The sequence below is a fragment of the Marinomonas sp. A3A genome (assembly GCF_018336955.1).
Lineage (GTDB): Bacteria > Pseudomonadota > Gammaproteobacteria > Pseudomonadales > Marinomonadaceae > Marinomonas > Marinomonas lutimaris.
The window spans coordinates 676,349-732,522 of sequence record NZ_CP025532.1 but is presented as its reverse complement, the minus strand read 5'-3'; the positions used below and the strand labels follow the sequence as shown (position 1 = coordinate 732,522).

Sequence of the window (56,174 nt, the reverse complement as noted above, 5' to 3'; positions counted from 1 at the left end):
TGAAATACTACGGTTCAACGATTCAGCTTGATCTGCAATAGCCTGACTCGCCTTAGAGTTCAACGCGACAGATTCTGACGTGTCTTCCGTGATTTCACGTATTGTGTCGACGTTTTTACTAATCTCGTTGGCTGCGATGGTCTGCTGTTCAATTGCGGTTGATACAGAGCCCGCCATTGCCGAGATTTCTTCTACATCAAGAATAATTTGCTCAAGTACAGTTCCAGTAGTCGCCGCTTCATCACGACTTAACACACCATCATGACGGCAATTTTCCATCAGCGCCACAATGCCCTTGGTGCGCTCTTGTAAAGTAACAATAATATCGGAGATCTCTTCCGTGGCAGAATGAGTTCGACTTGCCAAGGCACGTACTTCATCGGCAACAACAGCAAAACCTCGGCCTTGCTCACCCGCTCGAGCGGCTTCAATCGCGGCATTAAGCGCCAGTAAGTTGGTCTGCTCAGCGATACCTTGAATAACGTTCAACACAGTGCCAATGCTTTCGCTTTCTTTTGCTAATGCACTGACGGTTTCGACCGAGCCTTCCAGTCTATCTGACAACTGACGAATACGATCAATCGCAGAGTTCACTTTAGACTGCCCTTGTCGTGCATTTTCTTGCGTTGAATGAGCCTTCGCCGCAGCCATTTCCATACTACGGGAAATATCTTCCACTGTGCCCACCATTTCAGTGACCGATACAGCAACCATATCTGTCTCTGCTCGCTGTTTCTGTGCATCGTCTGAGGTTCTGGCTGCATTTTGCGACAACTGAATTGTCGTGCTATTCATCTCTTGTACAGTGAGGTTTGCGTTAGCAATGACGCTACTAAAATCCGTCAACATATCGTTAATACTGGCAGCAACAAAACCAATCTCATCTTTCGCCGGCAAATCGACACGTAAACCAATATTGTGAGTGGTTTGAATATTTCGCATCGTTGTTTGGATGGTATTCAATGCCGAATTGATCGTACGATTAATAATCCACGCAACAAACACTCCAACAACAATGATGACGCCACAAAGAATAGTTGTCATCATCATGGCAAAGGATGTTTTGGCTTGAATAACCGACGTTAACTGAGCTTCCAGTGAATCGAGTGCCGTTTCGGTTTTATGGATAGACTCACGCATTGCCAGTAGTTTGCCTTCTTTACTGGTCAAACCTAAGGCTTTTTTGCCATCCGCATATTGGTTAAAGCCTGTTCGATATTGTTCGGAAAGAGATATTAATAGCTGAATCTTATCTGCTGGCAGTGAGCCACTGCGTAAGTTACTTTCTAACTGATCTAAGGTTTTATTAAAAGAGGTAATATATTTAGGATTACTGCGCAACATAAAGTCTTTTTCATGTCGACGAAGCTGCAACATAGTCACAAGTAACGCATCTTGGTTCAGAGCAGATAATTCGCTTTCAATATTATGTACCGCTCCACGAAGCTGACCTTGCAGTCCCGTCTCTGGTGTTAGGCCCAATTCTTTAGAAGCCGTCACAACAGAGGTAAAATCTGTCTGATACTCTTTAAAATCGTCGGTAAGCTCCAGCAAAGTATTAGTATCGACAGCAAACTCATTCATTACGCTTTCAAGTAATGTTTGATCTGCAAAAAGAGAAGTCATTGTCTCGTTGAATTTTACTTCATAAGAAAGGTCAAGACGCGCCAGAAAATCTTTTTCATTACGACGTAAGGTCAGCATATTCACTTGTTGGTGTACGACAAGATTCTTGGCATAGTTTAGCTTTTCTAGATTGCTCTGCGTATTATAAAAAAGCCCTAACATGGCGACGAGCGCAACAACTAACAAGACGGTATTTAAAATTAATTTTTGTTTAATGAGCACAATTGGCTCCTATCATTAAAAAGAAAACGATCCTTTACTTACACTAAAATTAATTCCATCTATTCATCTATTCGTATGATAGATCAATAAAAATAGAAGATCCTCGATTCGCACAATTCCATAATAAACGTCACAGGAAATAACAAAGCTAACCGAGGTTTGTTACAGAAAAATATCTGCTCATCAAAACTTCGCAAAAGATGTTTTTAAAAAATCCAGCAACAAGCGCAACTTTTTAGACTCTGCGGTTCCGGGCGGAAAAACCGCGTAAACATCAATGCCTGTGCATTTATAATCCGGTAAAATTCGTTCTAAACTACCATTAGCAATACGCGGTAACGCGTCGTACATGGGAATGCGTCCTATGCCGTTACCGCCTTCTAAAAATATTGTCCTCGCTGCCGCATTGTTGGTACTCACCGCGCCATGCACAGACAAGCTAAACGACTTAGAACCTTGGCTAAGGTGTACGGTATTTGCTGCGGGCGTATAGACCACCCAATCATGGTCATAAAGTTCTTCGGGCTTAGTTGGCCTGCCGCGACGGCGAAAATACTCTGGCGAGCCACACAAGCAGGTCTCAAAGGTCTTTAACTTGCTGGCTTGCAAACCAGAATCTAATAAGGGCGCACCTCGAATTGCCAGATCAACACCGTCTTTGATGATATTAACTACTTCATCACTTAGGGAAACATTCAATTCTATTAAAGGGTAAAGCCTCCGAAATTCATTCAGCGCGGGCACAATTACTTGCAAGCCCAAATTGACTGGACAAGAGATCTTCAACTTCCCTTCTGGCTCTTGTTTGGCTTTTTCTATCTGTCGGTTCGCTTCGTGAGCTTGAAAAGCAATGGCTCGGCAACGCTGATAATAAGCTTCGCCTGTTTCCGTCAATGACAAGGATCGAGTGGTACGATTCAGCAGTTTTACGCCAAGCTGCTCTTCTAGCTTTTTTAGGTGATAACTCACCACACCACGGGAAATTCCCATGAATTTGGCGGCGGCCGTTAAACTGCCTTGCTCCACTACTTGGGCAAACACCACCATACTTTTTAACTGCTCAAAGGAGACTTCCATAGTGACGACTCTTTTATATAGATAACGGAAACTAGATTAATTGTATCAATTATTAGATCAATGAAGTCAAAAAAAACTCCATTACACTCATTCGATTAATTAGATAGACTAATCACAAGTTAATAACACAACTCATTCAAACATTTAGGAGCCTCTTATGAGCAGTAAAAAAATTCTAGTCGTACTTACTTCCCATTCGGATTTGGGCGACACAGGTCACAAAACAGGTTTTTGGGTAGAAGAATTCGCTGCACCTTATTACGCATTTCTTGACGCTGGCGCAGAAATCACTGTCGCTACGCCAAAAGGCGGCCAAGCGCCAATTGATCCAAACAGCACAGCGCCAGATGCACAAACCGAGGCAACTGAGCGCTTCTATAAAGATCAGGCTGCGCAAGACGTAATTGCTAACACAGTCAAATTGAGCGATATGAAACAAGAGGACTTCGATGCCATCTTTTACCCGGGCGGCCACGGTCCACTTTGGGATCTGACTGAAAACAAAGAGTCTATTGCCTTGATCGAAAGCTTTATTAAAGCCGACAAGCCAATCTCTTCTGTCTGTCACGCACCAAGCGCTTTCTTGAACATTAAAGACGCAGACGGTGAGTACTTCATCAAGGGTAAAACCGTGACTGGTTTTACTAACAGCGAAGAAGCCGCCGTGCAATTAACAGAAGTTGTGCCTTTCTTGTTAGAAGATGAAATGAAAAAACGCGGTGCAGATTACAAAAACACAGCGGACTGGACACCATTTGCTGTTCAAGACGGTTTAATGATCACAGGTCAGAACCCTGCCAGCTCTGAACTAGTGGCTGAAAAACTATTGGCTCACTTAAATAAATAAGCCCTACTAGCCAATTGGTGAAAGTATAAAAAAAACGTCTCAAGATAACTTGAGGCGGTTTTCTGTTTTATCGTCAGTGAAACTAAGGCGTTATAACGCGTAATCGAAAACAATAATGTCTTCTAAAATCGGCCCTAGTTGTGCTTTTAATACTTCGTGTTCTGGGTGAGGAATATAAGCATCTCGAGCGGCTTCATCCACAAAGGTCATAAACACACAATGGGTATACTCTTTATTGCGCCCTTCTGGACTGTTGTTTAAGCCCCATTCAACCGATTCAATGCCATCGATCTTGCTCTTTATTTTCTCGAAGTTAGCCATAGACGTTGCTATATCTGCCGCGGTCGCTTGCTCTTTGTACTTGATAAACAATACATGTCGAATCATAAGGACTCCTGTTTAAATAAATGATTTAACAAAATCATACTCCGCTCCTCCAACGAAAAACATGCGAACAGTGAACAATCCTTAAAAGGTCAATTTTGTTCAATACGCCAAGATCCTAAAAAACGATAGTGAACGCCTGTTGATTATTTTCTTAGGAACATCTGATGACTTTCTCTTTAATCATTTCTATGTCTTTGTTTGCCTTGGCGGCGTCTTTGTCACCTGGTCCGGTGAACCTTGTCTCGCTAAGTGGCAGCGCTCGCTATGGAATCAAAACGGGGCTTATTTTTGTAACGGGAGCGACGCTCGGTTTTATTGTGCTGTTTTTGCTGATCGGCTTTGGACTTCATTACTTAATCGACCAATTAAGCTGGATCACCCAAGTGCTGCAATGGTTCGGTATCGCCTTTCTGCTGTATCTGAGTTATCAGTTATTCACTGACAATGGCGAACTGAATTCTGACAAACACAGCAAGGCGCCAACCTTTATGACCGGAGCTATTATGCAATGGCTCAATCCAAAAGCGTGGCTGGCTTCGCTATCAGGTATTGCGGCTTATATTCCCAATGCAGAAGCAATGGAAGTAATGATTTTTGCCAGCCTGTATTTGCCAATCTGCTGGCTGTCTTTGGGGATTTGGGTATGGATAGGAAAAATACTCGGACAGTATTTTCAAAGCCCCGACAAAATGCGCTTAATGAATAAAACCTTGGCGATATTACTGGCAGGTAGTTGTGTGATGATTCTAGTCTAACTGACCTTACCTAAGAAGAAACTGAACGGCGATACTGGTCTGGCGTTGCCGCGACGCGTTGTTTAAATACCCGCTGAAAATGCGCTTGATCACTAAAGCCAATAGTCTGTGCCACATCAACAATGGCTTGACCTTGCTTCAAGGCTTGCTGACCAAGTTGAATACGACGATTCAAACGATAAGCATGTGGCGTCATATTAAAATGGCGCTTAAACGCACGAACCAAATAACCAGTACTGTATCCAAACTCGGCGCTAATTTGATCAATCGAGGTATCATGCAAACAGTACTGATTCAAATAGTCCGCCACTTGATATAAGTTATTCACAGGTAAAGCCGTGGAAGATTCGATGTTATTCGCATCCAACTCAGTGAACAAGTCCACCAGCACAGCTTCTAGCCTTTGGCCTTTTTCTATAGACGAAAAATGAGCAGCCATTAGACATTCACATACTTCTACAAATGCCTGATAAGCCTGAGCTGATAATAAAGTATCACCCAGAGTATCTCGCCAAGTTTGAGCTTCTCTAATGCCATGGGCGAACAATAAGGACGCTAACCAATCCTTGTCTAAATGCATCATGTAATAAGCCCAAGGAGAATCTTGACGAGGATTACAAGCATGAACCACATCTGGATTCATCATCACCAAAGCCCCACGCTCAACGCAGTGTAAGCGATCCGCACAGCGGAATTCGCTCTGACCTTCCAAAATGGCACCAATCGACCATTCTTGATGAGAATGCGGCGCATAGCTCACCTCTCTGCCATCCAATACTTGGCGCAGTTCGACATAAGGCAAAGCCGGATCTCGCCAAAAAACCGGATGGGTAGAAGGTGTCATCTTATCTTCCTATCAATCAAGCCGTTTAGGTCAAATAATTTACGGTAAGCAGCTGAAGTGAAACGTGTCATCCAGCGCTTTAGGCAGCACTAAGGTACTGAACTGTAAGCGTTCTGATTGTTTGCATACGCTATTACGCTCTGATTCATCATCCACATAAATGCGACGATACTCCGCATTCAATACGGGTTTACCGGCTTTAATAAAGCTGGAATAAGAACGGCATTCGGAGTATTCAAAGCATTGCTCAGTGATGGCAAAATCAAAGTCACTGCTCAGTGCCCGTGCCTGATCAGGGTCGTTTTTCAAACCAATCGCCAAGCCTCTACTATGAGCCTCTGCCGCTAAAAAACGATTATAATCTAACTGATCATTGGCTCGAAACGAAAAACCCGTATTTGTTCGATAACTGTCCACGTTGTCTGGCTCAACACCATCGCAGCCTTTTGAGACAGCTAGATCAAGACGTCTCATCATGGCTTCACGCACATCGCTAGAGCGAATATCTAACCAACGTTCATTGTCCCAACCACTTAAGGTTTTGCCCAAATCTTTGTCGGCAAAGTCTGCTGCATCAGGTCGCCAATCTTCGTATGAACCAGCAGAGAAATAACAAATAACTTTTTTACCCGATGCTTGCAGGCGTTGAATCAGCTCAACAGACGAATCAAATAAATCAATGTCGTATAAGTCCACGTCATAACCTTCGTTAACGACGCCATCGAGCTGCCATTGCCAGGTCGCAGAAACCGGTGGACGATACCAATCATCCGCCGCATAAAGAGGGGAAAAGAGAGACGAAAGCAGCACACTCAACATAGAGAATGGAAAAATTAGAACGCGCATAGTGGACTCCATATGCTCAAAAGGCTAAAAAGCCCGCGACAGGTCTTGCCGCAAGCACCCACTCTACTCTGTTATGAGGTGAAAGGCTCTCAATCTAATGGCTTAGATTCTAGTGGAACAGCTGAGACAGGCACTCATTAGAAATACTGCCATGACAAACAGATGTCACGCCACCACTCATACTGACCCGAAAATCGTCGCTAATTTCAATATCTATCTGGCCACCCGGCATCATCACCTTGATGGACGAGTCACATAAACCTAACTTGTATGCCACTGCAGCGGCTGCACAACTGCTGCTGCCAGATGCTAACGTATAACCAGCGCCACGCTCCCAAATTTCGATCACAATATGATTACGATCAATCACTTGCATAAACTGCACATTGGTTCGATTAGGAAAATTAGGATGTGTCTCAATCAAGGGACCAAACTCTTTTGCCATGGTTTCAGTTGGCGACTCAGCCAAGATAACGCAATGGGGATTGCCAATGGTGACAGCGCTATAGATGTGATTCAGACTCATCACATTAAGGTTTTCTAACAAGACTTCGCGAGGTTCACCCCAAACTGGAATGTCTTGGCTAAGAAAAGACACTTTGCCCATTTCCACATCCACTCGCTGTCCATTGTCAGACACTTGTGCTTTGACCACGCCACCTTTGGTTTCAATAGTAAAAGGTTTGTCTTTCACCAAGCCCTGGTCCCATAGTGAACGACAAAAAATTCGTAAGCCATTACCGCTTTTCTCTGCTTCGCTGGCATCTGGATTAAAAATACGTAACCCAAAGTCTGCAATATTTGAAGGAAATGGACCGATCAATACGCCATCTGACGCTACACCATAATGTTTATGGCAAATATTTTTAATGATCAAAGCGGCAGGCTCATCAGGAAACTCATCTGGTGAGACCACTAAATACACATTTCCTAGCGCATGGTACTTACGAAAATCCATTGCCTTACTTCCTTTGGCTATTCAATTAACTGATTGGCTAAAGCGTATTTTATCAAGCCGGCAGAGGTATGAATATCCAACTTGTTTTTAATATTTTGTCGATGGGTTTCGGCGGTTCTCACACTGATATTCAAGGATTGGCCGATTTCTTTATTAGATAAGCCTGCCGCCAAAGCTTTCAGTACAGCAACTTCTCGCTTAGTTAAGTCATCCGACTGCTTGGGAGAAGCGCCCAATGAAAACAGTGAATCAGACGCTCCTGAGCTAAAATAAGTACCGCCTTGATGCACGGTATTAATGGCTTGTACTAATTCTTCTGAAGACACGTCTTTTAGCACGTAGCCATTCGCACCAGACTGAATCAGCGACAAAATATACTCTTTGTCATTATGCATACTCAGCATCAAGATTTTCACATTGGGCTGTTCTGCTTTAAATCGCTTGGTCGCCTCTAACCCATTTAAAACGGGCATAGAAACATCCATAAGAACCAAATCTGGCTGTGTTTCTTTGGCTTTTTCTAAGGCATCCAATCCATTCGATGCGGTTGCTATAATGTCGATATTGCCTTCTAACTCCAAGCGAGCTTGAAGACCATCTAACACCAACATGTGATCATCGACTAAAATTAATCGGATATTTTTTGTCATTATTGTCACGCTTTCCTAACTGATTACAATCTTTGTTCAAGAGGCAATAACGCATGCACTGTCGTGCCTTTGCCGCGCTGTGATTCCAACATAAAATCACCACCAATTAACTCAATTCGCTCACGCATATTAATTAAACCAATCCCGGAAGACAGCTCTGATTTTTTCGAGAAACCATCACCATCATCCACACACTCAAACATTACATGTCGGTGAGATTGCAATACTTGTAGCGATATATTCTTAGCTTGCGCGTGCTTTTCAATATTAGTCAAAGATTCTTGAGTAAGACGATAAACCGTAATTTCTATTTCATCTGGTAATTTAGAGGATACATCAAAACGATATATAACCTGGATTTCCGTTCGCTCCATAAATTGATCAATTAGGGCCTGTAACGCCGTATCCAAACCTAAATCATCCAACAAGGTTGGCCGTAAATTATGGGAAATCTGCCGAACTTCGCTGATAGTTTGATTGATCAAGTCACTCGCTTTGGCTAATTCCTGATGAATCACCTCTTTTCCATGGTCGCGCTTTAATTTATTTTCCGCTAGCTCTATTCGAAACTTACAACTCACTAATAACTGATTAATACCATCATGAAGCTCACGGGAAAATCCGCGCCTTTCATTCACTTGCAAACGCATAAAGCGCTGAGCCAGCTCTTTTAATCTTGAGTCCGCCAATTTATGCTCATGAAGATTAATCGCCAAGCCTAATAAAATTACCAGTACGACGGTGACCACAACCACGGCAATTACGGTAAAGAAACTACGCTGAATGTTATCATTCATGATGGCTTTAGTTTTTGCCAACTCGGCGTAGATATCATCAAGATACAGCCCGGTGCCCATGATCCAATTCCATCGATCAATGGCGACAACGTACCCAATTTTATCTTCTTGCTTCATTAATGGCGGCTTTTCCCAAATATATCTATGGTAACCACCACCCGCTTGAGCCGCGCGAATTAAGCCTTGGATCAAGAAATTTCCCGAGCGATCCTGAAAGTTCCATAGGTTTTTACCAATGAAGTCCGGTTGCTTAGGATGGACTAGATTCACCCCAGACATTTCATAAGCAAAGAAATAACCATCGTCTTCGAAACTCAAGCCAGCCAGGATTTTTTTCACCTGAGACTGTGCTTCAGCATCATCTAACTGTTTATTTTCTAGCACAGGACGAATCGCTGACATGGCAATATTAACGTGATTTTTCAAAGCTAATTTTTTAGCATCTACTAAATTGTATTCATAAATAGATAGCTCTTGCGACGCCAGCTCACGAGCAGATTGAAAACCCAGATAAGTAATGATTGCTGTAGCGACAATTAAAGGCGCAACAGCAAGTAAAATAATTTTACTTTTTAACCCCACAACAAAAGACCTTTTTTTATTATTTTCAGAGAGCCAAACTGTTTAGTCTTCCTAAAATAACAAAAAAGCGGGTAAAAACCCGCTTTATTTTATATCTTAGCGTCTAAGTAATTAACCCATTCCATACCATTCAGGAAAGACCATAATACTTGCCAGAACTAGAATCTGAATCAAAATAAAGGGTATAACGCCTTTATAAATATCCATTGTCCGTATCGAACTGGGTGCAACCCCTTTTAAATAGAATAGACTAAAACCAAAGGGCGGGGTTAAAAACGACGTTTGTAAATTCATCGCGATCAAGATCGCGAACCACACCATATTGACACCCAATGCTTCGGCAACAGGAGCCAAAATAGGCACGATGATAAACGCAATCTCAACGAAGTCGATAAAGAAGCCCAAGATCAAGATGGCGACCATCGCCAAGATGATAAAGCCCCATTTTTCACCAGGAAGATTTAATAACACTTCTTCAACAATCGCATCGCCACCTGTGTAACTAAACGCCATAGAGAAGGCTGTTGCACCCATCAAGATAGCAAATACCATTGCCGTAACTTTTACCGTTTCCAAGCCACTGTCATAAAGCATTTTCCAGCTAAATTGACGGTAAATAAGCGCCAATACAATCGCGCCCATGCCGCCTAACGCAGAAGACTCAGTCGGTGTGGCAATCCCTGTAAAAATAGAACCCAATACGATCAATACCAAGGCAAGTGGCGGGATAATCGCTTTTAACGCGCTACGAATTTGCTGTGCACGGGTTTCATTATCCAAATCCTGTGGCATAGCTGGCGCTAGCTCAGGCTTTAAGAAGGTCAAGATCAGGATATAAACAATGTAGCAACCAATCAGCACCATGCCAGGAAACAAGGCAGCATGAAAAAGGTCACCGACTGGAATACCTAGAACATCACCTAAGATAATCAAGATAATCGATGGTGGAATAATTTGACCCAAGGTACCAGACGCACAAATCGTGCCGCAGGCTAAAGATTTACTGTATTTATATTTCAGCATCACAGGCAAGGAAATTAGTCCCATTGCCACCACACTCGCGCCAACCACACCGGTTGATGCAGCTAATAACGCACCCACTAAAATAGTCGAAATCGCCAAGCCGCCGCGAACACCACCAAACAGTTTGCCCATGGCTTCTAATAATTGTTCTGCTAACTTAGTCTTTTGTAACACTATGCCCATAAATACAAACAAAGGCACAGCCATCATAACGGTATTTTCCATGTAGCTTTGAATGCGGAACGGCATAAAAGCAAACATATCAAAACCTTCGGCAAAGACGCCGAAAATCAAGGCCACACCACCAAAGGTAAAGGCCACAGGGAACCCCAGTAAAAGCAATACTAGGGCAACAAAAAACATGATTATTCCAATCATAAATAACCTATAAGCTTAAAATGGAGACAAGAATTAATGTTGAATAGGCGGATGTGAAAAACCTTCTTCACTCACACCACGCAGCACATTGATGCAGCGAATAATCATTCCTAATCCACTGATCGCCATAGAGAAAAAGGCAACAGGAATAACCGCTTTAATAATCCAACGATAAGGCAAACCACCGGGATCACCACTGGTTTCACCAAGGGCATAAGCCTCATGCGCAAAACCCACTCCGTAATAACCGACTAACAAGGTAAAAGGCATTAGAAACACGACACAACCAAACAAATCTATCCAAGCTTTACCGCGGATAGAGAGGTTTTCGTAGATCAAATCTACACGTACATGGCCACCATGCTGAATACCGTAAGGAATCCCTAATAAGAAAATCGCAGCGTATAAATGCCACTCCAACTCTTGCATACCAATCGACACATCGTTAAAGGCATAGCGCATCAGAACGTCGTAAAAAACGTTAAATAACAAGCCAATAAATAATATGGTGGAGAGGATTCCCAATAGATTCGAAAAACGAGTGATACCTCGTTCTAGGGTGATTAATGACATAACAAACTCCTAGAAAAGACAAAGGGCGAGGTCATACTCAGTATTCACTCGCCCTGTCAGAGGTTTTATTGATCTAAACGGTCAACGCTTTCAAGATAAGCGCGATCAGAAATGTTCGACCAAACTCGTGCTGTTTTCATGTACGCAGCCTGAGAGTCGATAATTTCTTTCGCCAATGGATCTTTCGCCGCTTCTTCCGTCAAAAGTTCGTCGTTGGCTTTTTTCATTGCGTTCAGAACAGGTTGTGGGAAGGTTTTAACCTGAATATCTGGGTACTCAGATTTCATCGTCGCCCAGTTCACACCACTTTCATGGTAGCTCTGAATATACATATCATAAGCCGACACCTTCATAGCTACGCGTAGAATTTCACGAAGATCGTCTGGTAACTTTTTCCAAGTTCGTTCGTTCACAAGGAACTGAAGTTCCGTTGCTGGCTCATGCCAACCAGTGTAGTAGTAAGGCGCAATTTTGTGGAAACCCATACGCAAATCAAGTGAAGGACCAACCCATTCAAGCGCATCAATCGTATTACGCTCAAGCGCTGTGTATAGCTCTCCAGGTGGAATATTGGTTGGTTTTGCTCCTAGTTTTGCTAATACTTCGCCAGCAAAACCTGGAATACGCATTTTCAGACCTTGTAAGTCCTCAACAGAATTGATCTCTTTTCTGAACCATCCGCCCATCTGTACGCCAGTATTACCACCAGGAAAGGACAACAAACCAAATGGTTGATAGACTTTTTCCATCAACTTCATGCCATCACCATAGTAGAACCAGCCGTATTGCTCTGGCGCGGTCATACCAAAAGGCATGGTGGTGAAATAAACGGTATTAGGGACTTTACCTTTCCAGTAATACGACGCGGAGTGGCCTAGGTCGTATTGGCCAGAACGCACCATATCAAACACACCCAAAGGCGCTTTATGTTTGTTAGCAGAATCTATGGTGATTTTAAGGCGGCCGCCAGACATTTCTTCAGCAATACGAACCATGTTTCTTGGTGCATCACCAAAGATAGGAAAGTTCGTCGCCCAAGTTTCGGCCATTTTCAATTTATAGACTTTTTCCGCTGCCATAGCAGGCAAAGAGAAGGCGCTTAATGCCACTGCGGTTGCAGCAACAAGAGTTGTAAGTTTTAAGGATTTCATCGTTTTTATCATCCTGTAGTTTTATTTTTTATTATTTAAGGTAGATCAAGAATGATAATCGCGCGTATAGAAAGTGCAAGCAATTCGTACGAATACCGACCTAAAAATCGGCAACTACGTAGACGAGTAAGTATTAATACCTATAAGTGAATTAAGGTTTTTTATCGATAAATCGATATTCTTCCATTAATTCAACGATATAAGGTTCTATTGCATCGGCAAAAACCTGATATTGACTGGCATTAGGATGCAAAAAATCATTCATAACATCACTGGTAATTCGCCCTTCATCATCCAAAAACACAGAATTGATATTGCGAAAAAAGACGTTTTTATCGTCGGCAAATTGACTAATAATTTGATTAACTTCCTCATTCAGCACTCTAAGCTTTTGCATGGGTTTCGCACTACGGGGAAAAATCGCCAACAGCAAAATTTTGGTCTGAGGCAATTTCTCCGCCAGTACGGACAAAATCGTTTGAATACCAAGTGCTGTGTCTTCGGCTTTATCCATGCGGTGTCCCGCATTGTTGGTTCCAATCAACAAAACCAACAACTTAGGCTGAATATTATCGATTTCACCATGAGCTAATCGCCACAAAACGTTCTCAGTTTTATCGCCATTGAACCCTAAATTCAGTGCATGCCTTGGTTGATAAAAAGCCTGCCAAACATCCGCGCCCTCTTTCTCCCAAGCTTGTGTGATGGAATCCCCAAGAAACACCAGATCCACTCGCTCCATGGCATTCTTTTCAGCTAATTTTTCTTCATGACGAGGCAACCACCAAATAGTTTCTTGTGGAGCCGATTGCAAGGCCAGTGGCAATTTCTTTGTCATCGTGTTCGCCTCTTTCATAATTAAGACACTGTGCGTTTAGCAAATAAAGCCCAGATACCTGCAATCGACATCAAGGAGCCACCAGCCAGATTAAAACCCCGCATAGCTTTTTCAGAAGAGAGAAGCGTACGTGCTCTAAGGGCAAAAAAAGCATACATAGAAGCAGACAGAGTTGCTAACATCACGAAGGTAAACGCCAAAATACAAAGCTGTTCTGTCGTATTGCCTTGGTGAGAAACAAATTGCGGCAAAAAGGCCACAAAAAAGATAATGCCTTTGGGATTCAATGCAGTAACAATGTAAGTGTTTAAAAAGAGTCGCCATTTAGAAACCAATATATCTGAAGACGGTATTTTCATTGCTGAAGTGCCAGATCTGAGTAACTTAATACCCAAGTACAAAAGGTATAAACCACCAATACTTTTCACCACAGTAAACCAAAAAGCCGACACAGAAAATAAAGCGCCTAACCCCTCTAAAGAGGCAAATAACGCAGTAGAATCCCCCAGCGCGACACCAGCAACCAATGGAATATTCGCTCGGCGACCATGTGCCACAGAATTCGCAATCACAGCCAAAATTGTTGGGCCAGGAATGATCAGCATGGTAATAGACGCAACAACAAAGGCGAGCCAAACTTCAATCGACATGGAACTTTCTCCTTCTTTAATAGATATCTATCAATCCATAGACGACAGCAAAGATCAATCGTTAAACACTCAAAAAAAACAGGCGAGACACAAGTTACAAATCACACCCTAAAAAATGCGTTCCAGGAATTGGGTTGTAACTCACTGGATCACAAGGTTCAAAACCCAAGCGAACATACAAGCGTCTCGCGGTTTCAAAATCTGCTAACACATCAAGACACATACGCTGATAACCATTTTCCTGGGCACAAGACATAAGTTCAGTGACTAATTTCTCGCCCAAACGATGACCACGTTCTGTTGGCCGAATATAGACTCGCTTCATTTCGCAAATTTGCGCATCAACCCGACGAAAAGCCCCGCAGCCGACGACTTCATTGTCTTTCCAGATAAGTAAAACAACACCATTGGGAAGTGAGTATTTACCTTCCAAAGCAACAAACTCTTGTTCATTCTGTTGATAATCCAAGCTCACCGGAGCCGACGCTATATACTCACGAAAGATAGCTAACACACTGTCATTGTCTTGTGGGAAATCGGCAGGGCGAACGGAAAACATGGCGTGTCCTTACATCAGAATGTCAAAAGCAAAATAATACCGACAAAACAACCTGAAAAACAAAGCTTAATAGAACCCTTTTAAGCTTTAAGGCAAAACCATACTCCTTTATGATCCCTGCACTCTAAAACGACATTATTAAAGAGATAGCACAGTGGGCATTGTTCTTTTTTACCTCAAGAAAATCATAGGCATGATGCTCATGCCAATTCCTCTCACTTTGCTGGCTATGTGTCTCGCTTTTATACTGATGAAGAAATGGCCGAAAATTGCTCGGTTTTTCTTGTTGTGCGGCATATTCACGCTGGGACTCACTAGCTGGAACCCCGTTGCCAATACTCTGATTGCGACGGTAGAACATGACTTCCCAGTATTTGATACTAAGCAAGCTGTTGATGTCGTTATCGTCCTCGGCAGTGGACATCAAAACCTTCCTAATACGCCTGCCGTTATGCAACTTGGTAGAAGTGCAATTTACCGATTAGAAGAAGGAATACGCATACTAAATGCAACCCCAACTGCTCAATTATTTGTTTCTGGTTTCGGTGGCCACGCACAAAAAATGCGAGACGCAGCAATTGAGCTAGGTGTAAAAGCACAAAGGATCAAAATGTTTCCAAAACCAAAAGATACCGAAGAGGAAGCCAACAGCATGAAACCTTATCTAGAAGGGAAACGCGCAGCCTTGGTAACCGAAGCCTCACATCTAAAACGTGCGTCTATTTTCTTCGAAAAAGCCGGCATCAACATCATCCCAGCGCCAGCCTTGTACTTAGGCTCAGAAAAAAGCGACTGGCAAATCGACGCCACCGCCGCCTACAAAAGCCAACGCGCCTTTTACGAATGGCTTGGACGTGGCTGGCAATGGATTAAGGAGTAAGCAATGGCATCTAAAATGACATTTGAAGCGGATAAGAGAGATGACCTAATATCTCACGATACTTGGTTGATACAGCAAATAAACGCCGCTTTCGAGAATATGGAAAACGGCCTTGCTGTATTTGTGTCGAACGAAGAAGCCAATGTTCAGATGGAAGATTTTAAGGCAAAAGTTCGTGCTAGGAATAAGAACTTATAGTTAAACAGTAACCGAGTTCGGCAACGATTCCCCAACTCTCTCTTTAGCAATTTCAATCACTGCATGAGCAAGTTGTACCAAGGTGGCAAAGTTGGGCTTAGTTTCAGGTTTAAGAGATCGATAAGCACTGGTTCGGCTTTTAATATCCGCTCTTGCAATCACGACACTGTGTCCGAATAACTCAACATAGGAACGAATAGCGGCTTGCAAAATATCTGGACGACCTTCTTTCATAGAGTCCCATGACGCCTGTTTAATCACCTCTTCCATTTGCTCTACATCAAACCGCATAGCAGCAGCCTGATAAGCGCCTTTTACGATGCTTCGTAATGTGCTCGCAGTCAGTTCATTACCATTCCAATTCAAGGCCCCATCTGCTGTTAAAGCAAAGCGTTTAAAGTCTTTCTCATTAGCAAATGGTGGTTTTGAAAAGTAATCCGATAAGTCTGCCTCACCTTCAAATCCGTCACTAAAGGTTAATGCTAAGGTGTGATCTTTAACCCAATCAACATCAATAATTTTTAACATAAATCCTCCAATTTCCCCGGATTCTGACCCTTCACAGCTTTATTCCACATCTGCATGAGTTGATATCTAAAACTATAGGTGAGTCTCTCAAAAGAGACAAAATTATTTTACAAACAAAAAAAGCAGCGACCATTTCTGAGCACTGCTTTTCTATTACTTCAAAGGTACTGAATTTCTAATAAATCAAACCTGAAACAAGAAGTTTTTGATCAGGTCTTTGCCGCCTTCGGTAGCGAAGGATTCTGGGTGAAACTGAATCCCTTGGATTAGGTACTCTTTATGACGAACGCCCATCAGTTCAAACTTGCCACCTTGGTGAATTGTGGCAATGTCTTTGAAGTCCGCTTCTTTTAACTCTCCAACAGAAGCCGTTACTTCCAACACCTCTGGAAAGCTTTCTGCTTCGGCGATTAACGAGTGATAACGCATGACTTCTAGTTGGTCTGGGATATCATGGAATATACCTTCACCGTTGTGAGTAATCGGGCTGGTTTTACCGTGCATTGGCAATGGTGCTTTCACTACTTTGCCGCCAAATACATGACAAATCCCCTGCATTCCCAAGCAAACGCCCATTAATGGAATGGTTTTACCGAACTCTAGAATGACGTCGGCACACACACCGAAGTAAGCTTTGTCGTCTGGGGAACCTGGTCCTGGAGAAATGATGATGCGATCTGGCGCGGCGGCACGGATGTCGTCTAATGTTACTTCGTCGTTACGTTTTACAATCACTTCAAACGCGTCGATTTCACCACGGCTTTTCTCAGTTTCTAACACTTCACCAATAAACTGATACAGGTTGTAAGTGAAGGAATCGTAATTGTCGATAATATAAACTTTCATGCTTCCCTTACTCCTGATTCGCTTTTGGTGCGAAACTGTCTAGCACACGTTTAGTGCCGGCAAATTTGCGTTGGATTTCTTCGTATTCGTCTTCGGCATTGGAGTCATACACATTGCCGCCACAGGTTTGCACATAGGCTTTGTTGCCATTGGCAAACACAGTACGAATCGGAATCGCAAACATACAATCTCCGTTAAAAGAGAACTGCCCAACCGCACCACCGTAAGGGCCACGACCGTCGTTTTCCAAATCATCGATGATTTTCATGGCTTCGATTTTTGGTGCGCCCGTCAAGGTTCCTGCGGGGAAGTTACTCGCCAAGGCTGAGAACATATCGTGATCTTCCGCCATAATGCCGACAATCTCACTGGAAATGTGCTGAACGTGACTGAAACGTTTAATGTCCATCAAGCTACGAACTTTCACTGTACCGAATCGCGCTACACGACCAATGTCGTTGCGATGCAAATCGACAATCATATTGTGCTCGGCGATTTCTTTCGGATCATTCAACAAAGCACGCGCAAAGGCGGTGTCTTCTGCGGCATCTTTACCACGCTTCGCCGTTCCGGCTAATGGGAATGTTTCCATTTCCCCTTGGCGAACACGGAACAATAATTCTGGGCTCGCGCCGATGACTTTTTGCTCACCAAACTTGATGTAATACATTTGCGGGGATGGATTCACTTCACGCAATTGCTCGTACAAATTAATGGTGTCGCCTTCCATATCGAACCATTTTTTAAAGCCGACTTCACACTGGAAGATTTTACCTTCGATGATATCTTGCTTCACCTTGGCAACCGCATTCGCATGATCAGTTTTGCTCATCGATTCGCCAGCAGGACGAACTACAAATGGGCCGTTTTCTGGCGTCGGTTCCACCATCATGCTGTTCACTAATTCCACACGATTCCCTGTAGAATCGTCGTCGTAATAAAAGTAGAAAACTTCGCCGGTCATCTTGTCCAGAATCAGACCATCTTTGTACAAACCAAAACGAAACGCGTCGAACATCTCACTCGACTGCAGATCCAAGGTTGGCTCAAAGTAATTCATGCTGTCGTAACCGATATAACCCGTTAAACCACCAGCGAATCCTCGTGACAAAATATTTTGCGGCACTAACTCGCGCAACAAATAATACGGATTATCCGACTCATAAGACTCAGTGCTGCCGTCACGCTCTTGGATAAACAACTGCTTGCCTTCTGCCCAGATCAATTTCTCAGGATCAAAACCAATGATCGAATGGCGGGAAATGAAGCTCTCTTCACCAAGGGATTCCAACATAAAACAGTTATCAAAACGCTTCTCGACTTTCTTAAACAAGTCAAAAAAATCGCAGGCAGAACTGATGGTGACATACTTAGGTTTGCGCGGCAGCGTGATGCGCTGCGGCTTTTTATTATATGAACTCATATCTCTTTTAATTCCTTCAATGCTCGGGAGCCACGGGTCACAGTAGCAATACCCACACCCAACTGTTTCGCAATATCTCGCTGAGGAACACCCTGCTCCAACAGAGATAAAATTTGTAACCTGTGCTGCATCTCGTTGATTTCTTTTGGTGTTAGCAAGGCTTTCAAGCGCTTCTCCAACACCACATCATCACCGGCTTCGGTTAAAAACTGGACCAAATCTTTCATAGGATTCGACTCTCACAAGGAGGTTTGTATTCGCGTACTAGTACAATATAGGTTTGAAAGAAGAGAAGCAAGATAGAAATGAATTATTGTTTAGGCAAATCAAAAAACACTTCATCTTGTTAATAAGCGACTATTGACCTATAGTTTGTACAAATAAACGTACAAATGAGATTATGTATGAGCCGCATAAATTTAGATCAAGACATACAACCATTATCAGAATTTCGTTCTGGTGTGACTTCATTTATTAAACAAATTAACGAAACTCGTCGCCCTTTGCTCATTACACAACGTGGCAAAGGTGTCGCTGTCATGCTCGATGTGGCTGAATACGAAGCCATGCAAGAAAAGATAGAATTACTCGAAGAAATACGCACTGCTGAATCACAGTTTGCCGAAGGATTAGGCATCTCGAATCAAGAAGCTAGAAAACAAATTTTAGGACGTTTGAAAAAATGAAAGTTAGTTGGTCACCTCTCGCTATAGAAAAGCTTGGGCATGCTGCCGATTTTATCGCACTAGATAATCCTAATGCAGCTGAGATATGGGTAAACGATTTATTCGATAAAACAGATCTACTCAGCCACCAACCTGAAATGGGACGACTTGTCCCAGAGTTACAAAAAGCAAATCTCCGTGAACTCATTTTTGGTAACTATCGAATAATCTACATAATCAGCACCGAAATCCGAATATTAACGGTGCGTAACTGCCGACAGATACTCACAGAAAATGATTTATAACCCTAGTTGACTAGAGTTTAGAAATCTGATCTAACTCTTCTTTTAACTTAGCCTTGTCTTTGTGATCTTCAAAGAATCGGGCAAAGGCTTCAACTTGTTCTTTGCGAGGAGGTTCTAATGTATCGATCACCTCTCGGATACTTTCAAATTCCCAAGTTAACTCAGCATCATTAGGTATATCCAATACATATAAATAGACTTTATCTACAGTTGACTTTCCAGCAATAAAATACAGCATTTCCATAACAGATCTATACTGTTGATAACCACTTTTGGTGAAACCAATAGCTTCTTGAATAGGTTCTATCGCCTGCTCTTTGCCTTTTACTGCAAGTACCAGCTCAGCTTTATTACATAGAGCACTCGCTAGCTGTCTTTGTATAACGACCTCATCATCGTCTTTGAACCGTTCTAGTAACGCGTCATACACCGCAATCGCTTCTTCTGAAAAATTCAAATGACCTAACGTAATAGCCTTGTTCATCAGTGCTGTCGCTATCAGCTCCTGGAGCGCCAACTCGTCGCTGTCTTTGAACCGTTCTAGTAACGCGTCATACACCGCAATCGCTTCTTCTGAAAAATTCAAATGACCTAACGTAATAGCCTTGTTCATCAGTGCTGTCGCTATCAGCTCCTGGAGCGTCAACTCGTCGCTGTTTTGGAATCGTTCTAGCAACGCGTCATACACCGCAATCGCTTCTTCTGAACGATTCAATTGGCCTAACGTAATGGCTTTGTTTACCAGTGCTTTCGCTACCTGTTCCTGTAGCGCCAGTTCGTCGCTGTCTTTGAATCGTTCCAGCAACGCGTCATACACCGCAATCGCTTCTTCTGAACGATTCAATTGGCCTAACGTAATGGCTTTGTTTACCAGTGCTTTCGCTACCTGTTCCTGTAGCGCCAGTTCGTCGCTGTCTTTGAATCGTTCCAGCAACGCGTCATACACCGCAATCTCTTCTTCTGAACGATTCAATTGGCCTAATCTAATGGCTTTGTTTACCAGTGCTTTCGCTACCTGTTCCTGTAGCGCCAGTTCGTCGCTGTCTTTGAATCGTTCCAGCAACGCGTCATACACCGCAATCTCTTCTTCTGAACGATTCAATTGGCCTAATCTAATGGCTTTGTTTACCAGTGCTGTCGCTACCCGTTCCTGTAGCGCCAGTTCGTCGCTGTCTTTGAATCGTTCCAGCAACGCGTCATACACCGCAATCGCTTCTTCTGAACGATTCAATTGGCCTAACGTAATGGCTTTGTTCATATATGCTCTAGCAACATACATTTGAATATCGAGATCATTCGATTTTTCATACGTAGTTATTAAATTCTCATAAGTTTTAATTTCTTTATCTGGTTGACTACCAGCATCAAAAATTAGTCCTTTGAAAAACAGAGCTTTAGCATTCACTATTTGATGTTTTAACAAATCACTATTGAGAGAGCCTCGAATAACACCATTAATTCGACGAAGAGCATCATCAATACGTTTATTATTTGCTAGAGAATAAGCTTCATTTATATCGTTATCAGCAGCTTGTTCTTCCATATCATCACGCATTTTTTCTAACTCTTTTTCATGATACTCCTTCTGCTCTTTTAACTGATTACTCTGCTCGTTCAGTTTAATATCAAACCTTTCTGTTAACTCATTTTCTTTTCTCTGTACCCATCCATCAAATGCATTCTCAGCTTCCAACTTAGCAGTTGCTATAGCTGCTAATCTTGCATTCCAGCTAAAAGCATATGCAACAATAGCGATCACAATACCCAATACCCCAGCAACGATCCCAAACCAAGTTGTTGTCCATGACACTTGAGATAAAGAGCTATCATAGGAATCTTTTAAATCACCAATACGACCACTCTGTTCATTTAGCTTCTCATCAACTCGTAACTGAGACTCTTCAAGGCGAACTTCTACTTTTCCAATTCGTTCTTTCAATTCTTGGATTTGTTCTTTCGATGCGCCCGTTGCATCGAGCACGCTGACGTCTTTGCGAATTGACGTTAACTCTCGATAAAACCATTCGGGAAGTTGAGTATTCGATGTATTTTGTGGCGTAACTTGTGAAGCACTTGGCTCTGTAGAAACTGATGCGTTATCTGCCGAGAAGACAGCCGCAGAGAAAAATAAAAAAGTGATAAAAGCAAAACGAATGAGAGAGGTGAGCACTCTGTTACATCCTTGTGAATAAATTAAAGTGAAACAAGAGTAGCGCCTAACAACGCTTTTAGGCAATTCATACTGACCTTTTTAACCATGCAAAATCGACTGATCTAATTTTCAGACTTGGAAAACAGAAACAAAGGAGTACTATGTACACCATTAAAGTTTACTTAGAGAAACCCTATGACTCTTTTCAAAGAATTAAAATCTTCTCTAGAAGAAGCCGTAGAAATCCAACAAGGCCGTAAAGCAGCCTCTCGTATTACTCGCTTTGAGATCGCTGATGTAAAGTCTATTCGCGATAGCCTGCAAGTATCTCAGGCTGAATTTGCCAAAGCCCTTGGCACCAGCGTGGATACAATTAAAAGCTGGGAAAGCAAACGCCGTAATCCAACAGGTTTGGCGGCTAAAGTGCTGGCAACGATTCAAGATAATCCAAGCTTTTATCAAGAGTTATCTGAACACTGACTAAACCAAGATTAGGAATAGAAGCCTTTAATAGACTTGGCTATACTGAATCAGCACACTCGCTAAAGGAATCAAAATGAGACACAAGCCAACGCTATCATTGACTTCTAAACAGCAAGCCTACTCAAGCAAAAAAGGCGACAACTTCGTTGAAAGCATGCGTTTAAAGGGTTATTCAGTCGATAAGTCCTTACTTTCTCTCAGCGTATCTGAAAGAAAAGCAAAGAAAGAAGAAATATTAGAAAAGTATTCCGCTTCAAAAAATAGCCAGTAGATCGTTTTAAAAACGATCTCCAATCAACATTATGATCCACCTTTAACATTCCAACACTTTGCCGTATCTGGCCCGTATTTTGACTTTTATTACTGACATTTTGACCTAAGCGATGCTACTGCCTTGTCTTCACTGCAATGACATTCTAACTTCGTGTTGTCTCTATCATTTAGGAATAAAAACAATGACATTCATCAAAGCCAAAGACTTCACTGCCGACCGCGCTTGGGGCGCGTTGGACATTGCCAATATGAATGGCGTGACGACTCGTTTGCATTGGACAGATCAGCCGTATAAATGGCACATGAACGATGGTGAAGAAGTGTTTGTGGTGTTGGACGGCGAGGTGAATATGCACTACCGAGTCGATGGGAAAGAGCTTGTTCAATTGATGTCTGTCGGCGATATTTTCTACGCGGCGATTGGCACAGAACATGTTGCGCACCCCGTTGGTGAGGCGCGCATTTTAGTGATCGAAAAAGAAGGCAGTGTGTAATTACAAAAACATACCGCCCGACGCTTCAATACGTTGCCCCGTAATCCAACCACTGTCTTCGCTCAGTAGCATAGCAACCGCTTTGCCAATATCTTCAGCTTCACCCGCTCGACCCAAAGCAGTAATAGATGCCACCATCTGATTTACTTGTTGATTGTCACGTACATTGCCTCCCCCAAAGTCTGTAGCAATGGCGCCTGGTGCCAACGTATTTACACGAATCTGGCGGCTTGCGAACTCTTTTGCCATATAGCGAGTCATAACTTCTACTGCCCCTTTGGCCATCGCATAAGCACCATAACCCGGTAAGCTAAAACGCGCTAAACCTGAGGAAACATTCAATGTATGGCCGCCGTCTTTCATGAGAGGCAACAAGGCTTTCGTTAAAAAGAAAGGGCCTTTGACATGAATCGCCAACATATCTTCCAACTCGTCATAAGTCGTGTTTTCAAGGCTGGCATGTAACCCCGTACCGGCGTTATTTAATAAGTAGTCAAAGTCGCTTCGCGCAAACTCATTGGTCAACAATCCTTCAACCTGACTAACGAATTCAGGGATGGCACCAAAATCGCGCGTATCCAATTGAAGAGCAAAGGCTTTTTGTCCTTTTTGTTTAATCTCGTCAATCACATCTTGTGCTGCGCGGGCATTATTGTGATAAGTAAAAATAACGTCTATGCCTTTATCTGCTAACGCTAAGGCACTGCTTTTCCCTAAACCGCGGCTACCACCAGTTATGACGGCTAATTTATTCATCTCTCATTCCCCTCTATTCAATGACATTTTTGCGTTAAGCCGAACTAGCTCTGCGCACTTTGAATAGAGTAAGGCATTGGTTATGTTCGATATATGAGACAAAGCTGATAACATTGTTCGTATTAAACGAACAAAGAGGAAGTTATGGACAAATTTGAAGCCATGCAACGTTTTGTCTTGGTCGCTCAATTTGGTAGTTTCACTAAAGCAGCAGAGGCTCTTGGCTTGCCAAAGTCGAGCGTCTCCAGCGCAGTTCAAGGACTTGAAAGCGAACTTGGGACACGACTTTTCCATCGCAGCACTCGCAATATAACGTTAACTCAAGACGGTGAGATCTATTTACCACAGTGTCGAGCATTACTCGCTAATTTAGACGCACTGGACAGCCAATTCCAACGAGAACCAAGTGATGTTCGCGGTGTACTTAAAGTCGACATGCCAAGCCGTTTTGCCACTACGGTTGTCATTCCGCATTTATCCGACTTTCTCGAAAAATACCCGAACATACGTTTAAAGATCAGCAGCGCAGATTATCGAGTAGATATGATTAAAGAAGGTATTGATTGTGTCATTCGAGTGGGTAATCTCGATGACAGCAGCCTTATCGCTCGACCTTTAACGCAATACCGAAGCCTAAACTGTGTGTCGCCAAGCTATGTTGAAAAATATGGCATTCCGCAAACAATCGAAGAGCTAGCGAATCATAAGCTGATCGAGTATTCCCATTCGCTTGGTAATCTCGACGCACAATTTGAATACCTAGAAGGCCACAAGGTAAAACAACAATCCATGCCAAGCAGCCTAGCGGTTAATGGCACAGATGCCTATTTAGATGCTTGCTTAGCAGGGCTTGGCATTGCCCAAATACCCGCTATTGGCGCAGAAAACCTCATCAAGAAAGGCCTACTCATTTCTATCCTACCTCAATTCGAAGCAGAACCAATGCCGGTATCCTTGCTCTATCCATCACGCAGACAACCAACCAAACGCCTGACTGTCTTTATGGATTGGCTGCAATCCATCACCCTTGCCGCACAAGAAAAATCACAACGTATTTCGTCAAGTTATTGAAGAATATATCTTTTAATATATCATTCATATCTATTCCATCTGTAACATCTAAGAGCTAAAAAGGTGGCCACAAAGACAATGCCTCTTCTATAAAAGAACGTTGATGTTGAGTATTACCTAGGGTATAGTTTTTGCTCAGCATTACAGTCCACACATGAATAATAGCATGAGATAAGAAGCATGGAACGCTCTGATAAGCAATTAGCAGAATCAATTAAAAGCAATAGTCACACTCTCTATATATTATCTGTGGAGCAGTTAACTAGTTTGCATCAAGATACCACACCAACTGACAAGGCTAATATAGCTAGAAGCTCCGCCGACTACGTATCAAGTATGCTAGACATAAAAACTTGTATTAAAATGGTAAGGGATTTAGGAGCTAAAGGCCGTGTTTATGAAAAAGTTATAGATGGAAAACAATATATTATTTTCAAAGGCCATCCTGGGCTTAGAACTATATTTACAGGAACGAAATACTTAGCATCGAATGCGAAAGTTGTAGATATGGTTATAGGAAAGGCAGCAGTAAAGAATTCAGCTCGTTTAGGTGGAAGGTTAACGATATTCTTAACTGTGCCACTTATTATTCTCGAACATATTTTAAAAGATGAGTTCCTCCTAAGCGATTTAGTTGCCGACTTGGCTGTATCTATTGTAAAAGTTGGTGTGAGTAGTATCCTTGCAGCTGTTATAGCAACGGCTGTAGGCACTGCAACTACGATCGCTGCCGCACCCTTGGCAGTAGCCATTTTTGTGGGCCTTGCATCAGGTTATACATTAAATAAAATTGATGATAGGTTTTCTATAACCATTAAACTTGGCCAAGTTTTGAGAGATATTGAAGATAATACTATAGGGGCATTTAGCCGTGGTATGTGGGAACTAGAAAAAACACTTCGTTGGCAAATAGTGAATGGTATATCTCCTGGTAAAGGTATATTTTACCCTTAATGTAATGGACTATTAAAAATGAAATCAAAACGCTTCTATTTGTTTTTTTCTATTCTATCACTATTACTTAGTAAAAATGCATTTTCAGAGCAATTCCCTTTAAATAAAATAGGTTGTTTCATAGTGAATGATGGATATTTCCAAAACCAAGGATCTTTATTAAAAGGAAATTTGGTAAAACTTTACAAAGACTCAACAAGAAAACAAACGATTTATAAAAATAATAATTTGACATTGGAGATTACATCTTCAACAGTAACTGAAGTGGCATTAAAGCAACCATGGGTCAGCTCATTCAAGCTCGAAGCACTAGAAAATGGACATAAAATAGTTAGTGTAACTAGCGCACCACGAAATAGTGAAATAGATTCCATGAGTGTTCATGTAGCTATTAGCTCCCCAGATCCGTCTAATAATGGTGAATTAATAATTGAATGTAACGCACGTCAGTAGGATATTTTCTGAAAAAAAAATTATTAAACTCGACAATTATCATTATAACACTGACTCTATTAGTTATAATTAATAAAGGTTTCACCAATATCATCTTCTCTACTGTTATTACCATCACAAGTATCATTTGTCTTTATACTTGTTTTTATCTTTGGAAGGCACGATCTAACACTTTCGAAAAAACGTCAATACCAATGAATTATTATTTATCAATATCGATAATTTCATTCATAATCTCACTCATATTTTCTTATTTTTCTTATTCTATCTTTCGTTATTCTGCATTAGATATCATATGTAGATACAGCAAGTGCAACTTTGGGCCATACGGTTGGTCTGTTTCATTACTCCTCCTAGCGACATCATTACTGCTACTGACAATTAGTTTTTTATTTTTTACCAAAACTAAAAAAGATAAATAGACAGCTTCACCCTCTCAACCTCAATTCGAAGCAGAACCAATGCCGGTATCCTTGCTCTATCCATCACGCAGACAACCAACCAAACGCCTGACTGTCTTTATGGATTGGCTGCAATCCATCACCCTTGCCGCACAAGAAAAATCACAACGTATTTCGTCAAGTTATTGAAAACTATCTGTTTTAAAAAACGCCTTATCTATATTCCAAAAAAGTTACTTTTTAGCCATTGTAATAACTAAATCTTTTAAGTAATCTCGCTATCAATATAATTCACTGCTTCCCAAATGAGGATACTATGAAATCTAAGCCACGCTTTTTAAAATCTATTATTGGTACATTGTTATTGAGCGGAGCCGTTCAAGCGTCGGCTGCGGATCAAACGATTCTTAACACGTCCTACGATATCGCTCGTGAGCTGTTCGCCACTTATAACCCAACGTTTGAAAAACATTGGTTAGAGAAAACAGGCAAAACTATCGAGATCAAACAGTCTCATGCAGGATCTTCAAAACAAGCCAATGCCATCATGAACGGCTTGTCTGCAGATGTTGTTACTTTTAACCAAGTCACCGACGTCCAAGTTTTGCATGACAAAGGCAAAATGATTCCTGCCGATTGGAAAAACGAATTTCCAAATGCCAGCTCACCTTACTATTCAACAATTGCCTTCCTTGTACGTAAAGGCAATCCAAAAAATATCAAAAGCTGGGGCGATCTAGCGGGTAATAATGTGGCATTGGTGTTCCCAAACCCTAAAACATCTGGCAACGGTCGTTACACTTTTCTAGCGGCTTACGGTTACGCACAAAAAACCTTCGGCAAAGACAACGAAGCGAAAGTAGACAATTTCCTCAGTACTTTCCTGAAAAACGTGTCTGTGTTTGATACTGGCGGTCGTGGTGCGACAACAACTTTCGTTGAGCGTGGCATTGGTGATGTGTTGATTACGTTTGAATCGGAAGTAAACAATATTCGTAACCAATACGGTGCAGACAAATACCAAGTGGTTGTACCAAAAACCTCTATCTTGGCTGAATTCCCAGTAGCCGTTGTTGAGAAAAACGCGAAGAAAAACGGTACAGAAGAAGTGTCTCGTGAATACCTAAGCTACTTGTACAGCGAAGAATCTCAGCGTTTGTTAGCTGGTTTTAACTACCGCGTACACAACGATGTTGTAAAAGCAGAATTCGCTGATAAGTTCCCTGAAGTGAACTTGTTAACCGTCGAAAATATTGCTGGCGGTTGGCCACAAGCGACTAAAGAAATATTCGCAAATGGTGGTAAACTAGACCAACTTCAGCGCCGCTAATATCTGAATAGATAACAACTAGCCGGATACGCTTGCGTATCCGGCTTTTCTGTCTCTAAAGCAACTAGCGACTTTATTGAAATACTCTTATGAAGACCATAATAGGCAAACACATGGCAACACATTTAAGCGCGGTCGCAACCAGACCTCGCCATAAGCGAGTCTTGCCCGGACTCAGTTTAAGCTTGGGAACCTCCTTGCTGTTTATCAGTTTGATTTTACTACTCCCAATGAGCGGACTGGTTATGCAATCCGTCGACATGGGCTGGGATAGATATTGGCAAGTAATCAGCGACGAACGTGTGGTTGCCAGTTATAAGGTAACTCTGTGGGCAGCCTTGATCGCCTCTATTTTTAATGGCTTTTTTGGCCTTTTGCTGGCTTGGGTATTAGTGCGTTATGAGTTCCCCGGACGCCGTATTTTAGATGCATTGGTGGATTTGCCTTTTGCCTTGCCAACTGCGGTTGCCGGTATCACCTTGGCGACTTTGTACGCTCAGAACGGTTGGTACGGTGAAATACTCGAAAGCCTAGGGCTAAAAGTGGCTTACACACCTTGGGGCATTGTCCTCGCTATGGCATTTACCAGCATTCCCTTTGTGGTTAGAACGGTTCAACCAGTATTGGAAGAATTATCCCCAGAAGAGGAAGAAGCAGGAATGACGCTAGGCGCATCCGATTGGTCGGTGTTTCGTCGGGTTATTTTCCCTGCCTTGTGGCCAGCATTGATGACGGGCATTGCCTTGTCGTTCACCCGTAGTTTGGGTGAATTTGGCGCGGTCATTTTTATCGCAGGTAACATGCCTTACGTCAGCGAAATTACGTCTTTGATGATATTCGTTAGCTTACAAGAGTTCGATTTCCCTGCCGCCAGCGCAATTGCGTCTGTTGTGCTGATGGCGTCACTGATCCTCTTGTTTGCCATTAACATTTGGCAGGCGCGTTATTTACGTCGCCTTCATGGACGCAGTTAGGAAGCTTATATGTCATCGTCTAAACACTCATCGAGCCAACTTAGAGTCGGCGATAGCCCTTTGGTTAAATGGCTACTAATTGGTCTGACGCTGTTCTTGACCGCGATTTTGTTAGTCGTGCCGCTGATTGCCATTTTCCAACAAGCTTTTGTGGAAGGCGCAGCACACTATTTCAATAGTTTAATTGAAGCCGATACCTTGCACGCCATTGGTTTAACTCTGGTGGTTGCGGCGCTAACCGTGCCGATTAACTTGGTATTCGGAGTCATGCTCGCATGGGCCGTAACCCGTTTTGAATTCCCCGGTCGAAAAATCCTAATGACTTTGATGGACATCCCTTTTGCGGTGTCACCTGTAGTGGCGGGCCTGTTATATCTTTTGTTGTACGGCAATAACGGCTGGATTGGCTCTTGGCTATATGATCATGACATCCAGTTGATGTTCGCTTGGCCCGGCATCGTCATGGTGACCGTGTTTGTAACTTGTCCGTTTGTGGCGCGTGAATTGATCCCTCTGATGCAACAACAAGGACGAGAAGACGAAGAAGCCGCCGTCATTCTGGGCGCTTCTGGCTGGCAATTATTCCGTCGCGTGACCTTGCCGAATATCAAATGGGCGCTGATTTACGGCGTGATTCTAACTAACGCCCGTGCCGTCGGTGAATTTGGCGCGGTGTCTGTGGTGTCTGGCAACATTCGCGGCGAAACCAACACCTTGCCGCTGCACGTTCAGTTGCAATATGAGGATTACCAAGCAGCTGCGGCGTTCGCCAGCGCATCGCTATTGGCGATGATTGCCCTACTTACCTTGTTGTTGAAAGCCTTCATCGAATGGCGTCAAGAACGTAGTTTAAAAATTGAAGCTGAAAAAGAAAGACAGGTGACACAATGAGCATTTTGATTGAAAACATTTCCAAACACTTTGGGCAGTTTCAAGCCTTGTCACCTTTATCATTGGATATCAACGAAGGCGAAATGATTGGTTTGCTTGGCCCATCCGGCTCAGGAAAAACCACTTTATTGCGCATTATTGCTGGATTAGAAGGCGCTGACACGGGTCGCATTCAGTTTGGTGACCGAGACGTGACTAACTTGCATGTGCGAGATCGTCGCGTGGGCTTCGTATTCCAAAACTACGCCTTGTTCCGCCATATGACAGTGGCTGACAATGTGGCCTTTGGCTTAGAAGTCTTACCACGTAAAGAACGCCCAAGCCCGACTGAAATAAAAAACCGCGTTATGCATTTATTGGAAATGGTGCAGCTTGAGCATCTTGCCAGCCGTTTCCCATCCCAGCTTTCTGGCGGTCAAAAACAACGTATCGCTTTGGCACGTGCCCTGGCGACTCAGCCAGAAGTCTTACTACTGGACGAGCCCTTTGGTGCATTGGATGCCAAGGTTCGTAAAGAGCTTCGTCGCTGGTTGCGCGGATTGCACGACGAACTGGGCTTCACCAGCGTCTTCGTCACCCATGATCAAGAGGAAGCCTTGGAACTGTCTGATCGAGTTGTCGTGATGAGCAATGGCCACATAGAACAGATCGACCAACCAGGTGCACTTTACGCCTCACCTAACAGCCGGTTTGTCTTCGACTTTCTTGGCAACGCCAATGTCTTTGAAGGCAAATTGGAAAACGGCAAATGGCAAAATCTGCAAGCCAATATCGTTCTGCCAAATGGTGCAGAACAGAAAGACGGCCAACTGTACATTCGCTCCCATGAGTTCTTTGTCTCGAAAGAAGCAACAGCCCAAGCAAACTTGCCGTTACGCGTTATTGCCATCAACCCGATTGGCGCCGAAGTTCGCCTAGAACTGACTCCAATAGATTGGCACAGCAACGACGTATGGGAAATCGACCTACCTCACAAAGCCTTCGATAAGAACTGCTTCGAAAAAGGCCAAACCTTATACGTCACGCCGAAAGCAGGTTACTTCTTTGCCCATGATGCACAGCAACCTGTGCTATTGAATTGGGAAACAGAGAAAGTACAAGTAACTGAGCAAGCATAATAAAAGATAACTAAGAACGGCATTCAGAATGCCGTTCTTCTTTTTTATGCCCAGCAATGATACGTTTATGCATCGCATGAACTGAATAAGTGCAAAGAAAATTCCACAAAAATACTCTAGTCGTTTTCCGTCAACCTTTCGCCGCAATGAGGAATACAACTAAAAGATAAGCGCCCTAGAGTCGGTAGATACCCACTCCCGAAGGAAAACGTCGTATGCGCTATTCTAGCCTATTGTTAGTTTCTGTCGTCTTGTCCCAAGCACCATTTACATTAGCCGCCGCAAAGTTTGATTTCTCTAATGAATACAACGCGACGTCTATTCATGCTGAAGGAGATAAGTATTTCATTGATCAAGTCACTAAGCTTAGTAAAGGTGACATAGATATTACGCTTCATACCGGTGGATCTTTAGGTTTCAAATCTACGGATAACTTTTACGCGGTTGCCGATAACGCGATCCAGATTGCAGACACCTTAGCTGGCAGTATGGCTGGTATTGATCCTATATTTTTATTGTCTTCGTTGCCTTTTATTGTTGAAAATGAAGATCAGGCCGAACAACTTTATAAAATTGCCAAACCTTATTACCAGAAAGTATTTGCTCAAAATGGACAAATCCTACTTTACGCTTCCCCTTGGCCAGCTAGCGGCATTTGGTCTCAAAAACCTGTTACTACAAAAGAAGGACTCGCCAATTTAAAAATCCGTACCTATGACAAAAATGGTACTTTGACATTACGTGAGGCAGGCGCAGAACCAATTAGCCTCTCATGGGGAGATGTCGTTCCTCAACTGTCTACAGGAGGAATTAAAGCGGTACTTACCTCAGCCGATGCTGGTGCGAGCGGTAAATTTTGGGAACATCTAGATAATTATAGTGCCATTCAATATGCAATCCCTCTGAACATGGTTCACATGAACAAAGAGGCGTTTGATGATTTATCTAGTGAAGAACAAAGCGCTATTTTAAAAGCGGCCGCGTTAACAGACGAACATAACTGGCAAACAGTAAGAACTCGCGTTGTGGATAATTACAAAGAGCTTGCTACGAATAATGTAACCATTCATCAAAACCTTTCAAAAACTTTTATTAGTTGGCTGCAAGAGTCAGCTAAGCCTTCTCTAAAAGAATGGTTAGAAGATACTGGGAAGTCGGGTAGCGATATCATGGCGGATTTTGAGAAAAGCAAATGATCATCCGTCTATTAGTCAGTATTTCCAGACGGCTTAATCAGCTGTCTGGCGCCTTGGCAATGTTACTCATTGCTTATCTGCTGTGTCATATATTGTTAGAAATTGTCTTGCGACTATTTGGCACATCAACTTATGTTCTAGATGAATTTGTGGGTTACGCCATCGCCACAATCACTTTTCTTGGCTTAGGTTATAGCTTAGAACGAAATGGTTTAATCAAGGTAAATATATTAAGTGACCGACTCCCTGAAAAATATCACTGGATATTAGATTCTTTTATTTCTCTTGTTTCTTTCGCTATGTTTTTTTGGGTTTCCTATTACTGGTACATCAATGTCGCCAGAAGCTTTAAACGTAATGTCACCAGCGAGTCCATAGCAGAAACACCTTTGTGGATTCCGGAAGGCATGGTGTTAGTTGGCTTAACTCTTTTGTGCTTAACCCTATTTGTCAGAATACTTGTACTCGTATCTACACGCCAAGTCCCACATATCGAGAGCAATAAATAAGATGGAAATTCTATTATCTGCCGTTGGTGTTATTACCTTAATTCTCTTGGTACTCGGACTTGGGGTTTGGGTATTCTCTGGATTAGCTATCGTCGCCTTGTTATCTCTAATTTTAATTGGCGATGTCAGTTTAGATCGCTCCGGAGCTATACTCAGTCGTATTATTTTTAGATCTGCAAACTCTTGGGAGCTATCTGCTATCCCGCTCTTTATACTGATGGGCGAGCTTATCTTTCGGTCTGATATCTCAGATAGATTATTTCGCGGATTAGAGCCTTGGACGAAAAAGATCCCTGGCGGCATACTTCACACGAATGTTTTCGGCTGCGCTCTTTTTGCTGCGGTAAGTGGTTCAAGTGCGGCAACCACAGCAACCGTGGGAAAAATCACCACGACTGAGCTTAAAAAACGTGGTTATGATAGAAGTTTATCCGTCGGCTCCTTGGCTGGAGCAGGAAGCTTAGGACTGTTAATTCCGCCTTCCCTTGTCATGATTGTTTATGGCATTCAGTCTGAAGTCTCAATCAGTAAACTTTTTATGGCTGGCGTATTGCCTGGGGTTTTAATTGCGGCACTCTATTCTGGATACATCATATGTCGAGCATTATTAAACCCTTCATTATGCCCACCAGAGCAATCCCATGCCGCCAGTAAACTGGAAAGTTTGGTTCTGCTTTTCCCCGTGATTTCACTGATCGTTATCGTAATGGGTGCCATTTATACTGGCATAGCGACGCCATCAGAAGCCGCTGCAGTTGGTGTATTTGCGACACTTGTTATTCTTATAAAAGAACGCCAGTTGTCTTTTAAAATGATACAAGAGGCAATGATTGCTACCTTGCTCAGCTCAACCATGGTTTGTAGCATTCTGGTCTCTGCTGCACTTTTATCTACCGCAATGGGCTTCCTACATTTACCTTCTGAGCTAGCAAGCTATATCGCCAGTTTGGATCTTACTCCAGCATTTTTACTGTTAGCCCTGGCAATTTTTTACATAATACTTGGCTTATTTCTAGACGGTATCTCCATCACGGTAATGAGCTTGCCCATAACCTTACCCATCGTGATTCAAGCTGGCTTTGATCCTATTTGGTTTGGTGTTTTCTTGGTTATACTGATTGAACTTGGACAAATCACACCACCCGTTGGCTTTAATCTGTTTGTTCTTCAAGGCTTGACGGGAGAGAAAATAGGCAAGGTTGCAAAAGCCGCTTTCCCATTCTTTCTTCTGATGTGCTTAGCTGCATTCATACTTTGCCTAGTTCCAGAAATCGCTTTATGGCTGCCTAATGCACTTTCAAATTAGGCTTTATCCATGTCTAATAAAACACCAAGAAAAAAGCAAAGTGATAAACAATTATGCAAGCCGTTATTTTTGACATGGATGGATTACTGATTGATTCCGAACCCTTCTGGAAGCAAGCGGAATACGATGTGTTTTCATCGGTTGGTGTTGAAGTTACGGCCGAGTTAGCGACACTAACTGCGGCAATGACGACGAGAGAAGTCACTGAGTTCTGGTTTGCAAAACAGCCTTGGCAAAATGCCTCTCTTGAGGAAGTCGAGAATAGTGTTGTTGAGCGAGTCAAATATCTGATCGAGACTCAAGGGCAAGCCATGCATGGCGTCCATGATTTACTCGATTCACTACAACAAGCCAAAGTAAAAATTGGCCTAGCTACCAACTCACCAAAAGACATTATTCCCAGCGTGTTACAACGCCTTGATATCGCAGACTATTTTATGGCTTACAGCTCAGCGGATGAAGTAAGTCAAGGCAAACCCGCTCCTGATGTTTACCAGCTAACACTGGAAAAACTTGGTATTGAAGCTCATCAATGCATTGCTTTTGAGGATTCACTCGGCGGTATAAAAGCGGCATTAGCTGCTGGCATTAAAGCGATTGCCATACCGCACCCTGACGAATTTAATCATGATAAATTTGATCTAGCACCACACAAACTCAAGAATTTATCTGAGTTCAACCACCAGCTTGGCAAAAGGCTTTTGGCTAGCGCCTAAAGCTAAAAAAAATAAAACCAAAAGCTTAAATTAAAAATCTAGCTTCAAAGCCTCATTAAGCTTTTGATATGACAAAATGCAGCGCGACCAAGCGCGTCTACGTTGTAACCGCCTTCCAATACTGACACGATTTTTCCATCACAATGACGATCTGCCACGTCCATTAATAGATCGGTAATCCAAGTAAAGTCCGACTCGCTTAATCTTAGTTGTCCCATTGGGTCTTCTTTGTGAGCATCAAAGCCTGCTGAAATCATAATCAGTTGTGGTTTGAAAGCTTCAAGTGCGGGCAACAGTTGCTCGGAGATAATGGCTTGAAAGGCGTCACTGCCAGAACCTGCTTCTAGCGGCATGTGTAGAATATTATCATGTGAAGCGCCCGGATCGCTGTAGGGATAAAACGGATGCTGATAGCTAGAAGCATAAAGCACCTTGGGATCGGCTTTAAAAATGTCTTCGGTGCCGTTGCCGTGATGAACATCAAAATCCACAATCGCTACGCGCTCTAAACCATATTGTTCAATGGCATAACGTGTTCCGACAGCGATATTATTGAACAAACAAAAACCCATGGCTTTGTCGTATTCCGCATGATGTCCCGGTGGGCGAATCGCGCAAAAAGCATTATCCATCTCGCCTGTAATAACGAGATCCACCGCTTTAATCACCGAGCCTGCCGCATACAAAGCCGCGTCCAGCGTGTGCGGCATCATCAAGGTTTCTGGCTCCAGCTCCACATGACCGTCTTCTGGCGCGCGTGCGAAAATTGAATCTACATAGGCTTCATCATGTGTAAGAAGCAATTGCTCACGCGTTGCTGGATCAGACTCCAGTCGACGTAGGAAATCCATCAACTGCCCCATAATCAAACGATTTTGAATCGCCCCAAGGCGCAGCGGCGACTCGGGATGATCGTCTCCCATATCATGTTTGTCGCAATAAGTGTGTGTGATGTAAGCCGTTGTCATCTTTATTCCAGTGTTTTTTATTTTTAAAAACTGCCGAGGTCTTTTCAGAATTTCATGAACACAGTTGGCATGACAAGATCTCATGAATGAAAAAGACAGTCCACCCTACCATGGTCTACAATTCGTACTATCGAAGACTATGATACAGTCTCAATACGTTGCTTTTCCCCCAAAGCATAAAGTGAGTTTCAGGAGAATATTAGGTGAGCCAACACGCATTACAATCTCTACTCGCCCCAAAATCTATGGTGGTGCTTACTGGCGATGATGCGCACGATCCTCTCATGCTGGCGCTTTTGACCTCCCTCTCTCATGCGACAAAGTCCTGTCCTGTTAGTCTTGTGGGTGTTCAGCCAGCGACAGAATTCTCTTTTCCGCTTTTCTCAACACTCAGCGAATTAACCACAAGCCCTGATCTTGCCGTGTTGGTCGGCTCCTATTCTTCCAAAGAAGACCAACCTTACATGGAAAGCATTATTGCCGCCTGTGGCGCTGTAGGCATTGGTTCTTTGCTAATGCTGTCTTGGACAAGCGACAGCCAAGAATCGCTGGTTGAAGCACTGCGCAAACACAATGTGCGTTTGCTTGGGCCGAACAGCTTTGGCATTTGTCGCCCTAAACAAGGCGTCTTTGCTTGGCTTGGTTTAACCCAGCCTTTACCGGGACGCTTGGCCTTAATGTCGCAATCTGGTACGGTCGCCAGTGCGCTTGTAGACTGGGCAACGTGGCAAGGCATCGGCTTTTCCCAAGTGGTTTCTATGGGATCACCTGTCGATGTGATGCCATCACAAGTCTTGGATTACTTATCCAATGATTTCGACAGTCAGGCCATTTTGATGTATTTGCAAAAAATCGGTCGTCCGACACGATTCCTCAGCAGCTTACGTGCAACAGGGCGAAGCAAACCCGTTGCCGTTGTCACCGAACATTCCGTCGGTGCCGATGAGCGAGTACTCGACGCCGCACTCAGTCGAACCGGTGCGGTACGAGGTCGACGCTTGAATGATTTAATCGCAGCGGCCTCGGTAATGACAAACGCTCGTCGAGTCAAAGACGGTTCCTTGTTAATCATTGGAAACGGCGCTGGGCCAGGCGAATTGGCAGCACAACGCGCTATGGAATTAGGCATTGATCTACTCACGCCAGAAGGCGAGTTACACAATAGATTGGAATCCACCATGGCGGGTCGCGGTGGCATTGGCCCGGTGACAACGGTTTGGGCAAGTTGCGCCACCGATCTCTTTATTGATCTTGCTGCCGATGCCTTGCACAGTGAAGATTGTGGTGCGGTGTTACTGACACTAAGCCCAACCGCACTCATCGACATCGATTCCCTGTACGACCTTATTATCAAATTACACCGAACACAGAAAAAGCTCGTCATGGTGTGTTTGCTTGGCGGCGGAAACATGACCAACATGCGTACGCGTATTAACGAAGCCGGTATCCCCACCTTCCGTACCCCTGAAACAGCTATTGAAGGCTTTCAATTTTTGGTGCAATTCCAACGCAACCAATTGCTCGCTAAGCAATCACCTGACAGCCATGCATTTCGTTTTAAAATTGATGTTTCAGAAGCAACCAAGACCCTTAATCGCCTTATTAAACAAGAAGGTAAACAAGGTGAAAAAGTACCTCATAACGATTCACTACGAGATGTTTTTGAGCTATTCCATGTTCACTTAATTACTCGTCGTCAGGCTTCAAATCAGTTGTCTGCACCAATCCACCTTCGAGTCTTTCAGGATGCTGTGTTTGGCCCAGCCATTGGTTTGTCTTTGGAAGGCGCACAGCAGCACAAACAAGCAGAAGCCGTCGCTTTACCGCCACTCAACACCGTCTTGGCAAAAGATTTAATTCAACGTGCATTTCCTGGAGAAGAGTCCTTTGAACTAGAAAGTTTGCTGCGCAATTTATCTACCATGGTGTGCGAATTACCCGAAATTGAGAGTCTAGAGCTAGGAGATGTGCGACTCTACGAAAACGGCAGTGTTTACGCTGACGTCACAGCCAACCTTCGCCTTTGCAAAAATTGGCGTCGTTATGAACATCTCGCCATTCATCCTTACCCAAGACAATGGGTATCGGAGCGAGTATTGAAAAATGACGAGATAGCCACCGTTAGACCGGTTCTACCGAGAGATTCTGGCATTTTGGCGGATTTTGTTCGTAGCATGTCCCATGAAACTCGTTATTTTCGTTTTATCTCCAATATCGAAGAATTGACACCACGCATGCTTGCCAGCATGTCCCATATCGACTACGACCGAGAAATGGCCTTACTCGCGGTGATTCAGCGGGATGGACGAGATTTACTCATCGGCACCGCACGATACATAGATAACTTCGACGATCAAAGTTGTGAATTTGCCGTGGTACTTGGCGATGAATTCCAAGGTTTAGGCTTAGCGGCGTACCTCATGCGACGACTGATGCAAGTCGCCGCAGACAAAGGCATTCGTGTGATGAAAGGTATTGTATTGGCCGAAAACAAACGCATGATCGAATTCTGCCGACATTTAGGCTTTTCCATTCAACGCGATCCAGACGATTTTGGTCAAATGGTCGCCAGTATTAAACTGACACCGAGCTTGCTCGAAAAGTGTCGGGATGCTTCCTAACTAGTTCAATACCTCAATCTCAACTTCAATCACACCATCCCGAGTGTTTCCAATTCGTTGGAAGGCAGATTTACTCAGGTCAATAATGCGGCCACGAACAAATGGTCCACGGTCATTAACTCGCACCACCACACTTTTGCCATTTTTGACATTGGTGACTTTTACTTTAGAGCCAAAAGGCAGACGCTTATGGGCGGCAGTCATGGCTTTTTGATCAAATAACTCTCCGCTTGCGGTTTTACGTCCTTGATACTTCATGGCGTAATAACTGGCTCCGCCGCTTTCTTCGAACCCTACTGAATCGGAACGACTAATTGGACCACTTGCGCATGCGGTTAGAACAAGAGACAAGATTGCCACACATAAGGTGCTAATTTTTCGCATTGTTTTTTCTTTTCCTTTAAGTCGCTTTGATTTTCAGACGCTATACTCTTAGTCTCATAGTAACAGATACGTCCGCCCAACAAACTCAACCTAACGAAACATCCGTCAGCTTCTTGTCAGAATTTTGGCGTATCTTTCTATGCTTTGCCTTAATTCTCACGGCAATTCCCAACATGACAATGCACCAACATAAGTTGCGAGTATGGTTAACATCACCAGAGGCGCCAATAATACCAGCTTATTTAAGGTATGCTTGGCGCCATTAAACCCACTGCTTTTTTTCGACAGATAGACATGACTTCTCGCTTTTTATTACTTTGTAAAACCCCTTCTCGTTGGCCTACAACTTGGCGATTATCCGTCTTATTAGTAGTATCTTTTGTTTTAGTGGTGTGCTTTGAATACGCTAATTTGCCAGCGGCGCTTCTGCTTGGTCCTATGATTACAGCAATTATTTTAGCCACCAGTGGCGCAGGTATGACACTGCCAAAGCCAATGTTTTTAATGGCTCAAGGTATTTTGGGCATGATGATAGCCAACAGTCTTCCGCTGACGGTCTTTGCGAAAATCTCCATGGAATGGCCGTTGTTTCTAATTGGCACTGTCTCGACGATTGTCGCGTCTAGCTTTTTGGGTTGGTTGCTTAGTCGTAGTGGATTATTACCGGGCACCACAGCCATTTGGGGCTCTTCTCCAGGAGCCGCTTCGGCGATGACGATTATGTCTGAATCCTACGGAGCTGATATGCGATTAGTCGCTTTCATGCAATATTTACGTGTGGCTTGCTGTGCTATCGCAGCGACAGTCGTTGCGGCGGTATTTCACGTCGATGGGGTTGCGGCTGAACCGATTGATTGGCTGGGCGTTCCTTCGTGGTCTGGTTTTGCCATCACGTTATCTGTCATCTTAATCGCGAGCATTGTTGGTGTAAAACTGCGCTTACCAAGCGGGCCTTTACTGCTTTCTCTCGCGGTAGGGTTGGCAATCAAATTCTCCGGTGTTTTGCCTATTGTTCTGCCACATTGGTGCCTGGCGATCAGCTTTGCCATATTAGGTTGGGGAATTGGCTTTCGTTTTACTCGACAAGTGTTAAAACATGCCTGGCATGTATTCCCCCATGTGTTAGGTGCGATTCTAGCGTTGATTACGATCAATGCTTGCTTGGCCATGCTATTGATCACCTTTGCTGATATCGACCCGCTCACAGCCTTTCTCGCCACAAGTCCTGGCGGTGCTGACTCAGTTGCCATTATCGCCGCATCGACCAGCGCAGATGTATCTTTCGTTATGGCCATGCAGGTTGCTCGCTTTCTATTGGTCTTGATTGCTGGGCCAATGCTTGCCCGTTGGCTTTCGACAAATAAGACCGCCTAAACGAAAAAACCACCCGAAGGTGGTTTTCATAGACATCAGGCTTTTCAATCAGCTAGCTTCTTGCTCAAGATTCTCTGGGCCAAACGAGAAGGGTAATAGCTCATTCATAGTGAGGGATTTTCTCACGCCTTCTGCGCCACAAATATGAATCATGGTATCCACAGAAGAGAACTCACGAATTTTCTGGCGACAACCACCACAAGGTGTTACCAATTCATCCCCTTTCCCAATAACATAAATATCTTTAATCAGTGTATCACCGCCAAGCACCATAGAAGCAATTGCACCCGCTTCAGCACAGGTACCTTCTGGATAAGCGGCGTTTTCTACGTTACAGCCAGAATATAGTTTGCCACCAGCGGTTAAAATCGCTGCGCCAACAGGAAAGCGAGAATAAGGCACGTAGGCTTTATTCATCGCCTCTTTAGCTAGCTCAAAAAGCGCAGTGCTCTTTTTCAAATCAGGCATGGTTTAAATCCAACATATTAAGCTCGCTCTTTCACATAAGGGCGGCCAATGGCTTTTGGCCCAACGGCTTTACCGATGAAGCCCGCAAGCAACAAGACGGTTAATACATACGGCAAGACTTCAATTGCCTGTACTGGCACTTCACCAATACCAGGAATCACAACACCTTGCATACGAACAGCCACAGCATCTAAGAAACCAAACAACAAACAAGCTAGTAAAACAGGAACTGGACGCCACTTACCGAAAATTAGCGCAGCCAATGCCATGTAACCTTTACCCGCGCTCATATCTTTCAAGAAACCTGCATTATGAGCAGTAGACAAATACGCACCAGCAAGGCCACATAAAATGCCACAAATGATCAAGGCGCGATAGCGAATGAAAGACACCGAAATACCCGCCGTATCTACCGCATGAGGGTTCTCACCCACCGCACGCAGACGCAAGCCGAAACGAGTCTTATAAATCACCCAATAGGTCACAGGCACCATAGCGAACGCCAAATATACCAAGATATTATGGCCACTTAGCAAGTTCGAATAAATCGGCCCAATCACAGGCACACTTGCGATTGCATCGGCAAATGGGAAAGTGATATCTAAGAAACGCGCATCACCAACCAGAGCCGGTGTTTGTCCGCCCATACCAAACCAATGCATAGACAAGGTCACCGTCAAGCCCGCTACAATGGTATTAATCGCCACACCAGAAACGATGTGATCGCCTCGATGAGTAATACAAGCGAAGCCATGAATCATCGCTAAGCCAACAGAGGCCATTATGCCAAAGCACAAGCCAATCCAAGCAGAACCAAAAACAGACGCTGCCGCTGCTGCCGCAAAAGCACTGCCCAAAATTTTACCTTCTAGACCGATATCTACAATGCCCGCGCGCTCAGAATACAAGCCAGCTAACGCCGCAAAAATAAGCGGAGTAGAAACGCGCATTGTCGCGTCTAACATGAGTATCAATGTTTCAAACATAGTTTTCCCCTACGCGACCGCTCTGCGAATAAAAAAGCCTTCGATACGATCCTTGAACATATGCTCAAGCGCACCAGAGAACAGAATCACTAAACCTTGAATTACAACAACAATCTCAGGCGTAATAGTTGGAATTTCAAATGCTAACTCGGCGCCACCTTGGTACAAGGCTCCAAATAGAATAGCCGCCAAGATAATACCAATCGGATGATTACGTCCCATCAAGGCCACAGCGATACCAGCAAAACCATAGCCCGCCGTAAAGTTAAGCAATAAGTTATGGTTCACACCCATGATTTCGTTAAGGCCAACAAAACCTGCCAAGCCGCCAGAAATCAACATCGCCCAAATGGTTACTTTCGCTGTATCAATACCAGCGTAACGCGCCGCGGTAGGATTGGTTCCTAGCGTACGTAGCTGATAACCCCAGCGTGTGTGCCAAATCAATCCCCAGACAAACACACAGCACAACAAGGCCCATATGAAAGCAAGGTTAAGTGGTGAGTCACCAATATCGATACCCAATGGGGAAAGCAGCTCATGCAAATAAGGCAACCATGCGTTTTCGCCAAAAGTCCGGCTATTTGGCGCCATACGACCATCTTCTTTTAACCAGTTTACAATCAAGTAAACCATCAACGAGGACGCGATAAAGTTAAACATGATGGTAGTAATAACAATGTGGCTACCGCGACGGGCTTGCAAGTACGCAGGAATATAGCCCCATGCAGCGCCGAATACCGCCGCGCCAATCACAGCCAAAGGCGCGATCACATAAAACGGCATGGTGTGATCCAATGACAAACAGATCAAACCCACCCCTAAACCACCGATATAAGCCTGCCCTTCACCACCGATGTTGAACAAGCCACCTTTAAAGGCAACAGATACAGCCAAACCAGTAAAAATAAGGTTCGTTGCGTAGTAAAGCGTGTAACCAATACCTTCGTCGTAACCAAAAGCGCCATAAATAAGATATCCAGCCGCTTCAATTGGGTTTTCACCAATGGCAAGAATCACCAAACCAGAAACCAAGAAGGCCAACATAATATTTAGTACAGGGATAAGGGCAATATTTACCCAAGTAGGGACTTTCGCCTGACTCATGCGGACACCTCTGCTGATTCTTCGCCTTCTTGCTCTTCGTTATAGGCATTAGCCATCATCAGGCCAAGGGTTCGTTCATCGGCATCTTTTGCATCTAGCTCACCAACAACTGCACCATCAAACATCACAATGATGCGATCACTCAGTGCCATAATTTCATCCAATTCAACGGACACAAGTAAAATGGCTTTACCTGAGTCTCTTAGTTTAACGATTTGTTCGTGAATGTTTTCGATGGCACCGATGTCAACGCCACGCGTTGGCTGACCAATCAATAACACTTCAGGGTTTTGTTCTACTTCACGAGCAATAACAATTTTTTGTTGATTACCACCAGAAAAATTCGCCGTCTTAAGATGAGGATTCGGTGGACGCACATCCCAAGCCGCCATGCGCTCATTACATTCATCAAGCATGGCCTTGCGATTCATTAGAATTTTGCCGTTATAAACAGACGAATTATGATAGCCCAACACAGCCGCTTCATAAGCTTCAAAGCCCGTTACTAAGCCCATTTTATGGCGATCTTCAGGCACATGTGCCATCTTTAGATCACGCATCTGTGCGGCATCTTTCGGCGCTTTTGCGTTGATCACTTGGCCTGCAAAGTGGATCTCGCCTTCGTCCATCGGGGTAATACCTGATAAGACATTCAACAACTCACTCTGCCCATTACCAGACACGCCAGCAATACCCAGAATCTCACCAGCCCGCAGCTCTAAACTCACATTTTTTAGGCGCTTAACGCCTTGGCCGTCAAACTGAGACAAGTTCTGCGCAGACAACAACACTTCACTTGGCTGAGCGTCATCTTTATCAACGGTTAAGCGAACTTTTTTACCCACCATCAATTCAGCAAGATCTTCCTTACTGGTATGGGCGGTTTCTCGATGAGCAACCATTTCTCCTTGGCGCATCACCGATACATTATCGGTGGAAGCCATGATTTCACGTAATTTGTGGGTGATTAACAATACGGTAACGCCCTGATCTTTTAGGGCTTTTAGAATGCGAAACAGGTGATCTGCTTCTTGTGGCGTCAGTACGCCTGTAGGCTCATCTAAAATAAGAATACGCGCGCCACGATATAAGGCTTTTAAGATCTCAACACGTTGCTGCAAACCAACCGGAAGTTCCTCTACGATTGCGTCTACATCAATATCTAAACTGTATTCATGAGCTAAGCGTTGCAATTCTACACGCGCCGCACCGATACCATTCTTCAGTACCGCGCCACCTTCTGCGCCTAAAATAACATTTTCAAGAACACTAAAATTTTCTACCAGCATAAAATGCTGATGCACCATGCCTATACCCGCATTGATAGCATCTTGAGAGCTACGAATATCAACGCGCTTACCATCAACTTCAATGTGACCTGTATCGGCTTCATAAAAGCCATAAATGATACTCATCAAAGTGGATTTACCCGCGCCGTTTTCACCAATAATACCGTGAATCGTGCCTGCCGGAACTTGTAAGCAAATGTCTTTGTTGGCCTGAACTGCACCAAAACGTTTACTGATGTCTCGCAATTCTATTGCGTATGGCATTGTTTTATTCGTCATATCTAAAAGTAATTCATCTGCTTAAAATGGAACACACTAGAACAAAAAAAACAGTTACCTACACTATGTAAGTAACTGTTTTTTGATGCAACTTAGTAGTTACAAGTGTTATCTGACATGTAATCGTGAACTTTAATTTCACCACTGACAATCTTTGCGCGAATGTCTTTCATTTTTGCTTTCATATCAGCTGTAATTAAACTCGCATTGTTGTCATCTAGCGCCCAATCAACACCGCCTTCAGCCAAACCTAGAACAACCATTCCAGGTCTCCAATTTCCAGCTGCTGCATCCTTATAAGTTTTGTAAGCGGCTTGATCTACACGTTTAACCATAGATGTTAGCATTGTACCTGGCTGAATGTGGTTTTGGTTTGAATCTACACCAATCGCCAATTTGCCATCATCTTTTGCCGCTTGGTATACACCAATACCTGTACCACCCGCTGCGGCGAAAACAACATCAGAACCTTTAGAAAACTGGCTCTTCGCTAACTCAGAACCCTTTGTTGGGTCATTAAACGCGGCGCCTGTAGAGCCTGTCATATTCTGCAAAACAGTGGCACTAGAAGACTGATATTTAACACCTTGTTCATAACCACACGCAAACTTACGAATCAGAGGAATATCCATGCCACCGACGAAGCTCACTGTATTGGTTTTAGATGCCATTGCAGCCAAAGCGCCAACTAAGAAAGAACCTTCTTGCTCTTTAAAAACAACAGACTGAACGTTTGGAAGATCAATCACACCATCAATAATGGTGAAGTTGATTTCTGGGAAATCTTTCGCGACTTTCTCAACCGCAGAAGTCATGTTGAAACCAACGGTAACGATAGGAGAATAACCACGCTTTGCAAGGCGACGTAGACCTTGCTCTACCTGAGCTTCGTTCTTAGGTTCAAATTCTCGAACCTGAATGCCTGTCTCGGCCGTGTATTCTTTCACGCCATTGTAAACGCCTTCGTTAAAAGACTTATCGTATTTACCCGCTTGATCATAAACAACTGCAGGTTCTGTTGCAGCATGAGCCATGCTTGATGAGATGGCTAACGCTGTGACGGACGCAAGAAAGACAGCTTTCATTCCAATTCCTCTTATGTATGTAATTTAATCTAGGCAACTCTTAACCTTGCCTAACTGGTCAAAAATAAACCCATTAGCAGAATACCGCAATGTAATCTGCACAATTTAAGCAACATTTTTACCTATATTGCCCATCACAAAATCATTTGCCGAAGGACGATATATTCAACAGTAGTCATTAGCAATTCTTATGCCTAATTTAAACAACTGGTCAGGATTGGCAATTAATACAGAAAACCGTACTACGCTGAGCTTGGCGAATTTCTTTAAGCGGCGCACTGCATATGATACAAGCTTTATCTGCACGGCCATAAACAGCCAACTCCTGCTTAAAGTAACCAGGCTTGCCATCACCGCCAACAAAGTCTTTTAGGGTCGTTCCGCCCTGTTTAATGGCAGCAGCAAGCACTACTTTAATGCACTCAACCAAACGGGCCAAACGCACCTTACTTATCTTGCCAGCCAAACGATCAGGACGAATCCCTGCCTTAAATAGCGCTTCATTGGCATAAATATTCCCAACACCCACAACCACCTTACTGTCCATGATAAAGGTCTTAATGGGTACTTTTCGCCCCTTCGCTCTCGCGTACAGCATATCAGCATTAAAAAGCTCTGAGAGCGGCTCTGGGCCTAAGTGCTTAATCAGCTCATGCTTGTTCCAATCTTCCGTTGTCCACAGAATGGCACCAAAGCGACGAGGATCCGTATATCTCAACCATACATCATCATCGGCAAAGCAAAAATCCACATGATCATGAAACAACGGCGGCGTCTCGGCAGGCACAAAATACAAACTACCAGACATACCAAGATGAACAATCAGGGTGCCTTTTGACGTATGAATGCCAATGTATTTACCACGACGAGAAAGATGAGTAATTTCCTCACCTGGCATTTCTGAGCTTAACTCAGGCGTGATTAACCAGCGCAGCTTTGGCTGACGGATATCGACCCTAGCGAGAGAGCGCCCAACTAATTTGGGTTCGATGCCACGTAAGGTGGTTTCTACTTCTGGTAACTCAGGCATGGTTAACCTCAATGATGACTAGATACACACAAAAAAAACTGACCAGATGAACAACTTGCTTCTACTACTATATGCTAGATACAAAAAAACCGACTCAATGAGTCGGTTCCTTTTGACAAGAAACAAAAATTATTTAATTTTCGCTTCTTTGTACATAACGTGCTTACGTACAACCGGATCAAACTTTTTCATTTCAAGTTTGTCAGGAGTATTTCGCTTGTTCTTGTCAGTTGTGTAAAAGTGACCAGTACCAGCAGAAGATACCATGCGAATTAGATCGCGAGCGCCTTTAGAAGCCATGATTCAGATCCTTATACTTTTTCGCCGTTGGCACGAATTTCAGCAAGAACTGATTCAATACCTTTTTTATCGATAATACGCATACCTTTAGAAGATACACGTAAACGGATGTAGCGGTTTTCACCTTCGACCCAAAAACGGTGCCAATGAAGGTTAGGAAGAAAACGACGCTTAGTACGGCGTTTTGAGTGAGAAACGTTGTTACCTGTAATAGGACGTTTCCCAGTAACTTGACATACGCGAGACATAATTAAATACCTTTTGCTATCCAGAAAGATTATTGGAAGTGTTTCACTTCCTCAGGCGGAGCATGATTCCTTATGAATCAAAAAAATCCCATACCGAGGATATAGCGGCGCGCATTTTCCCATAAGCCAACCCATTGAGCAATTCTTTTTGTTAAAAAATGATCAGTTAGTAGCATCGAGCAAATAACATAGTGACGCTCCTTATCGAAACTAGCACCTACCTCAATAAGATTAATAGCTGCGTAATTTTAATTTTTTTGAGGATTTTATGCACATGGGCTCCTTTGATTATCAGCTGTTAAATTTAATGCAATCTAATACCCGAAGGACAACCGAAGAAATGGGCCAACTAATAGGTCTGTCGGCAACCGCCGTACAAAGAAGATTAAAAGCACTGAGACAATCTGGAGTAATAGAAAAAGAAATTGCGGTACTAAGCCCAGTTGAATTAGGCGGTCATATATTAGTCATTGTTGAAGTCGTCTTAGTACAAGGAGGGAGTTCCGTTGTAGACAATTTCAAAAAGAAAACACTAGCTTACCCAGAAGTACAACAATCCTACTACGTTGCCGGTGACAATGACTTCATTCTGGTGATAGCAACAAAAAGCATGCAACGCTATGACATCATCACTCAAGAACTCTTTTTAAACGATAAAACCATACTCAAGTTCCACTCCAATGTGGTAATGGGAAATGTCAAAGTGAGCTTAGAAGTGCCACTTTTATGAAAGCTTGTCCTCTTGTAACTAACAAACCCAAAAGCGAACTTTATTTAAAATAGTAAAAACGACTTTAAGCCTATCTCTGCCAAGAAAACAACCGAGTTTGTAGCGGCATGCCACTTACATAATTAATCTAAAGGCTAAGTCTTAAGTTAGATTGGATTTCCTCTCTAAGAGACCGAGGTACATTCCACTCTTGGGCTAAAGTCGGCCATATGGAGACACATTCGATCGTTTCATCGATGATGCTGTCAATTTTGCTCTTGCCAAATAAGGGGCTGAGTTTCTCTAGACTATAAAAATCCGCCCGCGTAAAACCATCTCTCTTTCCATTTAAACTCATCCAATGGCTATTAACCCACTTACTTCCGGGCTTGTAGCTATAAGCCAAATCATAGGCAGGGGCTAAAGACCAACCCTCATTGTTCATAATGAAAGCAAAATTTTTGGCATGATCATCATGATTCCGAGCAATAATATTAAATACCATACGCTTTAATATCTGCAGGGCATCAGTTGCAGGCAGCTTTAATTGCCGAGCCACACTGAATATTTCTGCATAAGAAAATGAGCCTGGTTTATTGTAGTCAACATGGGCCAACCCATTGAGCGTCTGGACATGGACTTTGGTATTACTTACGCGATCAAATCGCTGCGTTATAAAGTGCCGTCTGCCACCTTCTTCAAGCAACCTACAGGGCATCATTTCAATACCACAACTTTTGGCCATCAAATAATAAACAAATTCCATAGCTCCGTAACCTAAGGGATCCCCAAATGTCTCTTGGTTCTGATTGTGTTCATTTACACCATCAAATTTCATTAGGTAATGAGTAAAGCCTTCAGGAACGGTCGTTTGTCCAGAGCGAACTTGAGTAAAGTCTTTATTAAATGCCAATACAGCCTTAGGCCTTGCTCCGCCAGCACTCATACCAACAGAGAGTAACGACAACATTGCTTCCCTTTCTTCTCGTCCATCCTTATTAAGCTCTACCTCAAATACACCACGAGAGTCTAAAATTTCTTGCGCGATTGAAACAAGAGATTGAATTTCAACTTGTTGCGATGCATTCAGGCTACGAAGTTTTGTAGCGGGTGAATACTCCAGAGCCCCCATACCTCTTTTCCCAGTGTATTGAAGCCGTTGTAGAGGAGAAATGTCATTAGGAGACTTACCTTGACTTGCCACCCAAGCATTAAGAACTGAGTTACCAAAATTATCGGGGAGAGAATCTGCAATTAAGCCTGGTAAGCCTTTAAAGGTATTAAAATCAAGTTCAGGAAAGCTAAAAATCCGTCTGGATAACGGCATTTTAAGGGGGGAAAGCTCTATCCCTTTTTTTATAAAGCTTGCTGTATATTCAAAAGCTCCAATGCCTTTATCGACATCAAAGCTTACAGCACCAACATCATGACCTTGATAAGAGACCTTAATAACTTCCATTACCATTCTAATCTCCCTTTATTATTTTCTCGATGCACTCCTGACGCTCGCTGCCGTTTTTTGCCCTCTAGCTTAGCAAGTTGCAATGGTGATATTTCTTGTTTTGGCAGAAATAAATTCAATTGATCCGTTAAATTCAATGCAATCATGATTGCCACAAACACTTCTAATTGCACTTTACCTTTTTCTGCATTTAAAACCGTTTTGCGAGCAACACCAGCAAGTGCCGCGACCTCGGACTGAGTCAGGTTAAGATTCAACCTAGCTTGCTTTAAACGCTCTCCAAGCTCCTCAGAAAGAGCGGCCGCAGATTTTTCGATAGCCATACAAGGTTCCAATTTAGTGACACTGTAAGATTAAAATAACCTTTATGTCCTAAATTTAGAACTTTTCGAACAGATCATCAATACAAACCCAACTAAGTCCTAAATTAGTTACTTTAAACTCTTAAAAAACAAATAAAGTAACTAAATAGGAACCTTAATTAGACTAATTTAAAATTAAATAGCACACAACCCACTTCTCAGTTTCCTATTATCAGACTTAAAAACAGCTTCTAAACCAATCCCCTCTCCGCTAACGATACAGGAGAGCCATCACCGACAACAAAGTGGTCCAACAATCGCACATCAACAAGATCCAGCGCACGTTTGATTTTGTCGGTAATACTGATATCCGCTTGGCTCGGTTCGGCTATGCCACTTGGGTGATTATGAGCGAGGATCACCGCGGCGGCATTGTATTGCAACGCGGCTTTAACAACTTCACGCGGATAAACCGCCGCGGCATCTACGGTACCCATAAAAAGTTCTTGATAGCGGATCAACCTGTGCTGAGTATCTAAGAACAGCACCGCGAATATTTCTCGTTGGGAATGGCGTAGTTGAGAAGAAAGGTAAGTTCGGACGTGTTCCGCGCTGGTAAACACAGTTTCGCGCATGAGCTGCTCTTGAAGATGACGTTTCGACATTTCCAGCACGGCTTGTAGTTGGGTGTATTTTGCGTCGCCAAGCCCAAAACCTTGGCAAAATTCTTCGCGACTGGCCGACATAAGCGCACGCAAACCACCAAATTGGGACAACACCTGTCGAGCCAATTCCACCGCGCTGATGCCTTGCGTCCCAGTTCGAAGAAATATCGCCAGCAATTCGGAATCACTCAGCGCGCTCGCCCCTTGATGAATAAGCTTTTCTCTGGGTCTTTCTTGTTCTGGCCAATGTTTAATACTCATGATCTAGTCCTTGATCCATGTTAATCTTACTCTCAATTTAAAGAGACTGGCGTCCTGCCTATTGCTCACTTTATCGACCACAGCACGAATTGAGAAGTTTTTTTATGTCAAATCTCGCTCAAAAACGCATTCTATTAGGCATTACCGGTGGCATCGCAGCTTATAAAAGCATCGAATTAATTCGCTTACTAACCAAAGCTGGCGCAGAGGTTCAAGTCGTTTTAACAGAAGGTGCAAAAGCCTTTGTTACTGAGATGACCCTGCAAGCCATTTCAGGTCACCCTGTTCGCAGCACTTTATTAGACCCAAATGCCGAAGCGGGAATGGGGCATATAGAATTAGCAAAATGGGCTGACTTAATCCTGATAGCGCCCGCTTCTGCTGACTTCATGGCTCGCTATGCTCAAGGTATGGCAAATGATTTATTAAGCACCTTATGCCTTGCTACAGAGTCACCTGTCTTACTTGCTCCTGCAATGAATCAAGCCATGTGGCGTCATCCAGCTACACAAGCCAATGCAAAATTACTCACAGAGCGAGGCGTGCTAAGCATCGGGCCTGCCGATGGTGCGCAAGCTTGTGGTGATATCGGCCCTGGGCGTATGAGTGAGCCGAGCGAAATTTTCAATGCTGTCAACACTCACTTTCAAAACACTGCTGTGGAACAGGACCTAGCAGGACAACACTGGGTGATCACTGCAGGCCCCACTATGGAAGCCATCGATCCCGTTCGTTTTATCAGCAATCACAGCTCAGGCAAGATGGGTTACGCTCTTGCCGCTGCGGCGATTGCTCGTGGCGCGAAAGTCACACTAATCAGTGGTCCAGTACAAATATCCACACCTGCAAATGCAAATATTATCAATGTAAAAAGCGCTGATGAAATGTTAGCCGCTTGCCAGCAAAGCATGAGCGCTCAAGCGGATGTGTTCATTGGCGCCGCTGCCGTTGCCGATTTTAAAATGAAAGCGGCCTGCGATCAAAAGATGAAGAAACAATCAGATACCGATGAAGTCACCCTGACATTAGTCAAAAACCCTGACATCATCGCGACACTTGCCCAACAAAAGCGCGCAAGAACCATCGTTGGCTTTGCAGCCGAAACACAGAATGTGATCGAATACGCCAAAGGCAAACTAGCGAAAAAAGGCTTAGATATTATTGTTGCCAATGATGTATCACGCAGCGACATTGGTTTTAACCAAGATGAAAACCAAGTCACCGTCATTACGAAAGACAAAACATGGTCACCTGACAAAGCCGCAAAAAGCGAGCTAGCAAACCAACTCGTTGAGTTTATTCAGCAGCATATTAAGTTATCGTCTTAACAACACTTACAAATTTAGAGAAAAAGAGAAGATAAACATGAAACAAGCTATTCAATTAAAAATCCTTAGCGACAAAATCGGTAAAGAGATTCCGTTGCCGACTTACGCAACCCAAGGTTCTGCTGGTTTAGACTTACGCGCTTGTCTTGATCAGGCAATCGACCTTGCTCCAGGCGAAACAACGCTACTACCAACTGGCTTGTCTATTTACATCCAAGACCCAAGTTTGGCAGCGACAATTCTGCCACGCTCTGGACTTGGCCATAAACATGGTATCGTTTTGGGTAACTTGGTTGGTTTAATCGACTCAGATTACCAAGGCGAGCTAATGGTTTCTTGTTGGAATCGCGGTAATACGACATTCACTATCGAACCAGGCGAACGTGTTGCGCAATTAGTTCTATTACCAATCGTTCAAGCTGAATTTAATATCGTTACAGAATTCGAAAGCACCGAACGTGGCGAAGGTGGTTTCGGTCACACAGGCACAAAGTAAGCAGAAAAACACGAAAAGAGTGAGATTAATTCACCCTTTTCGTGTTCGTTACCACATTCACTCACCCTTCCTTCCTCCCGAAAACGAAATTAACTTTCATAAGTCTAAACTTCGTAAGTTTCATACAAATTTCTATAGTTAATCCTTCAAGATCACGCTATTATTTCAAACCTAAGTGGTTGCTTACACTCGTTGTCAGCCTTGACTGTCACCGTTTTGCCACACTAACTAAGTAATTTTATTGTTGATAGAATAGTAAACCTATCAAGATTGTATATTTTTTTATGCGACCCATTTTTTGTTTACAGGAGTACATAATCCGTGGCTTTTTCTCGTGAGTCTGCTTTAGATGTTGCTAAGGTTTTAAGCGAATCGCTTCCTTATATTCAACGCTTTGCTGGTAAAACGCTGGTTATCAAATACGGCGGCAATGCCATGACAGATGAAAACCTACAAGCTGGGTTTGCACGAGATATCGTTTTAATGAAAGCCATTGGTATTAACCCAATCGTTGTTCACGGTGGCGGCCCACAAATTGGTGACATGCTTGCTAAACTGAACATTGAGTCTAAATTCATTAATGGTATGCGTGTAACCGATACCGCAACCATGGATGTAGTTGAGATGGTGCTAGGCGGCCAAGTAAACAAAGAAATCGTTAATTTAATTTGTGAAGCAGGTGGTAAAGCCATCGGTATCACAGGTAAAGATAGTCGCTTTATTAAAGCGAAAAAACTTTTTGTGAAACACCAAGCGGAAGGCATGTCAGCACCAGAGCAAGTGGATATTGGCCACGTTGGCGAAGTTGCCAGCGTCGACACCAGCTTCCTAAAGTTCTTTGAAAATAGCGACCTGATTCCTGTTATTGCACCAATCGGTGTGGATGACGAAGGCAATTCTTACAACATCAATGCCGACCTTGTTGCTGGCAAGGTTGCCGAGGCCGTTGGTGCAGAAAAGCTTATGCTGCTGACCAATATCTCAGGCGTACAAGATAAGCAAGGCAATGTATTAACTGGATTGAGCACTGCACAAGTTGATGCCTTAATTGCTGACGGTACCATTTATGGCGGCATGTTACCTAAGATTAGCTGTGCACTATCTGCGGTTAATGCTGGTGTAACGAGCGCTCATATTATTGATGGCCGTGTTCCACATGCGACTTTATTGGAAATATTTACCGACACTGGCGTTGGTACACTAATCTCAAACACCAAGGTTGGTGAATAAGAGTTTTCGCTTTTGTTGATACTATCACTTAACGATACTGGCAATTAACAACTCTGGTTAGAAACTGGACAAGAAAAATGAGCAATAAGAAAAACGATCGTCGCACACAGATATTGCAAGCGCTTGCTCAAATGCTAGAAAGTAGCCCAGGAGCACGTATTACTACGGCTGCTTTAGCAAAGCAGGTTGGTGTGTCAGAAGCGGCGTTGTATCGTCATTTTCCCAGTAAAGCCAAGATGTTTGAAGGCTTGATAGAGTTTATTGAAGAAAGCCTTTTCACTCGCATAAATCGAATCGTACAAGAAGAAAGCAACGTGATTACTCGAATCGAGATGATAGTCACGCTAGTACTCGGATTTGCTGAACAAAACCCAGGCATGTGTCGTTTGCTGACTGCCGATGCATTAGCAGGCGAAACCGAGCGTTTACGCGTTCGCATTACACAAGTATTTGATCGGATAGAGACTCAGCTAAAACAAGTCATTCGCGAAGCAGACTTAAAACAGGGTTTACGACCAGCGATGGGCGTTGCACCTTGTGCGAATTTCTTGATTGCTATTGTCGAAGGGAAAATACGCCATTACGTTCGTAGCGAGTTCAAAGTTAAGCCAATGGAAATTTGGCCAGAGCAATGGGCAATATTGGCACAGAACTTGATGCTAAACCGCTAAGGATTGAGGCAAAACCTCAATCCTTAGCGTCGGCATCAGTATTAAATGCCGTATTGCTGACGATACGCTTTAACCGCATCAAGGTGTTTAGCAAATTCAGGAGAATCCTGTTCTGCCAAATACGTCATGATGTCATTTAAAGATACGATACTAATAACAGGCATACCGAAGTCACGTTCGACTTCTTGGATAGCAGACAACTCACCTTGGCCTCGTTCTTGACGATCCAAGGCGATAAGAACACCAGCCGGAAGGGCATTGGCTTGTTGAATAATAGCCATAACTTCTCGAATGGCCGTCCCTGCAGTGATAACGTCATCGATAATCATGACGTTACCCGCTAACGGAGCGCCCACTAGAGAACCGCCTTCACCGTGAGTTTTTGCTTCTTTACGGTTGAAAACGTATGGTGTGTCTACATTATGATGGTCATAGAGAGCAACAGCCGTAGTTGTTGCCAATGGAATGCCTTTATAGGCAGGGCCAAATAGAACATCAAATGGAACATTTGCTTCCATTAATGAGGTTGCGTAAAAGCGTCCTAACTTAGCTAGCGCTTGGCCAGAACTAAATAGGCCTGCATTAAAAAAGTAAGGACTTACGCGACCTGATTTAAGCGTAAATTCGCCAAAGCGCAGCACGTTTTGTTCAATAGCGAATTCGATAAAGTCTCTTTGGTAAGGTTTCATGCCAACTCCAGAAAGATAATAAATAGTACACAACAAAGCGCCGCCAAGAACGAGCGAAGCCATGCCAACATTGGATAGGCGCTAATATAACACACGGCTAGGAATTGTAGGGACCAGAAATGAAGGTCATCAGCCTTAATGTAAACGGTATAAGACAAGCAGCAGAACGCGGCTTTTTTGAATGGATGGTTCGTCAGGACCCAGATGTTGTATGTCTGCAAGATATACAGGCAGATGAACGCACACTAAATGACAGTGTGTTTTTCCCTCCGGGGTATAACACATACTTCTTTGACTCTATGGAAAATCCAGAGCAAGCAGGTGTCGCTATCTATTGCAAAACCATGCCTAAAGCCATTATGACTGGCATGGGATTCCCTGAATGCGACTTTGAAGGTCGTTTTATTCAAGCGGATTTTGATAAAGTTAGCATTGGTGCTTTCTTGACCCCTCACGGTTCAAACCATGAGGAAACGCTACAAGAACATAAATATCGTTTTATGGAAGGTTTTAAAAACCATCTCATTAAGACCCGTCGCAAGCGTCGTGAATTTATTTTCTGTGGTACAGCCAATGTTGCCCGTTCACCGATTGATGTCAGCAGCTGGTTCGTCAATCAACGTAACTCTGGCTTCTTGCCAGAAGAGCGTAAGTGGATAAATGAAATATTCAATGAATTGGAATACATTGACGCCTTCCGCCAAGTGAACAAACAAGACAAGCAATATACTTGGTGGCCAGATTATGAACGCGCATGGAAACTAGATGAAGGCGGTCGATTGGACTACCAAATCACAACACCAGGCATTAAAAACTTAATCCAAGGTGGCACGATTTATAAAGGCCAACGTTTTTCAGATCACGCCCCATTGATCATGGAATACAATATTGATTAAGCATTGCCTCAATTCCAGCGAAAAAACAAAGCTCTTTCACTAGAATTGAAAATCAAAAACTAAAAAGCCCGCTGGTAGTGATCTGCAATATTAAAACAGTCACTACCTGAAGTGACCCCCAATAGTTGGACACTTTATTAACCGGCTAACAATGCCTGATTTCGGTACTCTACCGGAGTCAGGCCATTTAACCCCATTTTTATCCGTTTCGTATTGTAGTAATCAATATACTCTTCAAGTTCTTGGATCAGATCATCTGCATCCTCGAAGGTTTCGCCATGGAACATTTCCGTTTTTAGTAAGGCAAAAAAGTTCTCAGCGACAGCATTGTCCAAACAATTNCCTTTTCGCGACATACTTTGCTGTAGTCCATGCTTTTTCAAGATAACTCGCGTTTGCTTTTGCTGGTACTGCCAACCTTGATCACTGTGTAAGATCGGAGCCTCTCCTTCTTTCAGAACATTCACAGCCTCTTTTAGCATGTCAGTCACGAGCGGTAAATGCNCTGTCTTTTTAATTTGGTAGGCAATCACTTCTTGATTAAACAGATCAATCACGGGAGACAAGTACACTTTTTGTCCTTTAATATTAAACTCTGTCACGTCGGTGACCCATTTCTCATTCGGTCTGTCCGCTTTAAA

Annotated in this window: 64 protein-coding genes (1 of these 64 cut by a window edge); 29 read left to right on the top strand and 35 right to left on the bottom strand. The window is 43.3% G+C overall.

Annotation, left to right across the window (positions count from 1 at the left end; all coding sequences use genetic code 11):
• Positions 1-1,848 carry the 5' portion of a methyl-accepting chemotaxis protein gene (locus CYL31_RS03420; protein ID WP_212917580.1) on the bottom strand. It extends 15 nt beyond the left edge of the window, so only the first 1,848 of its 1,863 coding nucleotides appear in the window; its start codon is at positions 1,846-1,848; its stop codon lies off the left edge, out of view.
• Between the two features lie 183 nt (positions 1,849-2,031).
• Positions 2,032-2,925 carry a LysR family transcriptional regulator gene (locus CYL31_RS03415; RefSeq protein ID WP_212917579.1) on the bottom strand — a complete coding sequence of 298 codons (894 nt, stop codon included), beginning with the start codon at positions 2,923-2,925 and terminating at the stop codon, positions 2,032-2,034.
• A 157-nt stretch (positions 2,926-3,082) separates the two neighbouring features.
• Here CYL31_RS03415 and CYL31_RS03410 point away from each other — a divergent pair, with 157 nt between their 5' ends.
• A complete protein-coding gene (locus CYL31_RS03410; protein WP_212917578.1) occupies positions 3,083-3,772 on the top strand; it encodes a type 1 glutamine amidotransferase domain-containing protein in 690 nt (229 codons plus the stop codon).
• Between the two features lie 90 nt (positions 3,773-3,862).
• Here CYL31_RS03410 and CYL31_RS03405 read toward each other — a convergent pair whose 3' ends face one another.
• Positions 3,863-4,159 (bottom strand): Dabb family protein, encoded by a 297-nt coding sequence (locus tag CYL31_RS03405; protein WP_212917577.1) that lies wholly within the window; start codon positions 4,157-4,159, stop codon positions 3,863-3,865.
• A gap of 164 nt (positions 4,160-4,323) precedes the next feature.
• On the opposite strand from CYL31_RS03405, the gene CYL31_RS03400 reads away from it, so the two are divergent.
• Positions 4,324-4,914, top strand: a complete 591-nt coding sequence (locus tag CYL31_RS03400; protein WP_212917576.1) for a LysE family translocator — start codon at positions 4,324-4,326, stop codon at positions 4,912-4,914.
• A 10-nt stretch (positions 4,915-4,924) separates the two neighbouring features.
• Here CYL31_RS03400 and CYL31_RS03395 read toward each other — a convergent pair whose 3' ends face one another.
• From CYL31_RS03395 to CYL31_RS03345, 11 genes are all read right to left on the bottom strand, one after another.
• Positions 4,925-5,758: an AraC family transcriptional regulator gene (locus tag CYL31_RS03395; protein WP_212917575.1), complete on the bottom strand. Its 834-nt coding sequence runs from the start codon at positions 5,756-5,758 to the stop codon at positions 4,925-4,927.
• A gap of 39 nt (positions 5,759-5,797) precedes the next feature.
• Positions 5,798-6,604, bottom strand: coding sequence for an endo alpha-1,4 polygalactosaminidase (locus CYL31_RS03390; protein ID WP_212917574.1), 807 nt, complete (start codon positions 6,602-6,604; stop codon positions 5,798-5,800).
• A 109-nt stretch (positions 6,605-6,713) separates the two neighbouring features.
• Positions 6,714-7,562, bottom strand: a complete 849-nt coding sequence (dapF, locus tag CYL31_RS03385; RefSeq protein WP_212917573.1) for a diaminopimelate epimerase — start codon at positions 7,560-7,562, stop codon at positions 6,714-6,716.
• A 17-nt stretch (positions 7,563-7,579) separates the two neighbouring features.
• Positions 7,580-8,212, bottom strand: a complete 633-nt coding sequence (locus CYL31_RS03380) for a response regulator transcription factor (RefSeq protein ID WP_212917572.1) — start codon at positions 8,210-8,212, stop codon at positions 7,580-7,582.
• Positions 8,213-8,235: 23 nt separating this feature from the next.
• A complete protein-coding gene (locus tag CYL31_RS03375) occupies positions 8,236-9,591 on the bottom strand; it encodes a cache domain-containing protein (protein ID WP_212917571.1) in 1,356 nt (451 codons plus the stop codon).
• Positions 9,592-9,702: 111 nt separating this feature from the next.
• The gene (locus tag CYL31_RS03370; RefSeq protein WP_212917570.1) at positions 9,703-10,992 is read right to left on the bottom strand and encodes a TRAP transporter large permease; all 1,290 of its coding nucleotides are present in this window, start codon (positions 10,990-10,992) and stop codon (positions 9,703-9,705) included.
• Positions 10,993-11,025: 33 nt separating this feature from the next.
• Positions 11,026-11,565: a TRAP transporter small permease subunit gene (locus CYL31_RS03365; RefSeq protein ID WP_212917569.1), complete on the bottom strand. Its 540-nt coding sequence runs from the start codon at positions 11,563-11,565 to the stop codon at positions 11,026-11,028.
• Between the two features lie 65 nt (positions 11,566-11,630).
• Positions 11,631-12,716, bottom strand: a complete 1,086-nt coding sequence (locus CYL31_RS03360; protein ID WP_212917568.1) for a TRAP transporter substrate-binding protein — start codon at positions 12,714-12,716, stop codon at positions 11,631-11,633.
• Positions 12,717-12,867: 151 nt separating this feature from the next.
• A complete protein-coding gene (locus tag CYL31_RS03355) occupies positions 12,868-13,554 on the bottom strand; it encodes a GDSL-type esterase/lipase family protein (protein ID WP_212917567.1) in 687 nt (228 codons plus the stop codon).
• Between the two features lie 20 nt (positions 13,555-13,574).
• Positions 13,575-14,204 (bottom strand): LysE family translocator, encoded by a 630-nt coding sequence (locus tag CYL31_RS03350; protein ID WP_212917566.1) that lies wholly within the window; start codon positions 14,202-14,204, stop codon positions 13,575-13,577.
• Positions 14,205-14,298: 94 nt separating this feature from the next.
• The gene (locus tag CYL31_RS03345) at positions 14,299-14,763 is read right to left on the bottom strand and encodes a GNAT family N-acetyltransferase (RefSeq protein ID WP_212917565.1); all 465 of its coding nucleotides are present in this window, start codon (positions 14,761-14,763) and stop codon (positions 14,299-14,301) included.
• Between the two features lie 202 nt (positions 14,764-14,965).
• Between CYL31_RS03345 and CYL31_RS03340 the strand changes: the two genes are divergently transcribed.
• Positions 14,966-15,643, top strand: coding sequence for an ElyC/SanA/YdcF family protein (locus CYL31_RS03340; RefSeq protein WP_249411681.1), 678 nt, complete (start codon positions 14,966-14,968; stop codon positions 15,641-15,643).
• A gap of 3 nt (positions 15,644-15,646) precedes the next feature.
• Positions 15,647-15,841 (top strand): hypothetical protein, encoded by a 195-nt coding sequence (locus tag CYL31_RS03335; RefSeq protein ID WP_212917564.1) that lies wholly within the window; start codon positions 15,647-15,649, stop codon positions 15,839-15,841.
• Here the strand turns inward: CYL31_RS03335 and dhiA are convergent, their stop codons facing one another.
• The 4 genes from dhiA to CYL31_RS03315 all read right to left on the bottom strand — a co-directional run bounded on the left by dhiA (position 15,842) and on the right by CYL31_RS03315 (position 18,865).
• A complete protein-coding gene (gene dhiA, locus CYL31_RS03330; RefSeq protein WP_212917563.1) occupies positions 15,842-16,369 on the bottom strand; it encodes a type II toxin-antitoxin system antitoxin DhiA in 528 nt (175 codons plus the stop codon). It abuts the gene before it with no gap.
• A gap of 183 nt (positions 16,370-16,552) precedes the next feature.
• A complete protein-coding gene (locus tag CYL31_RS03325; RefSeq protein WP_212917562.1) occupies positions 16,553-17,215 on the bottom strand; it encodes an anthranilate synthase component II in 663 nt (220 codons plus the stop codon).
• Between the two features lie 7 nt (positions 17,216-17,222).
• Positions 17,223-18,638, bottom strand: coding sequence for an anthranilate synthase component I family protein (locus CYL31_RS03320; protein ID WP_212917561.1), 1,416 nt, complete (start codon positions 18,636-18,638; stop codon positions 17,223-17,225).
• Positions 18,635-18,865 carry a Trp family transcriptional regulator gene (locus tag CYL31_RS03315; protein WP_110574998.1) on the bottom strand — a complete coding sequence of 77 codons (231 nt, stop codon included), beginning with the start codon at positions 18,863-18,865 and terminating at the stop codon, positions 18,635-18,637. Before CYL31_RS03315 ends, CYL31_RS03320 begins: the two co-directional genes overlap by 4 nt.
• Before the next feature lie 177 nt (positions 18,866-19,042).
• On the opposite strand from CYL31_RS03315, the gene CYL31_RS03310 reads away from it, so the two are divergent.
• A complete protein-coding gene (locus CYL31_RS03310; RefSeq protein WP_162623547.1) occupies positions 19,043-19,324 on the top strand; it encodes a type II toxin-antitoxin system Phd/YefM family antitoxin in 282 nt (93 codons plus the stop codon).
• Positions 19,321-19,608, top strand: coding sequence for a type II toxin-antitoxin system RelE/ParE family toxin (locus tag CYL31_RS03305; RefSeq protein WP_212917560.1), 288 nt, complete (start codon positions 19,321-19,323; stop codon positions 19,606-19,608). Before CYL31_RS03310 ends, CYL31_RS03305 begins: the two co-directional genes overlap by 4 nt.
• Before the next feature lie 10 nt (positions 19,609-19,618).
• Here CYL31_RS03305 and CYL31_RS03300 read toward each other — a convergent pair whose 3' ends face one another.
• A complete protein-coding gene (locus CYL31_RS03300; protein ID WP_212917559.1) occupies positions 19,619-21,778 on the bottom strand; it encodes a tetratricopeptide repeat protein in 2,160 nt (719 codons plus the stop codon).
• A gap of 177 nt (positions 21,779-21,955) precedes the next feature.
• Here CYL31_RS03300 and nadS point away from each other — a divergent pair, with 177 nt between their 5' ends.
• From nadS to CYL31_RS03285, 3 genes are all read left to right on the top strand, one after another.
• Positions 21,956-22,240: a NadS family protein gene (gene nadS / locus CYL31_RS03295; RefSeq protein WP_212917558.1), complete on the top strand. Its 285-nt coding sequence runs from the start codon at positions 21,956-21,958 to the stop codon at positions 22,238-22,240.
• Positions 22,241-22,316: 76 nt separating this feature from the next.
• Complete coding sequence (locus tag CYL31_RS03290; protein WP_212917557.1) at positions 22,317-22,514, top strand: YhfG family protein; 198 nt, start codon at positions 22,317-22,319, stop codon at positions 22,512-22,514.
• Positions 22,515-22,698: 184 nt separating this feature from the next.
• The gene (locus tag CYL31_RS03285; protein ID WP_212917556.1) at positions 22,699-23,010 is read left to right on the top strand and encodes a cupin domain-containing protein; all 312 of its coding nucleotides are present in this window, start codon (positions 22,699-22,701) and stop codon (positions 23,008-23,010) included.
• Here CYL31_RS03285 and CYL31_RS03280 read toward each other — a convergent pair whose 3' ends face one another.
• Entirely contained in the window at positions 23,011-23,766 is a 756-nt protein-coding gene (locus CYL31_RS03280) for an SDR family NAD(P)-dependent oxidoreductase (RefSeq protein WP_212917555.1), read from the bottom strand.
• A 144-nt stretch (positions 23,767-23,910) separates the two neighbouring features.
• On the opposite strand from CYL31_RS03280, the gene CYL31_RS03275 reads away from it, so the two are divergent.
• The 12 genes from CYL31_RS03275 (at position 23,911) to hxpB (ending at position 34,685) form a co-directional block, all read left to right on the top strand.
• Positions 23,911-24,837 carry a LysR family transcriptional regulator gene (locus CYL31_RS03275; protein ID WP_212917554.1) on the top strand — a complete coding sequence of 309 codons (927 nt, stop codon included), beginning with the start codon at positions 23,911-23,913 and terminating at the stop codon, positions 24,835-24,837.
• A 180-nt stretch (positions 24,838-25,017) separates the two neighbouring features.
• A complete protein-coding gene (locus tag CYL31_RS03270) occupies positions 25,018-25,791 on the top strand; it encodes a hypothetical protein (RefSeq protein ID WP_212917553.1) in 774 nt (257 codons plus the stop codon).
• An 18-nt stretch (positions 25,792-25,809) separates the two neighbouring features.
• Positions 25,810-26,244, top strand: coding sequence for a hypothetical protein (locus tag CYL31_RS03265; protein WP_212917552.1), 435 nt, complete (start codon positions 25,810-25,812; stop codon positions 26,242-26,244).
• 461 nt (positions 26,245-26,705) lie between these two features.
• Positions 26,706-26,834: a hypothetical protein gene (locus CYL31_RS20795; RefSeq protein WP_283248214.1), complete on the top strand. Its 129-nt coding sequence runs from the start codon at positions 26,706-26,708 to the stop codon at positions 26,832-26,834.
• Between the two features lie 127 nt (positions 26,835-26,961).
• Entirely contained in the window at positions 26,962-27,975 is a 1,014-nt protein-coding gene (gene cysP, locus CYL31_RS03260) for a thiosulfate ABC transporter substrate-binding protein CysP (RefSeq protein WP_212917551.1), read from the top strand.
• 113 nt (positions 27,976-28,088) lie between these two features.
• Positions 28,089-28,949 carry a sulfate/thiosulfate ABC transporter permease CysT gene (gene cysT / locus CYL31_RS03255; RefSeq protein ID WP_212917550.1) on the top strand — a complete coding sequence of 287 codons (861 nt, stop codon included), beginning with the start codon at positions 28,089-28,091 and terminating at the stop codon, positions 28,947-28,949.
• A gap of 9 nt (positions 28,950-28,958) precedes the next feature.
• Positions 28,959-29,840 (top strand): sulfate ABC transporter permease subunit CysW, encoded by an 882-nt coding sequence (cysW, locus tag CYL31_RS03250; RefSeq protein ID WP_212917549.1) that lies wholly within the window; start codon positions 28,959-28,961, stop codon positions 29,838-29,840.
• Positions 29,837-30,958 carry a sulfate/molybdate ABC transporter ATP-binding protein gene (locus tag CYL31_RS03245; RefSeq protein ID WP_212917548.1) on the top strand — a complete coding sequence of 374 codons (1,122 nt, stop codon included), beginning with the start codon at positions 29,837-29,839 and terminating at the stop codon, positions 30,956-30,958. The genes cysW and CYL31_RS03245 overlap by 4 nt, the downstream gene beginning before the upstream one ends.
• Before the next feature lie 215 nt (positions 30,959-31,173).
• On the top strand, positions 31,174-32,154 hold the full coding sequence (locus CYL31_RS03240; protein WP_212917547.1) for a TRAP transporter substrate-binding protein: 981 nt from the start codon (positions 31,174-31,176) through the stop codon (positions 32,152-32,154).
• Positions 32,151-32,663: a TRAP transporter small permease gene (locus CYL31_RS03235; protein ID WP_212917546.1), complete on the top strand. Its 513-nt coding sequence runs from the start codon at positions 32,151-32,153 to the stop codon at positions 32,661-32,663. Before CYL31_RS03240 ends, CYL31_RS03235 begins: the two co-directional genes overlap by 4 nt.
• A 1-nt stretch (position 32,664) precedes the next feature.
• Positions 32,665-33,969 carry a TRAP transporter large permease gene (locus CYL31_RS03230; protein ID WP_212917545.1) on the top strand — a complete coding sequence of 435 codons (1,305 nt, stop codon included), beginning with the start codon at positions 32,665-32,667 and terminating at the stop codon, positions 33,967-33,969.
• 53 nt (positions 33,970-34,022) lie between these two features.
• Positions 34,023-34,685, top strand: coding sequence for a hexitol phosphatase HxpB (gene hxpB / locus CYL31_RS03225; protein WP_212917544.1), 663 nt, complete (start codon positions 34,023-34,025; stop codon positions 34,683-34,685).
• Positions 34,686-34,729: 44 nt separating this feature from the next.
• On the opposite strand, the gene CYL31_RS03220 is transcribed toward hxpB, so the two are convergent.
• A complete protein-coding gene (locus CYL31_RS03220; RefSeq protein ID WP_212917543.1) occupies positions 34,730-35,653 on the bottom strand; it encodes a histone deacetylase family protein in 924 nt (307 codons plus the stop codon).
• Between the two features lie 203 nt (positions 35,654-35,856).
• Between CYL31_RS03220 and CYL31_RS03215 the strand changes: the two genes are divergently transcribed.
• A complete protein-coding gene (locus tag CYL31_RS03215) occupies positions 35,857-38,274 on the top strand; it encodes a bifunctional acetate--CoA ligase family protein/GNAT family N-acetyltransferase (protein ID WP_212917542.1) in 2,418 nt (805 codons plus the stop codon).
• Here CYL31_RS03215 and CYL31_RS03210 read toward each other — a convergent pair whose 3' ends face one another.
• A complete protein-coding gene (locus tag CYL31_RS03210; RefSeq protein ID WP_212917541.1) occupies positions 38,275-38,658 on the bottom strand; it encodes a septal ring lytic transglycosylase RlpA family protein in 384 nt (127 codons plus the stop codon).
• A gap of 294 nt (positions 38,659-38,952) precedes the next feature.
• On the opposite strand from CYL31_RS03210, the gene CYL31_RS03205 reads away from it, so the two are divergent.
• A complete protein-coding gene (locus tag CYL31_RS03205; RefSeq protein WP_212917540.1) occupies positions 38,953-40,032 on the top strand; it encodes an AbrB family transcriptional regulator in 1,080 nt (359 codons plus the stop codon).
• A 48-nt stretch (positions 40,033-40,080) separates the two neighbouring features.
• On the opposite strand, the gene cdd is transcribed toward CYL31_RS03205, so the two are convergent.
• From cdd to rpmB, 8 genes are all read right to left on the bottom strand, one after another.
• Positions 40,081-40,500 (bottom strand): cytidine deaminase, encoded by a 420-nt coding sequence (cdd, locus tag CYL31_RS03200; RefSeq protein ID WP_212917539.1) that lies wholly within the window; start codon positions 40,498-40,500, stop codon positions 40,081-40,083.
• Positions 40,501-40,517: 17 nt separating this feature from the next.
• Entirely contained in the window at positions 40,518-41,486 is a 969-nt protein-coding gene (locus CYL31_RS03195; protein WP_212917538.1) for an ABC transporter permease, read from the bottom strand.
• A gap of 9 nt (positions 41,487-41,495) precedes the next feature.
• Positions 41,496-42,593, bottom strand: coding sequence for an ABC transporter permease (locus CYL31_RS03190; RefSeq protein WP_212917537.1), 1,098 nt, complete (start codon positions 42,591-42,593; stop codon positions 41,496-41,498).
• A complete protein-coding gene (locus tag CYL31_RS03185) occupies positions 42,590-44,161 on the bottom strand; it encodes an ABC transporter ATP-binding protein (protein WP_212917536.1) in 1,572 nt (523 codons plus the stop codon). Before CYL31_RS03185 ends, CYL31_RS03190 begins: the two co-directional genes overlap by 4 nt.
• 92 nt (positions 44,162-44,253) lie before the next feature.
• Complete coding sequence (locus tag CYL31_RS03180) at positions 44,254-45,246, bottom strand: BMP family lipoprotein (RefSeq protein ID WP_212917535.1); 993 nt, start codon at positions 45,244-45,246, stop codon at positions 44,254-44,256.
• Positions 45,247-45,457: 211 nt separating this feature from the next.
• Positions 45,458-46,276: a bifunctional DNA-formamidopyrimidine glycosylase/DNA-(apurinic or apyrimidinic site) lyase gene (gene mutM / locus CYL31_RS03175; protein WP_212917534.1), complete on the bottom strand. Its 819-nt coding sequence runs from the start codon at positions 46,274-46,276 to the stop codon at positions 45,458-45,460.
• 129 nt (positions 46,277-46,405) lie between these two features.
• Entirely contained in the window at positions 46,406-46,576 is a 171-nt protein-coding gene (rpmG, locus tag CYL31_RS03170) for a 50S ribosomal protein L33 (protein WP_011978459.1), read from the bottom strand.
• 11 nt (positions 46,577-46,587) lie between these two features.
• Positions 46,588-46,824, bottom strand: coding sequence for a 50S ribosomal protein L28 (gene rpmB, locus CYL31_RS03165; protein WP_011978458.1), 237 nt, complete (start codon positions 46,822-46,824; stop codon positions 46,588-46,590).
• Between the two features lie 268 nt (positions 46,825-47,092).
• On the opposite strand from rpmB, the gene CYL31_RS03160 reads away from it, so the two are divergent.
• Entirely contained in the window at positions 47,093-47,554 is a 462-nt protein-coding gene (locus tag CYL31_RS03160) for an Lrp/AsnC family transcriptional regulator (protein ID WP_349304767.1), read from the top strand.
• A 127-nt stretch (positions 47,555-47,681) separates the two neighbouring features.
• Here the strand turns inward: CYL31_RS03160 and CYL31_RS03155 are convergent, their stop codons facing one another.
• The 3 genes from CYL31_RS03155 to radC all read right to left on the bottom strand — a co-directional run bounded on the left by CYL31_RS03155 (position 47,682) and on the right by radC (position 50,223).
• Positions 47,682-48,998, bottom strand: coding sequence for a type II toxin-antitoxin system HipA family toxin (locus tag CYL31_RS03155; RefSeq protein ID WP_212917532.1), 1,317 nt, complete (start codon positions 48,996-48,998; stop codon positions 47,682-47,684).
• On the bottom strand, positions 48,992-49,318 hold the full coding sequence (locus CYL31_RS03150) for a helix-turn-helix transcriptional regulator (RefSeq protein WP_212917531.1): 327 nt from the start codon (positions 49,316-49,318) through the stop codon (positions 48,992-48,994). Before CYL31_RS03150 ends, CYL31_RS03155 begins: the two co-directional genes overlap by 7 nt.
• A gap of 230 nt (positions 49,319-49,548) precedes the next feature.
• Positions 49,549-50,223 carry a RadC family protein gene (radC, locus tag CYL31_RS03145; RefSeq protein WP_212917530.1) on the bottom strand — a complete coding sequence of 225 codons (675 nt, stop codon included), beginning with the start codon at positions 50,221-50,223 and terminating at the stop codon, positions 49,549-49,551.
• Positions 50,224-50,327: 104 nt separating this feature from the next.
• Here radC and coaBC point away from each other — a divergent pair, with 104 nt between their 5' ends.
• The 4 genes from coaBC to slmA all read left to right on the top strand — a co-directional run bounded on the left by coaBC (position 50,328) and on the right by slmA (position 53,948).
• On the top strand, positions 50,328-51,551 hold the full coding sequence (coaBC, locus tag CYL31_RS03140; protein WP_212917529.1) for a bifunctional phosphopantothenoylcysteine decarboxylase/phosphopantothenate--cysteine ligase CoaBC: 1,224 nt from the start codon (positions 50,328-50,330) through the stop codon (positions 51,549-51,551).
• A gap of 37 nt (positions 51,552-51,588) precedes the next feature.
• Positions 51,589-52,047: a dUTP diphosphatase gene (gene dut, locus CYL31_RS03135; RefSeq protein ID WP_212917528.1), complete on the top strand. Its 459-nt coding sequence runs from the start codon at positions 51,589-51,591 to the stop codon at positions 52,045-52,047.
• A gap of 321 nt (positions 52,048-52,368) precedes the next feature.
• The gene (gene argB, locus CYL31_RS03130; RefSeq protein ID WP_212917527.1) at positions 52,369-53,277 is read left to right on the top strand and encodes an acetylglutamate kinase; all 909 of its coding nucleotides are present in this window, start codon (positions 52,369-52,371) and stop codon (positions 53,275-53,277) included.
• Between the two features lie 77 nt (positions 53,278-53,354).
• Positions 53,355-53,948, top strand: a complete 594-nt coding sequence (gene slmA / locus CYL31_RS03125; protein ID WP_212917526.1) for a nucleoid occlusion factor SlmA — start codon at positions 53,355-53,357, stop codon at positions 53,946-53,948.
• Between the two features lie 41 nt (positions 53,949-53,989).
• Here the strand turns inward: slmA and pyrE are convergent, their stop codons facing one another.
• The gene (gene pyrE, locus CYL31_RS03120) at positions 53,990-54,637 is read right to left on the bottom strand and encodes an orotate phosphoribosyltransferase (protein ID WP_113917464.1); all 648 of its coding nucleotides are present in this window, start codon (positions 54,635-54,637) and stop codon (positions 53,990-53,992) included.
• A 119-nt stretch (positions 54,638-54,756) separates the two neighbouring features.
• Between pyrE and CYL31_RS03115 the strand changes: the two genes are divergently transcribed.
• On the top strand, positions 54,757-55,533 hold the full coding sequence (locus CYL31_RS03115; protein WP_072838845.1) for an exodeoxyribonuclease III: 777 nt from the start codon (positions 54,757-54,759) through the stop codon (positions 55,531-55,533).
• A gap of 137 nt (positions 55,534-55,670) precedes the next feature.
• On the opposite strand, the gene CYL31_RS03110 is transcribed toward CYL31_RS03115, so the two are convergent.
• Positions 55,671-56,174: IS3 family transposase (locus CYL31_RS03110; protein ID WP_212917525.1), on the bottom strand; the 504-nt coding region annotated here is incomplete at its 5' end.

Coding starts and splice junctions, on each gene's coding strand:
- CYL31_RS03150 (WP_212917531.1), bottom strand. CDS start 49,318: ATGGCTATCGAAAAATCTGCGGCCGCTCTTTCTGAGGAGCTTGGAGAG.
- CYL31_RS03115 (WP_072838845.1), top strand. CDS start 54,757: ATGAAGGTCATCAGCCTTAATGTAAACGGTATAAGACAAGCAGCAGAA.
- CYL31_RS20795 (WP_283248214.1), top strand. CDS start 26,706: ATGCCGGTATCCTTGCTCTATCCATCACGCAGACAACCAACCAAACGC.
- CYL31_RS03205 (WP_212917540.1), top strand. CDS start 38,953: ATGACTTCTCGCTTTTTATTACTTTGTAAAACCCCTTCTCGTTGGCCT.
- CYL31_RS03155 (WP_212917532.1), bottom strand. CDS start 48,998: ATGGTAATGGAAGTTATTAAGGTCTCTTATCAAGGTCATGATGTTGGT.
- CYL31_RS03280 (WP_212917555.1), bottom strand. CDS start 23,766: ATGAATAAATTAGCCGTCATAACTGGTGGTAGCCGCGGTTTAGGGAAA.
- CYL31_RS03355 (WP_212917567.1), bottom strand. CDS start 13,554: ATGACAAAGAAATTGCCACTGGCCTTGCAATCGGCTCCACAAGAAACT.
- CYL31_RS03230 (WP_212917545.1), top strand. CDS start 32,665: ATGGAAATTCTATTATCTGCCGTTGGTGTTATTACCTTAATTCTCTTG.
- CYL31_RS03360 (WP_212917568.1), bottom strand. CDS start 12,716: ATGAAATCCTTAAAACTTACAACTCTTGTTGCTGCAACCGCAGTGGCA.
- CYL31_RS03305 (WP_212917560.1), top strand. CDS start 19,321: ATGAAAGTTAGTTGGTCACCTCTCGCTATAGAAAAGCTTGGGCATGCT.
- CYL31_RS03235 (WP_212917546.1), top strand. CDS start 32,151: ATGATCATCCGTCTATTAGTCAGTATTTCCAGACGGCTTAATCAGCTG.
- CYL31_RS03365 (WP_212917569.1), bottom strand. CDS start 11,565: ATGTCATTAATCACCCTAGAACGAGGTATCACTCGTTTTTCGAATCTA.
- CYL31_RS03415 (WP_212917579.1), bottom strand. CDS start 2,925: ATGGAAGTCTCCTTTGAGCAGTTAAAAAGTATGGTGGTGTTTGCCCAA.
- dapF (WP_212917573.1), bottom strand. CDS start 7,562: ATGGATTTTCGTAAGTACCATGCGCTAGGAAATGTGTATTTAGTGGTC.
- CYL31_RS03410 (WP_212917578.1), top strand. CDS start 3,083: ATGAGCAGTAAAAAAATTCTAGTCGTACTTACTTCCCATTCGGATTTG.
- CYL31_RS03270 (WP_212917553.1), top strand. CDS start 25,018: ATGGAACGCTCTGATAAGCAATTAGCAGAATCAATTAAAAGCAATAGT.
- CYL31_RS03290 (WP_212917557.1), top strand. CDS start 22,317: ATGAGACACAAGCCAACGCTATCATTGACTTCTAAACAGCAAGCCTAC.
- rpmB (WP_011978458.1), bottom strand. CDS start 46,824: ATGTCTCGCGTATGTCAAGTTACTGGGAAACGTCCTATTACAGGTAAC.
- CYL31_RS03335 (WP_212917564.1), top strand. CDS start 15,647: ATGGCATCTAAAATGACATTTGAAGCGGATAAGAGAGATGACCTAATA.
- CYL31_RS03350 (WP_212917566.1), bottom strand. CDS start 14,204: ATGTCGATTGAAGTTTGGCTCGCCTTTGTTGTTGCGTCTATTACCATG.
- CYL31_RS03345 (WP_212917565.1), bottom strand. CDS start 14,763: ATGTTTTCCGTTCGCCCTGCCGATTTCCCACAAGACAATGACAGTGTG.
- CYL31_RS03185 (WP_212917536.1), bottom strand. CDS start 44,161: ATGACGAATAAAACAATGCCATACGCAATAGAATTGCGAGACATCAGT.
- CYL31_RS03315 (WP_110574998.1), bottom strand. CDS start 18,865: ATGAAAGATTTGGTCCAGTTTTTAACCGAAGCCGGTGATGATGTGGTG.
- CYL31_RS03220 (WP_212917543.1), bottom strand. CDS start 35,653: ATGACAACGGCTTACATCACACACACTTATTGCGACAAACATGATATG.
- cysW (WP_212917549.1), top strand. CDS start 28,959: ATGTCATCGTCTAAACACTCATCGAGCCAACTTAGAGTCGGCGATAGC.
- CYL31_RS03275 (WP_212917554.1), top strand. CDS start 23,911: ATGGACAAATTTGAAGCCATGCAACGTTTTGTCTTGGTCGCTCAATTT.
- CYL31_RS03160 (WP_349304767.1), top strand. CDS start 47,093: ATGCACATGGGCTCCTTTGATTATCAGCTGTTAAATTTAATGCAATCT.
- CYL31_RS03380 (WP_212917572.1), bottom strand. CDS start 8,212: ATGACAAAAAATATCCGATTAATTTTAGTCGATGATCACATGTTGGTG.
- dut (WP_212917528.1), top strand. CDS start 51,589: ATGAAACAAGCTATTCAATTAAAAATCCTTAGCGACAAAATCGGTAAA.
- CYL31_RS03245 (WP_212917548.1), top strand. CDS start 29,837: ATGAGCATTTTGATTGAAAACATTTCCAAACACTTTGGGCAGTTTCAA.
- CYL31_RS03390 (WP_212917574.1), bottom strand. CDS start 6,604: ATGCGCGTTCTAATTTTTCCATTCTCTATGTTGAGTGTGCTGCTTTCG.
- CYL31_RS03285 (WP_212917556.1), top strand. CDS start 22,699: ATGACATTCATCAAAGCCAAAGACTTCACTGCCGACCGCGCTTGGGGC.
- cdd (WP_212917539.1), bottom strand. CDS start 40,500: ATGCCTGATTTGAAAAAGAGCACTGCGCTTTTTGAGCTAGCTAAAGAG.
- CYL31_RS03195 (WP_212917538.1), bottom strand. CDS start 41,486: ATGTTTGAAACATTGATACTCATGTTAGACGCGACAATGCGCGTTTCT.
- CYL31_RS03180 (WP_212917535.1), bottom strand. CDS start 45,246: ATGAAAGCTGTCTTTCTTGCGTCCGTCACAGCGTTAGCCATCTCATCA.
- radC (WP_212917530.1), bottom strand. CDS start 50,223: ATGAGTATTAAACATTGGCCAGAACAAGAAAGACCCAGAGAAAAGCTT.
- slmA (WP_212917526.1), top strand. CDS start 53,355: ATGAGCAATAAGAAAAACGATCGTCGCACACAGATATTGCAAGCGCTT.
- CYL31_RS03340 (WP_249411681.1), top strand. CDS start 14,966: ATGCCAATTCCTCTCACTTTGCTGGCTATGTGTCTCGCTTTTATACTG.
- CYL31_RS03210 (WP_212917541.1), bottom strand. CDS start 38,658: ATGCGAAAAATTAGCACCTTATGTGTGGCAATCTTGTCTCTTGTTCTA.
- CYL31_RS03325 (WP_212917562.1), bottom strand. CDS start 17,215: ATGAAAGTTTATATTATCGACAATTACGATTCCTTCACTTACAACCTG.
- CYL31_RS03370 (WP_212917570.1), bottom strand. CDS start 10,992: ATGATTGGAATAATCATGTTTTTTGTTGCCCTAGTATTGCTTTTACTG.
- CYL31_RS03310 (WP_162623547.1), top strand. CDS start 19,043: ATGAGCCGCATAAATTTAGATCAAGACATACAACCATTATCAGAATTT.
- cysT (WP_212917550.1), top strand. CDS start 28,089: ATGGCAACACATTTAAGCGCGGTCGCAACCAGACCTCGCCATAAGCGA.
- mutM (WP_212917534.1), bottom strand. CDS start 46,276: ATGCCTGAGTTACCAGAAGTAGAAACCACCTTACGTGGCATCGAACCC.
- cysP (WP_212917551.1), top strand. CDS start 26,962: ATGAAATCTAAGCCACGCTTTTTAAAATCTATTATTGGTACATTGTTA.
- CYL31_RS03400 (WP_212917576.1), top strand. CDS start 4,324: ATGACTTTCTCTTTAATCATTTCTATGTCTTTGTTTGCCTTGGCGGCG.
- CYL31_RS03320 (WP_212917561.1), bottom strand. CDS start 18,638: ATGAGTTCATATAATAAAAAGCCGCAGCGCATCACGCTGCCGCGCAAA.
- CYL31_RS03405 (WP_212917577.1), bottom strand. CDS start 4,159: ATGATTCGACATGTATTGTTTATCAAGTACAAAGAGCAAGCGACCGCG.
- CYL31_RS03395 (WP_212917575.1), bottom strand. CDS start 5,758: ATGACACCTTCTACCCATCCGGTTTTTTGGCGAGATCCGGCTTTGCCT.
- rpmG (WP_011978459.1), bottom strand. CDS start 46,576: ATGGCTTCTAAAGGCGCTCGCGATCTAATTCGCATGGTATCTTCTGCT.
- dhiA (WP_212917563.1), bottom strand. CDS start 16,369: ATGTTAAAAATTATTGATGTTGATTGGGTTAAAGATCACACCTTAGCA.
- hxpB (WP_212917544.1), top strand. CDS start 34,023: ATGCAAGCCGTTATTTTTGACATGGATGGATTACTGATTGATTCCGAA.
- CYL31_RS03265 (WP_212917552.1), top strand. CDS start 25,810: ATGAAATCAAAACGCTTCTATTTGTTTTTTTCTATTCTATCACTATTA.
- nadS (WP_212917558.1), top strand. CDS start 21,956: ATGACTCTTTTCAAAGAATTAAAATCTTCTCTAGAAGAAGCCGTAGAA.
- pyrE (WP_113917464.1), bottom strand. CDS start 54,637: ATGAAACCTTACCAAAGAGACTTTATCGAATTCGCTATTGAACAAAAC.
- coaBC (WP_212917529.1), top strand. CDS start 50,328: ATGTCAAATCTCGCTCAAAAACGCATTCTATTAGGCATTACCGGTGGC.
- CYL31_RS03190 (WP_212917537.1), bottom strand. CDS start 42,593: ATGAGTCAGGCGAAAGTCCCTACTTGGGTAAATATTGCCCTTATCCCT.
- CYL31_RS03240 (WP_212917547.1), top strand. CDS start 31,174: ATGCGCTATTCTAGCCTATTGTTAGTTTCTGTCGTCTTGTCCCAAGCA.